Source organism: Altererythrobacter ishigakiensis, assembly GCF_001663155.1.
In the GTDB taxonomy this organism is placed as follows: domain Bacteria; phylum Pseudomonadota; class Alphaproteobacteria; order Sphingomonadales; family Sphingomonadaceae; genus Erythrobacter; species Erythrobacter ishigakiensis.
Window position 1 is genome coordinate 910,242 of sequence record NZ_CP015963.1, and the last position, 57,671, is coordinate 967,912.

Annotated in this window: 45 protein-coding genes (2 of these 45 cut by a window edge); 20 read left to right on the forward strand and 25 right to left on the reverse strand. The window is 55.3% G+C overall.

Annotation, left to right across the window (positions count from 1 at the left end; translation table 11 throughout):
* On the forward strand, positions 1-1,163 hold the 3' portion of the coding sequence (locus tag A6F69_RS04365) for a BNR-4 repeat-containing protein (RefSeq protein ID WP_083984677.1). It extends 298 nt beyond the left edge of the window; 1,163 of the gene's 1,461 nt are visible here — the last part of the coding sequence; its start codon lies off the left edge, out of view; its stop codon occupies positions 1,161-1,163.
* A 30-nt stretch (positions 1,164-1,193) separates the two neighbouring features.
* On the opposite strand, the gene A6F69_RS04370 is transcribed toward A6F69_RS04365, so the two are convergent.
* The gene (locus A6F69_RS04370) at positions 1,194-1,508 is read right to left on the reverse strand and encodes an L-rhamnose mutarotase (RefSeq protein WP_067597863.1); all 315 of its coding nucleotides are present in this window, start codon (positions 1,506-1,508) and stop codon (positions 1,194-1,196) included.
* A 102-nt stretch (positions 1,509-1,610) separates the two neighbouring features.
* On the opposite strand from A6F69_RS04370, the gene kduI reads away from it, so the two are divergent.
* The gene (gene kduI / locus A6F69_RS04375) at positions 1,611-2,447 is read left to right on the forward strand and encodes a 5-dehydro-4-deoxy-D-glucuronate isomerase (protein ID WP_245638283.1); all 837 of its coding nucleotides are present in this window, start codon (positions 1,611-1,613) and stop codon (positions 2,445-2,447) included.
* Between the two features lie 27 nt (positions 2,448-2,474).
* On the opposite strand, the gene A6F69_RS04380 is transcribed toward kduI, so the two are convergent.
* The 6 genes from A6F69_RS04380 to A6F69_RS04405 form a co-directional block, all read right to left on the reverse strand.
* Positions 2,475-3,962, reverse strand: coding sequence for a sulfatase-like hydrolase/transferase (locus A6F69_RS04380; RefSeq protein WP_083984678.1), 1,488 nt, complete (start codon positions 3,960-3,962; stop codon positions 2,475-2,477).
* Entirely contained in the window at positions 3,962-4,909 is a 948-nt protein-coding gene (locus tag A6F69_RS04385) for a DUF4861 family protein (protein WP_067597866.1), read from the reverse strand. The genes A6F69_RS04380 and A6F69_RS04385 overlap by 1 nt, the downstream gene beginning before the upstream one ends.
* A 42-nt stretch (positions 4,910-4,951) precedes the next feature.
* Positions 4,952-6,598, reverse strand: coding sequence for a purine-cytosine permease family protein (locus tag A6F69_RS04390; RefSeq protein ID WP_067597869.1), 1,647 nt, complete (start codon positions 6,596-6,598; stop codon positions 4,952-4,954).
* Between the two features lie 112 nt (positions 6,599-6,710).
* Positions 6,711-8,006: a TRAP transporter large permease gene (locus A6F69_RS04395; protein WP_067597872.1), complete on the reverse strand. Its 1,296-nt coding sequence runs from the start codon at positions 8,004-8,006 to the stop codon at positions 6,711-6,713.
* On the reverse strand, positions 8,003-8,497 hold the full coding sequence (locus A6F69_RS04400) for a TRAP transporter small permease (RefSeq protein WP_067597875.1): 495 nt from the start codon (positions 8,495-8,497) through the stop codon (positions 8,003-8,005). Before A6F69_RS04400 ends, A6F69_RS04395 begins: the two co-directional genes overlap by 4 nt.
* Positions 8,494-9,468: a TRAP transporter substrate-binding protein gene (locus tag A6F69_RS04405; protein WP_211352819.1), complete on the reverse strand. Its 975-nt coding sequence runs from the start codon at positions 9,466-9,468 to the stop codon at positions 8,494-8,496. Before A6F69_RS04405 ends, A6F69_RS04400 begins: the two co-directional genes overlap by 4 nt.
* A 204-nt stretch (positions 9,469-9,672) precedes the next feature.
* Here A6F69_RS04405 and A6F69_RS04410 point away from each other — a divergent pair, with 204 nt between their 5' ends.
* Both A6F69_RS04410 and A6F69_RS04415 read left to right on the forward strand, forming a co-directional pair.
* On the forward strand, positions 9,673-10,728 hold the full coding sequence (locus tag A6F69_RS04410; protein WP_067597880.1) for a LacI family DNA-binding transcriptional regulator: 1,056 nt from the start codon (positions 9,673-9,675) through the stop codon (positions 10,726-10,728).
* A gap of 209 nt (positions 10,729-10,937) precedes the next feature.
* The gene (locus tag A6F69_RS04415; RefSeq protein ID WP_144573727.1) at positions 10,938-11,459 is read left to right on the forward strand and encodes a DUF6250 domain-containing protein; all 522 of its coding nucleotides are present in this window, start codon (positions 10,938-10,940) and stop codon (positions 11,457-11,459) included.
* 23 nt (positions 11,460-11,482) lie between these two features.
* Here A6F69_RS04415 and A6F69_RS04420 read toward each other — a convergent pair whose 3' ends face one another.
* Positions 11,483-12,886, reverse strand: a complete 1,404-nt coding sequence (locus A6F69_RS04420) for a sulfatase (RefSeq protein ID WP_169816548.1) — start codon at positions 12,884-12,886, stop codon at positions 11,483-11,485.
* A 193-nt stretch (positions 12,887-13,079) separates the two neighbouring features.
* Here A6F69_RS04420 and A6F69_RS04425 point away from each other — a divergent pair, with 193 nt between their 5' ends.
* Genes A6F69_RS04425 through A6F69_RS04435 form a run of 3 tightly spaced genes read left to right on the forward strand, consistent with a single transcriptional unit; the run spans position 13,080 to position 16,810 of the window.
* The gene (locus A6F69_RS04425; RefSeq protein WP_067597886.1) at positions 13,080-14,315 is read left to right on the forward strand and encodes a glycoside hydrolase family 88/105 protein; all 1,236 of its coding nucleotides are present in this window, start codon (positions 13,080-13,082) and stop codon (positions 14,313-14,315) included.
* Positions 14,316-14,332: 17 nt separating this feature from the next.
* On the forward strand, positions 14,333-15,742 hold the full coding sequence (locus tag A6F69_RS04430) for a BNR-4 repeat-containing protein (RefSeq protein ID WP_083984833.1): 1,410 nt from the start codon (positions 14,333-14,335) through the stop codon (positions 15,740-15,742).
* A 45-nt stretch (positions 15,743-15,787) separates the two neighbouring features.
* Positions 15,788-16,810, forward strand: a complete 1,023-nt coding sequence (locus A6F69_RS04435; RefSeq protein ID WP_169816549.1) for a formylglycine-generating enzyme family protein — start codon at positions 15,788-15,790, stop codon at positions 16,808-16,810.
* 10 nt (positions 16,811-16,820) lie between these two features.
* Here A6F69_RS04435 and A6F69_RS04440 read toward each other — a convergent pair whose 3' ends face one another.
* Entirely contained in the window at positions 16,821-17,954 is a 1,134-nt protein-coding gene (locus A6F69_RS04440) for a DUF1501 domain-containing protein (RefSeq protein ID WP_067597891.1), read from the reverse strand.
* On the reverse strand, positions 17,951-19,306 hold the full coding sequence (locus A6F69_RS04445) for a DUF1800 domain-containing protein (protein ID WP_067597894.1): 1,356 nt from the start codon (positions 19,304-19,306) through the stop codon (positions 17,951-17,953). Before A6F69_RS04445 ends, A6F69_RS04440 begins: the two co-directional genes overlap by 4 nt.
* A gap of 268 nt (positions 19,307-19,574) precedes the next feature.
* Between A6F69_RS04445 and A6F69_RS04450 the strand changes: the two genes are divergently transcribed.
* From A6F69_RS04450 to A6F69_RS04465, 4 genes are all read left to right on the forward strand, one after another.
* Positions 19,575-20,207, forward strand: coding sequence for an RpiB/LacA/LacB family sugar-phosphate isomerase (locus A6F69_RS04450; protein ID WP_067597904.1), 633 nt, complete (start codon positions 19,575-19,577; stop codon positions 20,205-20,207).
* 96 nt (positions 20,208-20,303) lie between these two features.
* Complete coding sequence (locus A6F69_RS04455; RefSeq protein WP_067597907.1) at positions 20,304-21,191, forward strand: sugar kinase; 888 nt, start codon at positions 20,304-20,306, stop codon at positions 21,189-21,191.
* A 388-nt stretch (positions 21,192-21,579) separates the two neighbouring features.
* Positions 21,580-23,442, forward strand: a complete 1,863-nt coding sequence (locus A6F69_RS04460) for an AAA family ATPase (protein WP_067597910.1) — start codon at positions 21,580-21,582, stop codon at positions 23,440-23,442.
* A gap of 151 nt (positions 23,443-23,593) precedes the next feature.
* Positions 23,594-24,460: a class I SAM-dependent methyltransferase gene (locus A6F69_RS04465; RefSeq protein WP_067597912.1), complete on the forward strand. Its 867-nt coding sequence runs from the start codon at positions 23,594-23,596 to the stop codon at positions 24,458-24,460.
* A 206-nt stretch (positions 24,461-24,666) separates the two neighbouring features.
* Here the strand turns inward: A6F69_RS04465 and A6F69_RS04470 are convergent, their stop codons facing one another.
* Positions 24,667-26,472, reverse strand: coding sequence for a flavin-containing monooxygenase (locus A6F69_RS04470; protein ID WP_245638284.1), 1,806 nt, complete (start codon positions 26,470-26,472; stop codon positions 24,667-24,669).
* A gap of 318 nt (positions 26,473-26,790) precedes the next feature.
* Between A6F69_RS04470 and A6F69_RS04475 the strand changes: the two genes are divergently transcribed.
* Positions 26,791-27,396: a TetR/AcrR family transcriptional regulator gene (locus A6F69_RS04475; protein ID WP_169816550.1), complete on the forward strand. Its 606-nt coding sequence runs from the start codon at positions 26,791-26,793 to the stop codon at positions 27,394-27,396.
* Between the two features lie 21 nt (positions 27,397-27,417).
* Here the strand turns inward: A6F69_RS04475 and A6F69_RS04480 are convergent, their stop codons facing one another.
* A complete protein-coding gene (locus tag A6F69_RS04480) occupies positions 27,418-29,016 on the reverse strand; it encodes an AbgT family transporter (RefSeq protein ID WP_067597918.1) in 1,599 nt (532 codons plus the stop codon).
* 73 nt (positions 29,017-29,089) lie between these two features.
* On the reverse strand, positions 29,090-29,530 hold the full coding sequence (locus A6F69_RS04485; protein ID WP_067597921.1) for a hypothetical protein: 441 nt from the start codon (positions 29,528-29,530) through the stop codon (positions 29,090-29,092).
* Positions 29,531-29,658: 128 nt separating this feature from the next.
* Here A6F69_RS04485 and A6F69_RS04490 point away from each other — a divergent pair, with 128 nt between their 5' ends.
* The 3 genes from A6F69_RS04490 to A6F69_RS04500 all read left to right on the forward strand — a co-directional run bounded on the left by A6F69_RS04490 (position 29,659) and on the right by A6F69_RS04500 (position 37,413).
* Complete coding sequence (locus tag A6F69_RS04490; RefSeq protein WP_067597922.1) at positions 29,659-30,849, forward strand: PQQ-dependent sugar dehydrogenase; 1,191 nt, start codon at positions 29,659-29,661, stop codon at positions 30,847-30,849.
* 265 nt (positions 30,850-31,114) lie between these two features.
* Positions 31,115-33,220 (forward strand): autotransporter assembly complex protein TamA, encoded by a 2,106-nt coding sequence (locus A6F69_RS04495; RefSeq protein ID WP_245638285.1) that lies wholly within the window; start codon positions 31,115-31,117, stop codon positions 33,218-33,220.
* Entirely contained in the window at positions 33,220-37,413 is a 4,194-nt protein-coding gene (locus tag A6F69_RS04500) for a translocation/assembly module TamB domain-containing protein (protein WP_067597928.1), read from the forward strand. The genes A6F69_RS04495 and A6F69_RS04500 overlap by 1 nt, the downstream gene beginning before the upstream one ends.
* A 57-nt stretch (positions 37,414-37,470) precedes the next feature.
* On the opposite strand, the gene A6F69_RS04505 is transcribed toward A6F69_RS04500, so the two are convergent.
* Genes A6F69_RS04505 through A6F69_RS04520 form a run of 4 tightly spaced genes read right to left on the reverse strand, consistent with a single transcriptional unit; the run spans position 37,471 to position 41,432 of the window.
* The gene (locus tag A6F69_RS04505; protein ID WP_067597930.1) at positions 37,471-38,205 is read right to left on the reverse strand and encodes a proteasome-type protease; all 735 of its coding nucleotides are present in this window, start codon (positions 38,203-38,205) and stop codon (positions 37,471-37,473) included.
* 27 nt (positions 38,206-38,232) lie between these two features.
* The gene (locus A6F69_RS04510; protein ID WP_067597933.1) at positions 38,233-39,048 is read right to left on the reverse strand and encodes a transglutaminase family protein; all 816 of its coding nucleotides are present in this window, start codon (positions 39,046-39,048) and stop codon (positions 38,233-38,235) included.
* The gene (locus A6F69_RS04515) at positions 39,048-39,992 is read right to left on the reverse strand and encodes an alpha-E domain-containing protein (protein WP_067597936.1); all 945 of its coding nucleotides are present in this window, start codon (positions 39,990-39,992) and stop codon (positions 39,048-39,050) included. The genes A6F69_RS04510 and A6F69_RS04515 overlap by 1 nt, the downstream gene beginning before the upstream one ends.
* Positions 39,993-39,998: 6 nt before the next feature.
* Entirely contained in the window at positions 39,999-41,432 is a 1,434-nt protein-coding gene (locus A6F69_RS04520) for a circularly permuted type 2 ATP-grasp protein (RefSeq protein ID WP_067597939.1), read from the reverse strand.
* 220 nt (positions 41,433-41,652) lie between these two features.
* Between A6F69_RS04520 and A6F69_RS04525 the strand changes: the two genes are divergently transcribed.
* A complete protein-coding gene (locus A6F69_RS04525; RefSeq protein WP_067602466.1) occupies positions 41,653-42,879 on the forward strand; it encodes a saccharopine dehydrogenase family protein in 1,227 nt (408 codons plus the stop codon).
* A gap of 28 nt (positions 42,880-42,907) precedes the next feature.
* Here the strand turns inward: A6F69_RS04525 and A6F69_RS04530 are convergent, their stop codons facing one another.
* The 3 genes from A6F69_RS04530 to A6F69_RS04540 all read right to left on the reverse strand — a co-directional run bounded on the left by A6F69_RS04530 (position 42,908) and on the right by A6F69_RS04540 (position 47,041).
* On the reverse strand, positions 42,908-44,626 hold the full coding sequence (locus tag A6F69_RS04530; protein WP_067597942.1) for an N-acyl-D-amino-acid deacylase family protein: 1,719 nt from the start codon (positions 44,624-44,626) through the stop codon (positions 42,908-42,910).
* Between the two features lie 121 nt (positions 44,627-44,747).
* Positions 44,748-46,205 (reverse strand): SLC13 family permease, encoded by a 1,458-nt coding sequence (locus tag A6F69_RS04535; RefSeq protein WP_067597945.1) that lies wholly within the window; start codon positions 46,203-46,205, stop codon positions 44,748-44,750.
* Positions 46,202-47,041, reverse strand: a complete 840-nt coding sequence (locus A6F69_RS04540) for a DUF4886 domain-containing protein (RefSeq protein WP_067597948.1) — start codon at positions 47,039-47,041, stop codon at positions 46,202-46,204. Before A6F69_RS04540 ends, A6F69_RS04535 begins: the two co-directional genes overlap by 4 nt.
* 44 nt (positions 47,042-47,085) lie before the next feature.
* Here A6F69_RS04540 and A6F69_RS13055 point away from each other — a divergent pair, with 44 nt between their 5' ends.
* Positions 47,086-47,262 carry a hypothetical protein gene (locus A6F69_RS13055; RefSeq protein WP_157092820.1) on the forward strand — a complete coding sequence of 59 codons (177 nt, stop codon included), beginning with the start codon at positions 47,086-47,088 and terminating at the stop codon, positions 47,260-47,262.
* Here the strand turns inward: A6F69_RS13055 and A6F69_RS04545 are convergent, their stop codons facing one another.
* The 5 genes from A6F69_RS04545 to A6F69_RS04565 all read right to left on the reverse strand — a co-directional run bounded on the left by A6F69_RS04545 (position 47,263) and on the right by A6F69_RS04565 (position 55,015).
* The gene (locus A6F69_RS04545; RefSeq protein ID WP_067597951.1) at positions 47,263-48,849 is read right to left on the reverse strand and encodes an N-acyl-D-amino-acid deacylase family protein; all 1,587 of its coding nucleotides are present in this window, start codon (positions 48,847-48,849) and stop codon (positions 47,263-47,265) included.
* Positions 48,846-50,057: a M14 family metallopeptidase gene (locus tag A6F69_RS04550; RefSeq protein ID WP_067597955.1), complete on the reverse strand. Its 1,212-nt coding sequence runs from the start codon at positions 50,055-50,057 to the stop codon at positions 48,846-48,848. The genes A6F69_RS04545 and A6F69_RS04550 overlap by 4 nt, the downstream gene beginning before the upstream one ends.
* Positions 50,058-50,121: 64 nt before the next feature.
* Positions 50,122-53,244: a TonB-dependent receptor domain-containing protein gene (locus tag A6F69_RS04555; RefSeq protein ID WP_067597958.1), complete on the reverse strand. Its 3,123-nt coding sequence runs from the start codon at positions 53,242-53,244 to the stop codon at positions 50,122-50,124.
* A 290-nt stretch (positions 53,245-53,534) separates the two neighbouring features.
* Positions 53,535-54,239, reverse strand: coding sequence for a DUF2189 domain-containing protein (locus A6F69_RS04560; RefSeq protein ID WP_245638286.1), 705 nt, complete (start codon positions 54,237-54,239; stop codon positions 53,535-53,537).
* 104 nt (positions 54,240-54,343) lie between these two features.
* Positions 54,344-55,015: an OmpW/AlkL family protein gene (locus A6F69_RS04565; protein ID WP_067597963.1), complete on the reverse strand. Its 672-nt coding sequence runs from the start codon at positions 55,013-55,015 to the stop codon at positions 54,344-54,346.
* 132 nt (positions 55,016-55,147) lie between these two features.
* Here A6F69_RS04565 and A6F69_RS04575 point away from each other — a divergent pair, with 132 nt between their 5' ends.
* The 3 genes in view from A6F69_RS04575 to ccoO are tightly spaced (at most 28 nt apart) and all read left to right on the forward strand, a layout consistent with a single transcriptional unit that may run on beyond the window.
* Positions 55,148-55,915 carry a helix-turn-helix domain-containing protein gene (locus A6F69_RS04575; RefSeq protein WP_245638318.1) on the forward strand — a complete coding sequence of 256 codons (768 nt, stop codon included), beginning with the start codon at positions 55,148-55,150 and terminating at the stop codon, positions 55,913-55,915.
* A gap of 28 nt (positions 55,916-55,943) precedes the next feature.
* Entirely contained in the window at positions 55,944-57,599 is a 1,656-nt protein-coding gene (gene ccoN, locus A6F69_RS04580; RefSeq protein WP_067597971.1) for a cytochrome-c oxidase, cbb3-type subunit I, read from the forward strand.
* Positions 57,600-57,610: 11 nt separating this feature from the next.
* On the forward strand, positions 57,611-57,671 hold the start of the coding sequence (ccoO, locus tag A6F69_RS04585; protein WP_067597974.1) for a cytochrome-c oxidase, cbb3-type subunit II. 701 nt of this gene lie beyond the right edge of the window; the window shows 61 of its 762 coding nt (coding positions 1-61); the start codon lies at positions 57,611-57,613; its stop codon lies off the right edge, out of view.

Consider the following 57,671-nt stretch of genomic DNA (forward strand, 5'->3'; position numbering starts at 1 on the left):
TTGCGCGGCGAAAGCTGGGTGGCTTCGCATGGGAATACTCGGTACTTGAGGACTACGAAGTAACATCGGATGACGCTCATAACCGGCAGACCATCGCCATCTCTGAGGGCGATGGTCGGATCCATATCTCCTTCGATCATCACAATCGCCCGAAAATGAACTATGCTGTCACCGCCCCAGGCGTCGCGACAGACCCGGATTATGTCGTGTGGAACAACGAGGTGTTCACCTATACCGAGAATTTGGGGCGCGATCCGGACGAACGCTTGAATGTCACTTATCCGTCATTCTCGCAGTTTCCCGGCGGCAATCTTATCGTCTATTTCCGCAGCGGCGGCTCCTACGGCGGAGAGATGCGGCTGGCGCGCTATGATGCGGCGATCGGCCGATGGGGAGAGGTCCGCAATATCTCTTCTAGGCATGGCACTTTTGACGGCAAGGAGACAACCCGCGGCCCCTATCTGGGCGATGCAAAGGCGATGCAAGTTGGACCCGACGGTTCACTTCACGCATCTTGGGTGTTTCGCGAGCGACCCTGCGACTACACAACTAGTTCTCGAAGCGAAATCTTCTGCAACCATGGGCTTTTCTACGCCAAGTCCCTCGATGAAGGGCGTACATGGCTGCGCACAGATGGCTCGCAAATTGCCGACACGGAGCAGGGCGAGACGATATCGATCGACAACATTGGCGGACCAGTTATCGAAGTTCCCAAAGGCCTCGGCCCGAGCAATCCGTCGATCACATCGACTGTCGATCAGGTGACGGGCGAAATGCACACGCTGCTGCGGCACCTGGATCGGCGCGGGGGTAAAGCATTTTATTACCATTATCTTGGTCGGAGTGACGGCACTTGGAGGCAAACCAAGACTAATTTTGACGGCAATACCGCTTCACTGGCGGTTGTAGGCGAACGCCTTTACGCTTTCGTTGGACGAGACAAAGGCCAAATCTACTATGCTGAGCGCCAGGATGAATTCCGGAAATGGAATCGGCTGCCGATTGAAATCGACAAGAAGCGTAAGTTCGATCCACAGGGCGGTTTCATCACATGGGATTTGTCCGCTGTAGCGCAAGGCAAGGTATCGTTGCTTTGGCATCGCGAACCAGAATCTCGCGGCTTATCAAGCCCATTGCAGATCTTCGATATCTCACTTGAGTGACTGGTGAGAAAGATTGAACGCCTTTGGCATTCAGTCGTGCGAGAACTGCTTCGGAAGCAAATAAGGAAAGTCGGTCGCGGGATCGACATCTACCTGCATGATCGGCGCCATGTATTCTGCCCAGCGGGCGTTGACTTCATTGCCGGCAAGGAAGGCGGCGGTCGCCTCAAAATCATCGGTTTCAAAGTAGCCGAACAGCGTCAGGCCGTGTTTGAAGATATGATAGTTGCGAATGCCCGACTGGCGCAGCGCTTCCGTCATTTCGGGCCAGATTTCGTCATGCCGCTTCTTGTACTCTTCCTCATATCCCGGGCGAATTCCCAGAATCCATGCATAGGATGCCATTCTCAGTCTCCCTCTTTCAATTTAGCCGCTTAGCATGCATAAGCACTCAAGAAAATCCAATAACATTCAAAGGTGATCATCAAGTGATCAATCGGAGATATCGTGAAACTTGACCGCAAATACGCCGCAGACCAACAACGCTACCGCACGATGCAAAACCATGAGCTTCGCGACAGCTTTGTAGTTGCAAGCCTGATGGCAGAGGGTGAACTGGTTTTGACTTTGTCAGACATTGATCGCGGCATCGTGGGTAGCGCGGTCCCTCTTGCCGAACCGCTCGAATTCAGTTCGTTTGCAGAGCTAGGGGGCGGTGCCTTTACCGCCCGGCGCGAGGTTGGCGTGGTGAATATTGGTGGCGAGGGAACTGTCACGATAGGCAATGAGGCGTTTCCCATGGAGCGCTTGGACAGTCTCTACATAGGCCGCGGCGAGCACACTGTGAGGTTTGCAAGCGACGACCCGGCTAATCCTGCGCGCTATTATTTGGTAAGCTATCCCGCACATACCGCTTATCCGCACAAGTTGGTCAAGCAGGAGCAAGCAAACCGCATCGATCTGGGCGGGCAAGCCACTTCCAATGAGCGCACAATTTTTCAATCACTGCGCCCCGGTATTGTTGAAAGCTGCCAGCTTGTGATGGGCTTTACGTGTCTTGCCGAAGGCAGCGTGTGGAACACATTCCCGCCGCACACACATGACCGGCGTTCCGAATTCTACTTCTACTTCGATCTGGCTGAAGATGCCCGTGTATTCCATTTCATGGGGCGGCCAGACGAGATGAAGGCGCTACCACTGTCCAATGAAGAAGCCGCGCTATCGCCTTCGTGGTCGATGCACTGCGGTGTCGGCAGCGGGGCCTACAGCTTTATCTGGTCCATGGGCGGTGAGAACCAGGAATTCGACGACATGGACCATCTGGCTCAAGCCGAACTGGCCTGAGTGAGAATTAGTCAGTGATCAAGCGCTCTACTCGGTGTAGCGCGCTTGCTCTTCGAGCTCTTCGTCAAAGCGGTTGGCGAAGTCTGCTGCGATATCGGGATATTGCCGCGCAACATCTTTGGATTCGCCAGGATCCGTGCTGAGATCATAGAGTTCCACGGCTGCGTCTTCAGACGCGCGCAGCGCTTTCCACTTTCCAATTCTCCCAGCCTGCTGGGTCACACCGATCACGCCTGAATTGGGGTCACCCAATTGGCGAGAGAAGGCCCAATACAGCATCCTATCAGGCAGCGTGGCTTCTTCATGCATCAGCAATTGGGCCAACGATACTCCATTCGCGCCCATAGCTTCGGCTGCGCCGGGCTTACCCGCAAGCGCGCCTAGTGTGGGCATGAGATCAGCGAACATCACCGGCTGGTCTTCAACGCGACCTGCCTGAACTACCGAAGGCCAGCTCGCGATGAAAGGCATATGGATTCCGCCTTCGGTCAGATCGCGTTTACCCCCGCGAAATGGGCCTGCGGCCGCAATACCAATTGGATCTCCGCCGCCCTCTGAATGCGGCCCATTGTCAGATGTAATGATGATGAGGGTGTTTTCACGCAATCCCCGCGCTTCGAGCTTCGCCACGAGTTCTCCAACGTAGGAATCAAGTGCGGCGATCATGCCCGCTTGCACAGCGTTAGGCTCGTCGATCGCGAGCGGATAATAATCTGGAAACTGGCTGGCAGGAGTAGGTCCGGCAAGCCCGTTGTAAGGTGTTTCAGGAAACTTGCCTCGATAGGGCGCCACGAATTCCTCTGGCGCTGCCATTTCCGAATGTGGCGATGTGTAGCTTACAAAGGCGAAAAAAGGCGTGCTGCCATCCTGTGTATCCAGGAACTCCAGGGCATCATCGGTGAAAAGTCTTTGAGCATAACCTTCGCGCGCACCGGCCCGGTTCTCGGGAACAGGCACCATCTGGTTGTTCTCGAACATGAACATTGGGAATTGCCGGTGCGCCTGAATATTATGGAGCAACCCTTTCCATTGCTGGAATCCCATCGCCATCGGGTCGGTCTCACCAAATGTCGTGCCGATCCCGAACTTGCCGAATAAAGCGGTTTGATAGCCTGCATCGCTGAGCAAGTGTGCCATGGTTCTGTCACCGGCGCGCAGCGAGATGGTGTTGGCCGAACTGTGGAGGCGTGAGGTATCGCGTCCCATCATCAGCGATATTCGCGATGGTGAGCACACAGTGCTGCCTGCGTAACCGTTGGCAAAGATCATTCCTTCGCGGGCGAGCGCGTCGATGTTCGGCGTTTTGATTATCTCGTGGCCGGTGATACCGAGCTGGCCGTAACCCATATCGTCAAACAGGATCAGCAAGACATTGGGGCGTGGAGCCTCTGTATCGATCTGCGCCGTATTAGCTGCACTATCGTCGGGAGCCGAAGCGAGGCTTGTCGAAGCGATGCAGCCCTGCAAGGCGAAAAGACTTGATGCGGCACACAGGGCCAAAAACTTGCGGGTCATTATTCGGACGCTCCGTTCAGGGCTTCAAGCTCTAATGCCAGCAGAGCTTCGAAAGCCTCTTTCGAGTCTATTCCCATCGGATCACGTTCCCATGCGGCAAGAAAACCGAATTGGAACTGAGGCCCGTTAAAGGCGACATAGTGTGTGGTATTGGCTAGACCGCCGTAGTCGGCCTGATCTGCGCGATAGAATAGCGCTATGCCCAAACCGTCCTTGTTTTCGCTCTGCGTGTCGCCCCAGGTTGCCACATAGCGCCATTCGCCGGGGCCTTCGTCAGACTGCAGAACCTGAGCGCCATCGTGCATCACTATGCCGGTTGCGAGTGGAAGATCACCATCAGCATTCACACTGACCAATGTAAGCGGACTTGCCTCGCCAATCGAGTATTCTGCAACAAATCCTCCGGTTGTGCCGTCCACAGCCTCGATGTCGCCAGCGGTGATGGTGAATGTACCCGTGTCGCCGCCAGTCGTTCCGATAGTAGCGCTTAGGTTGGGCACTGATCCGAACTGGACCGGCTCGCCATCGCGCATGATACCGATGCCGCCAATTCCAAGGCTTGGCCCGACTTTGAGCACATCCATGCCCCAGGGCGCGAGCTCATGATAGCTGCCATACTCGTTGATTTGGGCCAGCACCGGTTCGCGCACCTGCTTTCCGAAGATATCGCTGACCAGACGACCATCGAGATACATGCGATAGCCGACCAGCGCGTTTTCCCACCCGATCCCCTCATAGGGCATCATGCCGTCGCCTATCTCGTGATCCTCAGGAACGGTGAACTCGCCTACAGAAACATATTCGCTCTCCGGGTTTTCGCGAACTCGCAAGTCGACAACCACCGGAGCGGCGCTCTCTGCTTCTGCATTCGGGCCATTTTCCGGTGACGAACAACTTGCCAAAAGCCCCGCCAAAATCGCCAATCCGGTTTTCTTTGCAGTGTTCAATTTTCTCTCCTCGCGTCGGGTCACAGGCTTTTCAAGCGGGGGCTATTTCTGAGAAGCGGGCTCTCGCGAAACCAGAAGAATAGCGAAGATGAAGTAGGTCAGTGTTGGCCAGACAATCAGCGACTGGAACTGCTCCAAATCGCCGGTTGTAAGAGCCATCACACCCAGAACTATTGCGACCAACAACGACAGGCTCGCGCCGGAAAGTAGGAGCCGATTGCTACCCGGTGCTGCAAGCTTTGTTTTTGCGTGCTCGGCCAGCCAGGCTTGTTCGACGGCGCGCCTCTCGCTCTCCGCTTGCTCTGACGAGGCCAGTTGCTGTGCATCGACAGCCTTTGCTCCCATCGCGGAGGAAAGTGCAGGATAAGCAACCATCGCGGTCAGCCATGCCGGCACGAAGAGAAACAGCACGTGGACGCCCAGCTGATACCCGAGCAGGGCTGCTACACCCACGCTGATAATCCAGGTCAGCAAGGCGGGAACGTTGATTGCAGCTTCAGTTGCCGAACGCCAATAGCGGGTTAAACCAAGCTTCTTAAACAGGAAGTGCTCTGCAAAAATCAGTCCACCGATAGGAGCCATCACCAGAGCCATAATGCCTAGAAAATCGAGCAGTTTCGTGAAGACGAATGGGAAGCACGCGATCATGGTCGTGATCACGCCGACGATCAGCGTCACGCGCTCGCGCGACCACGAGGGGTGGAGCGACTGGAACGCAAGACCAGAGCGATAGATGGTTGGGTTGGACGTGGTCCAGCCAGCTACAATGACTGCCAGAATGCCGATAGGTCCCAGCGCCTGAAATGCCACTTCACCCGCATCGAGCGAAGTCAATGGTTGCTGAAGGATCATTGCCGCACCCGCGCCCATGATCCCGGCTGCAAGCCAGGCGGCGAAGTGCCCGATGAACATCCCGAGCGTTGAATACCAAGCATAAGATGAATTCCGAGCAAAGCGCAGGATCGACATGTCGCCCAGACCCCCGTGGAATGCCAGGTTGGCGCCCCACGCGATAGCGACAACATGCCAGAAACCCATTTCTGTGCCTTGGTCGATCCAGATGCTGGTCTCTGCCAAACTCAGGAAATCGCCGTAACTGCCCACGCTGTTGACGGACGGTGTCCCTGCGAGAATGACAGGCAGCAATGCGGCTCCTCCCACAAAGAACATAGCGATCATCCAAGGCGCAGCTACTTCGGAAAAGCGCGCCACAAAACTGAAACCGCGCATCGCTGCGAAAGACACAACGGCTCCAACACCCAGTGCAATGAAGATGAAGGTCGCGCTTGTCGGATACCATTCGACTTGTGGTGGAATTCCGAAAAGAATGCGAACAGCACTCGCGGATACGGTAATCATCGCACCCGCAAGGATGCAAAACAGGATACCGTTGATCACACTGTAGATCTTGATGAAGCCGGGGCCTGCGATCTTCTCGAGATATGCATAGAGCGTCAGACGCGTTTCGGTAGCAATCGGAGCGCAAATGAGTACCCAGCTGAGCACAGCAAGCAGATTGCCGAGCAAAAGCCCGGAAATGACATCGCCCGCTCCCACTCCCCAGGAAACGAACATGGCGCCGATGACGAATTCCGTGCCGGCAACATGCTCGCCAGCATAGGATGCGGCGAAGTAACGCCCCGGCTTTAACGCGGATGGCGCAACTGGTTCGCGCTCGAACTCTTCCATGTACTCTCCCCTCGGATTCTTTGGGCGGGAGATTAGCTGGCTTTCAGCCCGATGCAAGAAAATGATCGAAAATGATCAAAAAAGATTGATGAATGAGACTCGCCCGCTCTGCTCACATCATGCCGAAGAACCGCGGCAACGCTTCCGACAGTGCAGGAACTGCAGTTGTGACGGCCAGAGCGGCGATCATCGCCAGGTAAAGAGGGGTCATAGGTTTGATCATTGCGGCTACCTTCGTCTCGCCCACGGCTGCACCTACGAACAGGACAGTACCAACCGGCGGTGTGCACAATCCAATCGACAGGTTGAAGATCAAGATCATGCCAAAGTGAACTGGAGAGATGCCAAGTGCAACCGCAACTGGCAGAAAAATAGGCGTGAAGATCAAGATCGCTGGCGTGATGTCAAGGAATGCCCCGACGATAAGCAATACCACATTGATCAGCAGTAACAGTAGCAGCGGGTTGTCGGAAATGGTGAGTAACGCCTCTGCTATTGCACCGGGCATGCCCGAATAGGCTAGCATCCACGCCATTCCGGTTGAAGCTGCGATCAGGAACAGCACGATACCGGTGGTCTCGGCAGATTTGATGATCACGCCTGGCAGATCCTTCCACCTCATTTCGCGGTGTAGGTATATGCCGAGCAGCAGCGAATAGACGACCGCAAAGGCGCTGGCTTCAGTGGCGGTGAAAAAGCCTGATACGATCCCGCCGACAACAATAACGAGCATGGCGATGCTGGGGATCGCGGGGACGATCGTACGCAGGGATTCGCTAAGCGATAGCCGTTCAGAGACTGGGTAGCCGGCCCTTCGTGCGACCAGCATGGCGGCGATGATCAGCGCCAGACCAGCCAAAAGCCCGGGCCCGTATCCGGCCAGGAACAACGCCCCGATAGAGACACCACCTGCCGCCACGGCATAAACGATCATGACATTAGACGGCGGGATCAGCAGCCCCAGGATCGAAGCGGAAGTAGTTACAGAGGCGGCGAAAGGTGCGTCGTAGCCTTCTTTCTTCATCGCTGGGACCATGAAAGATCCGATCGCCGAAGTCGCCGCGACAGCCGATCCCGAAACCGATCCGAACAGCATGCTGGATATGATGCTGACAACTGCGAGCCCACCCGGCAATGCACCGATCAGCCCCTTCGCCGCATCAATTAGTCTTCGCGCGACACCCCCGGCACCCATGAGATAGCCGCTCAGGATGAAGAACGGGATCGCCAGCAGGGTAAAACTGTCGAGGCCGGCGACCATGCGTTGTGCCATTGTGGTCGTGGCAGGATCGATCGGCATGATCGCAAGCAGTGCGGCCAGTGTTGAAAGGCCGATAGCAAAACCGATCGGCACATTGAGCGCGACCAGTATGAAGAAAACCAAAACGAGGATCAGGCCGGTTGTCACTGGACCTCTCCTTCCAGATTTTCTGTCTCGGTCGCTGTGCCTTCTAGCATGAAGGAAAAGGAAAAATAGGCGATCACCAGCCCGCTGACCGGCATGATGCCGTAAATCGTCCACATTGGTAGGCCGAGAGCTGCGGATGTCTGTCCTAGTGTTGCGGTCACTTTCACCAGCAGTCCGCCGCCATAGACCATCACAATCAGCGCAAAGGCCGCGCATGCGAGCCAGATTGCCCGCGCTGCTGATATTCGTCCCGATGGAGACAGCCGCGCGGAAATTAAGTCCACACCCACATGCATTCGCCTCGCAAAGGCATAGGCCATCGACACCATACCCAGCCAGATCAGCAGGAAGCGCGCGATCTCTTCTGTCGCAGAACTGGGAGCTTCAAGAACATAGCGACCGATCACCTGCCAAACGACAGTGATAACGGTCGCGCTGAACAACAGCACCAGGATCCCGGCAAGTGCTTTTTCCAACATAATCCGCATCATGCACTCTCCGACATGGCTTCGATCCGTGCAGCGAGTTCGCCGATCCTTGTTCCGTCAAACCCGGCTTTGAAACCAGCGACAGCTTCTCGGAAGGGCGCTTTGTCTGGTCGATTAACAACGACTCCACTCGCTTCAATTTCCGCCAAAGCCTCATCAGATGCCTTGCGCCACAGCTGGCGCTGGTAAGCTTCCGAAGTGGCCATCGCTTGCTTGGCCCAACCCTGCTGTTCTTCGTTCAGGCTATCCCACACACTTTGGCTCATCACTACAACATCAGGGGCGCTGACGTGTTCATCAAGTGAGTAGTATTTGCATACCTCGTGATGCCGCGCGCTGAGTACACTGGGCGGGTTGTTCTCCGCACCATCGACGACGCCCTGTTGCAAAGCGGCATAAAGTTCGCCGAAGGCAATTGGGGTCGCCGCACCACCGAATGTTTCAACTGTCTTGACCAAAGCTTCGCTCGGCAGGACGCGGACAGTCTTGCCGCGAATGTCTGCAGGCGTGTTGACTGGACCATCGGTCATATAGAAGCTTCGCGCGCCGGCGTCGTAGTGCCCCATCCCCTTGAGCAAGACCTTGCTCAGACCCTCAAGGATTTCCTGCCCGACGTCACTTTGTACAACCCGCCTTTGATGTTCGCTGTCATCAAAAAGATAAGGAAGCGAATAAACGCCCATGTCCGGTGCAAAGTTTTCGAGAGAGAGCGAAGAGACCTTGGTCATGGAGATCGCGCCAAGCTGAACCAGCTCCACCAGTTCGCGCTCTGTTCCTAGCTGAGCATTGGGAAAAATTTCGACCGCGATAGAAGCCCCGGAAAGGCGGATCAGCTCGTCGCGAAACCGCCCCATCGCTAGGTGCACGGGATGCTGCTCGTCCAAAGTATGAGCCAATGTGATCCGATTGCTCGCGCCCAGTTGCGTGCAACCAGGTAGCATGGCCGCGAGGCCTGCCGCTGACAGCAGCTGCAAATGTCGACGCCTTGAATGAACGCGCAATCTCTCTCTCCCGATCGCTTTCAATTCTACTTGTTTGAGCAAGTTTGACTATCAGTGGTAACCGGTGTCATGACAAGTGCAAGTCAGATTTATCTGTTTGCAATTACCGATTGAAGCTGACAGCGCGTGTTCCACGTAGTTGACGGTTTGTTTTAACCTTGACGAGGTTGCCTGATAATGTCCCAGCAGGGAGACTCTTCCCAACACAAGAAAGCGCCTACGATCAATGACGTGGCGGCGCTGGCGGGCGTTTCGAAGAAAACCGTCAGTCGTTTCATAAATAGATCGCCCTTGATGAGTGCGGAGACTCGCGAGAAAGTCTCGGGCGCGATCGAGCAACTTGGCTATGTTCCCAATCCTCAAGCTCGGGCATTAGCATTGAGACGGAACTTCATGATCGCGCTGCTTCATGACAATCCTAATGCCCAAACTGTTCTCAACTTTCAGAAAGGTGTGCTTTCGGCAATCAAAGACACTGAACTCGCACTGGCCGTAAGACCAGTGGATCGCACTTCACCCGGATTGCTAGAGGACGTCGAATCGTTCCTTGCAAAGCAGCGCCCGATTGGGGTCCTGATCCTTCCGCCAGTCTCCGAAAGCGACGATATTGTCGAACTGTGCCGGCGGCTCAAAGTGAACTATGTTCGAGTAGGATCGACCGCGCTTGATACAGCCGAGCATTGCGTTGCGTCGAATGATCGAGAAATTGTAACGCAATTGATTTCAGCGCTCCTCGAGAGAGGGCACAAGAAAATCGGATTTGTGCGGGGGCCGGAGGGCTTCCGCTCGCCTATCGAGCGCGAAGCTGGATTTCGTGACGCGTTTGCAGACGCAGGTGTTGAGCCGGATCCAGCATTGATAGTCCAAGGCAACTACCGATTCGAATCCGGATTAGAGGCAGGGAAACTACTGCTTGATCGCCCCGAGCGGCCAAGCGCAATCTTTGCCAGCAATGACGAAATGGCTTCGGGTGTATTACATGCCGCCTATCGCCTCGGCTTAGAGGTGCCCAGTGATGTTGAGTTGATTGGCTTTGACGATTCTCCGACTGCTTCACATGTTTGGCCGCCATTGACGACAGTTCATTGGCCAGTCGAAGAAATGGGATACCTCGCTGGAGTGAAACTCGCAGCCGATTTTCTCAGAGAAAGTCCCAATAAGGCAGACCTTCGACAGATCGTGGTTCCGTCGCATATCATCGAACGGGCGTCCGCCAAGCTGCCAAAGGTTTGATGGATGATGGCTTGATGAGCGCACCAAAATCCTGTCGAAAAATGTTCTGCGCAATTCTAACGGCAGTATCGTTTGCGGCGTGCGCCCCTGTTACTCCCGATCGGCCTTTTTCGAAATCACCCTTGTATTTTGATACGATTATCTCCGATCTCGAGATGTGGCACATCGAAGCCGAGTCCGGAGCACGAGTCTCATCACAAGACGGGAAAATGACAGTCATCGCGCCTGGCGGGGCAACGATTTGGTTCAAGCCGAGACTTCATGCCCCAGTCGAGATCACATACAAGGTTACGGCCGTGGATAAGGGAGGGCTGCATGACAGGGTAAGCGATCTCAATCAGTTCTGGATGGCGAGTGATCCTGACAATGAAGACATTTTTGGCATCGATCGGACAGGAAGGTTCGGTGAATACGATGCGCTCATGCTCTACTACGTTGGCGTAGGCGGGCATAACAACACAAGGACCCGTTTTCGGAGATATGTTGGGGAGATAGGCAACAGGCCGCTCCTACCAGAGCATGATCTGACCGATCCGCGCTTTCTGATAGAAGGCAACCGGCGGTACGAAATTCGGATCGTGTCAGAAGGATACCGTCAGCGATTTTTCCGGGATGGAGAATTGATTTTCGACATCACCGACTATGAACCATATCTATCCGGCCATTTTGCTCTGCGGACTGTTCGGAATCGACTGATCGTGGAAGATTTCGTTGTACGCGAATTGAGATAGCCTCGGTGGCATTCAAATTTGCATCAATACAATTTGCCTCCAAGTATGTCGGGTTTTGCGTCGTTTGGAATATGTTGCGCGAGCCGAATCCTAGTGGCTTCATGTTCTAGTCTTGTAGCAATATTGTGCCATTCCAGCGGATCGTTGTCGTGGTCGTAGAGTTCCTCCGAACCGTCGGCGTAACGGATGTAGCGATAACGTTGGTCAACGACGGCGTAGTTGCCCTCGCCATATACAGATACTTGCGGCTGGACCGGTAATGTGCCGTCGCCTGTAAGGTAGGGGCTCAGGTCGCGTCCGGCGTTTTCCGGATTGGCCGGGAGGTCTAGTTGGCTCGCTACTGTCGGGTATATATCGATCAGTCCGACCGGATCAGTGACGATCTGATGTTGGACTCCGGGGCCAACAAAGATCAATGGGACCCGTGTCGAACGGCCCCAAAGAGACATCTTTGCAAACCGCTGTTTCTCGCCCAAATGATATCCATTGTCGGAGACTAGGCAGACCAAACTGTTATCGGCGTATCCATGCTTGCGCAGACCCTTCATCGCGATGCCTATGCAATAATCTGCAAAGGCGATTGAGGCGAGGTAGGCCTGCATGATTGGCCGCCATTCAGCGTTCTGTTCAGCCCATTCCAAAGTTGGCATTTGCGGCACTGCAGCCAAATCTCGTCCCGCTTGCGGTACATCGTCGAGATCATTCTCGCGGACCACGGGCATTTCGATTTCGTCCAGTGGAAACTTGTCGAGCCAGCGCTGCGGAACATACCAAGGCACGTGCGGGCGAACGAAGCCGAGCGCTAACATAAACGGTTTGTCGCCGCGCTCCTGCATGTGACGCGATAGGAAATCGACACCAAACGTGGCCGTCTGAAAGTCGAACATGTCTTCATCACTATCAGGGTAGGCACCCCAATCGGTATGGGTACGTCCGTCAAACCATTTCATTCGTTCGGCTGGCCCCGGACCATACATACCGCGATTTTCACCCCTACGCCCAGCATACTCGTCGAACATACTGTCGAGGCCGCCCTGGTGAGACACTTTGCCCGATCCGGCAACGTAGTAACCTTGGCTTCGCAGATATTGTGGCAGCAGTTGCGTCGGAGACACGGCGGCAATGGCGGCTTCCAGACGATCATCAGGGATCTGCCCGTAAATGCCGGTTTGCGCGGGATACAGTCCTGAGAACAGGCTGGCGCGGGACGGGCCACAGATCGGCGCTTGTGCATGTGCATTGGCAAAGACTGTCCCAGATCTGGCCATCAAGTCGATGTTGGGTGTCTTGACCTGCGGATGGTCACCAAGCGCGGTGACCCAGTCATTAAGATCATCGACCAAAAAGAAGAGAAAATTCTTCGCTGTGCTTTCCTGCGCTGATTGACCGTTTGGAAAACAACCAGACAGCAAAGCGGTGCTCGCCAAGGCGCCAATTGAAAATCCTCTCCGCGAAACCTGAGTCACACATGCCTCCCGTTCAGCCGCGCATTGCACCATGCTTGTCTATGCGCGAAATTGATTGTAAATGAACGAGTCTGGAATGCAATGGCGCAGGGCCAAGGTCGAAAGAAAGCCAAGTCATTGAACTATCTTAATGCTGCTCGGGAGAAGAACGAACATGAAGAATTCGGTATTGTCAGGCCTCGCTGCGAGCTGTGTTTTGCTAGGTGTTGGAACTGCGACAGCCGCTGATGATCATACGGAGATTCACGGCGATCGGGCTTTACCACCGCCGGTGGGTTGCGACACAGTTGTTCCGGGTTGGCGCGCACCTGCACTCAACAACCCAGCTGAAGCCAGTGTGATCGAGATCGGCTGTGCAGTTGCCCAGTGGCAGCTTCGAGCCAATAATGATCTGCGTTATATCGAGTTTCAGTATCCTCAGACATCCTATTCTCGTGGTTGGGTGAAAGCAGCATTCTACATTGGCCTCGATCACTTCGCTGCCAAGACAAACGATCCAGCATTGCTCTCTCGACTGCGTCAGCTTTCGAATGATTTCGGGACTGAGCTGGGCGACCGACCCTGGCACGGCGATGATCAGGCAATTGCGGCCATCTATGCTGCTGTAGCATTGCGCGATGGCACTCCCGAGCTGATGAAAAAATCCGCGGAGCAGTTCGATCATATAATCGATCAGAATTACACCGTCAGCCTTGAGTTCACGCCTCCAACTCAAGAAGGAAAAGAGGGCGATTGCCAAAAACGGTGGTGCTGGGCGGATGCGATCTTCATGGCACCACCTTCCTGGGCGCTTGCCACCCGTGTAACTGGCGATCCCAAGTACGCAGACTACGCTGCGTCTGAAACCCGTGCTGTGATCGAATATCTGCAAGACCCCAAAACCGGTCTGCTGTTCCGTGACAGCCGCTACTTTGATGCGAAGACACCCAATGGCAAACCCGTCTTTTGGAGCCGCGGAAACGGTTGGGTGTTTGCAGGGCTAGCCCGGTTCATCGATGCTTTGCCTGACGACCACCCAGAATTGCCACTTATGCGAGAAACATTTCTCACGCTCGCCGATCAACTGGTCTCGATCCAGCGCGAAGACGGTTATTGGCCGACTTCGCTGATGGACCCGGAGTACCTAACTAACCCCGAAACCAGCGGTACAGCCTTTTTCGGCTTCGGGCTCGCGTGGGGCCTAAACAACGGTCTGCTGCAAGGTGAGAAATACGAAAATGCCAGGGACAAGGCATGGGACGCCATCCGAGCGGCTGTAACGGAAGACGGTAAGGTCGGCTGGGTTCAGCAAATCGGTAAAGACCCGCAGGCAACTACGCGCGAATCCAGCCAGCTTTATGCGGCTGGCGGCGCTTTGCTGTTCGCCGCTGAAATGATTGATAGCGAGTAAGCCAGGAACATATGTCGATGAAGCACTCTATACTCCAATCTGCCCTTGCTGTTTCGTTGGGCTTGGCAATCGCTGGCTGTAGTCCTGCCTATCTAGAGACGGCATCCAGCGAATCTGCTGCTGAATACACGGATCACTTTGCGGACAATGGTTTAGGGAATGCCGTTGCCGTTATCCAACACCCGGCGGGCGAGCACCTCGATGGCATCACCTATGTCAGCTATCAGGGACCTCTGGAGGACCCCTATGTTGCGACCTACAACCATGAGACCGGCGAGTGGTTCGGTCCGTTCAAGGCCGGTACGAGCGCTATGGGAAAAGACCCAAGCCGCAAAATTGATAACCATGGCAAACCCACGCTGATCATTGATGACGCTGGATACATCCATATCTTTTTCGGCGGACATGGCGGACTGCGTGAGGTGCACGGGGAAAACCCGCTAGGCAACCATCACTACGGCGAAAACAAGCACGTCGTGTCTAAGCGGCCATATGACATCACCGAGTGGGAAGAACTCGACACGATCCCGCCCTTTGGCACTTACAATCAGGTGGTCAAAATGGACAATGGCGACATCTATCTTTTCTATCGTCACGGGGCGCATCGAAGCGACTGGGTTTATCACAAGTCGACCGACAATGGTCGCACCTTCGGGGAGCCTGTGTCCTTCCTAAAGCACAAGCGCCGGGATGATTTGCCTGCAGTCGACAGTTGGTATCCCTATGTCACCAAGGGAATTGGCGACGAGATTATTGTCAATTTTGACTACCATCTTTGCTGGGACAACGACGGTGCGCCTGATGCACGGGGCCACACAGCCAATCGCCAGGACATATATTACATGGTCTTCGACACTGGCGAAAATCGGTGGCGCAACATTCAGGGTGAAGCCTTGCCAATGCCGCTGACACGTGAGGTGGCAGAAGAGAAGACCCTAGTTGCCCGGTCGGGTGCGCTCTGGTCCTTCAATGGCCCAGTTGCATTGGACAACAAGGGGTATCCGCATATTGGCATTACTATGGGCGAGGACTTGGGTGTAACCAAAACTGGTGGCCCTAAAGAAATGCGCCATTATCGCTGGACAGGTAGCGAGTGGGTTGGCGGCAACCCAGGTATTCTACCCATCTCTAACGGTGCAATTGATCCGGTAGAACCGGAACATGTTCGTTTCGTTCTCGCATCTCAAAACCAAACTGGTGAAGGCAATGTCAGTTGGTGGGAAAGCAAAGACGGTGGCGAGAGCTTCGTGAAGACACGCGAATTGCTGCGCAGGCCCAACGCGAACTTTGCGATCAGTAGCTTCATCCGTAATGCCCATCCTGACGCCAAACTTATCGTGGCAGAGCGGCTGCGTGGTACTGACAGGCGCAATATGTATCTGCTCGGTGAGAACGGCCCGGTGGTAAGGGCCGCGAGCTCCCGTTAGAAGGTGCCGAATGGTTCAACTTCGGCTTCAATTGGTATGGTGCTAATGCACAAGTTAGTGGCCGTTGCAGCGATTTGTGGGCTCGCCGCGTGCAACGCGCCACCAAGCAAAGATGCGAGTGCGCCAACGCCGACCAAGGCGAGCGATTTTGCGGCAGTTGTAACCTGCAATCAGCCCTCCCGTACACCGGTGCGGATTGATGGCGGTACATTCGTGATGGGCAGTAATGCCCTATACGCGGAGGAAGGCCCGGAACGGCAGACAATCGTGAGTGGATTCTGGATCGATCCGCACGAAGTTACCAATCACCAATTCGCCGAATTCGTTGATGCAACGGCCTATGTGACTGTCGCGGAAAAACCGGTCGATCCTGCGCAGTTTGGCGTTCCGGTGGAGCAGATCCCAGCCTTCATGCTGGAGCCTGGCTCTGCCGTTTTTACTCCACCTGAACGACCATCAAGCCGCTACAGCGACTGGTGGGAGTATCTGCCAGGGGCAAACTGGCGAAGACCCTATGGGCCAGACGGACCCGAAGCACAGCCTGACCAGCCTGTGGTGCACCTCGCTTGGGACGATATGCTTGCCTATGCGGCTTGGAAAGGCGGCCGGATTCCAACTGAGGCTGAGTGGGAATTTGCCGCTAGTGCAGGCGCGGAGAAATACACCGAGCAACCCGATCCCCGCTTCGCGAACAGTTGGCAAGGCGTATTTCCGGTAGTCAATGAAGGTAGCGACGGTTTCAAAGGCATCGCACCGGTCGGGTGCTTCGAACCAAACGCCTATGGGCTTTACGACATGGTCGGCAACGTCTGGGAAGTCACTGCAGACTATTTTCGCCCCGGCCACGATCCAGCAGAGCAGGACAATCCGCGCGGCCCCAGCGAAAATGCGGCCTATGACCCGCTCAATCCCGGCTTGGCCAGCCGCGTGATGAAAGGCGGCAGTTATCTTTGCGCGCCTAACTATTGCCAGCGTTACCGCCCAGAAAGCCGGCAAGGTCGCGATCCAGGACTGGGCGCATCAAATGTCGGTTTCAGACTGGCTTACGATCAGCCTCCTGAAGTCTGACACTTAGAATTCATCTGAGCTGCAAGTCAGGGTAGAGGGTCCGCTTGGTCAATTCAGGATCGAGATTGAAATGGGTCGCGCATGAGGTGGCAATCACTGTCTCAAGAGCACTGGTCGGCTTCAAATCTCGTCCTTGATAAAGGTCATTTTGCCTAAGACCTGGCCAATCACCGAGCACAGTTCCACCATTCAGCGTTCCACCATAAAGCAAAGTGGTGGAAGCTGTGCCGTGATCGGTGCCGTTGGTTCCGTTCACGGCTGCAGTGCGGCCGAATTCTGTCGCGACAACAACGAGTGTATCGTTCCAAACAGTGCCCAGGCCTCGCCTCAACGAACTGATAAGCGTATCGAGATTTCCCAGCTCGCGTCCTAAACGCTGACGTTGGCCATTGTGCGTGTCCCAGCCAGTGGTCTCGATCATCGCAACTTGAGCACCATCCTTGGCCGTCAGGAGACGGGCAGCCAATGCGCCTACCTCCGCTGATTGACGCATATTGCCGGCACCGCCCATGCTTTCAGCCACGGTCCGGGTCGCGACGCTCTCTTCCCAAAGCATGTGAAGCCGTTCGTCGCCCATGTAGAGATGGCCAATCCGCCGCATATAATCATCTGCAGCATCGGGCAGGCGCGATGGAGCGTAGGAGCCGGATTTGTTCTGGCCTTGCAAAGCCAGCGGAATGTTCTGGGAAATGGCAAGTCCGGAATTCTCGCCTTCGGGCAGCAATCCGAGCAACCGGTTCAGCCAACCATCCTTGCGCTCATATGGCCTCAATCCGCCACTCTCTATGATATTCTGTCCGTCAAAATGTGATCGATCACGGTAGCCCGATGCGACCGCGTGAACTGCCATCATCTCTCCGTCGGCATACATTTTCGCAGAATTGATGAGTGCAGGATGGAGGGCAAACAGACCACCTATCTGAGGCGCTTCCGCATAATCTTCAGCCAACATTCCTCGCAATGTGGAATAAGAAGGATCGCCCACGGGTGCGAGAATGCCCAATCCGTCCGCAGCCCCGCGTTGAAGGATAAATACGAGCCGTTTCGCAGTGCCGCTCTGCGCAGCAAACGAAATTCTGGGAAGCCCTGCGACGGCGAGTGCAGCAGCGCTGCCGCCTAGAAGTTTTCGCCTGTTAATGATCATCGCCACATCGCCTCCGGGCTCGCCAGCAGCAGCGCCATTGCCTGTGCTGGACTTTCTGCTCGCGCGACCGCAAGCGCGCTATGGTCACTCCATACGCCGGGGTAGAGCAACGGTCCTATTGCTCGTGCATCCTTGCCAGACCCTCGCCTGCCGAATGCCTGAGCGGCTTCGACACGCCGGTGCAACGCTTCGGGGGCGGCCCATCGAGTTACTGTGTCGTCAAAGCCGGCCGGCGACCCTGGCTTCCAAAGATCCTGACCAAGATTGACCATGATTCTGCGGACCGCCATTGGGTCAAACTCCGCTGGCTCAACCGCGCGCAGCGAAGCGATACTCCAATCCCAAGGACTGAGAAATTTTCGCCGCTCGGGACCCCACACTTCTGGAGAGTCGAGCAATGCCAACGTAACTGCCTTCAGATCTCCATCCGTTGCCATGAATCGTGCCTTCAACCGATCGATGAGCGAGCTTGGAGGATCGTCAGACGTGAAATGCCGAGCCAGTTTTGTGGCGACATGCTTGGCTGTCGCAGGGTGTGCTGCCAGATCATCAAGAATTTGCACTACTTCGCGTGCGCCATTTTCCCGATAAATTTTGCCGAGGACGGTCTTGGGTCCAGGTTCGTGCAAATTCTGTACGAAAGTATATGGCTCGTTCGTGCCCCGTCCACGACGACGTACGGCGGGAATGGTGTGCCCAGTCAATGCCTTTGCAAAACTTGTAACATCTGCCTGCGAGTAACCTGATCGGACTCCCAGAGTGTGGAGTTCGAGAATTTCACGGGCAAGATTCTCGTTGAGGCCGGCTCTCCGTCTGCCGGATTGCGCCGCTCTTCGAGCACGTTGACTGTTGGGACCAATCGATTGGGCTTGATCCAGATACAGCAACATGGCTGGATGGAGTTCGGCGGACTTAAGCATGTCCGAGAAGCGCCCGAAAACGTGGGGCCGAATAGCTTCAGCCTCGAAACTACCTGCCAGCGGACCAGTCCCCGGCTTCTCCGTTGAGACGGCAAAGTGATTGGCCCAGAATTGGACCATCCGTTCTGCGAAGGGCGCAAGGGTTCGGGCGGAGAGTTCAATGCGTGCTGAAATCGCCTCACGCAGGTGTCCCCGCAAAGCGCGTCTGGCAGTACGCTTGGCTTCCTCATCGGCATTGCGAAGACGGCGAAAGGCGCCGAACTCGCGAACCAATGGAGTGGAAGAAGGAAGACTATCTAGTTCTCGAGGATAGGGGTCATATTGCTCCACTTGTGACTTGAGCCAAGCCTTTGGGCTCCCATCCAGGGCAGCTGATGGGAAACGGCCATACCCGAACCGGGTAAGAGCTACACTCCACATGTGATCTGACATTCTGTCTCTCCTGCACGACGAGAGAAGAACACGGGTGAGTTAAAAGAACAAGTATCGAATTGTATCAAGACGCACAGTTATAAATTATTCTTGAAATCAATAATTTAATCGACCTTTGAGTGAAGCGGCTGGCGGAGATCTTGCAAGCCAAATCGGAGCTTGCATCAAAAGATGACACCGGTTACCTAGTTTTGAGATTTCGAGTTACCGTTTAAGCTTGAACGCGAGCTTTTCCGCCAGATGAGAGCCAGATGAGAGAACGCAGAATATGAAGATTGCATTGATCGTTGAGAACAGCCAGGCCGCGAAGAGCGAATTGATCCATGATGCTCTGACTTCAGTTGTTGAACCAATGGGCCATCAGGTTTTTCACTACGGAATGTATACGCCTGAAGATAGGGCCCATCTGACCTATCCCATGAACGGGCTTTTATCAGGAGCTTTGCTTAACTCCGGAGCTGCGGATTTTGTCGTCACAGGCTGCGGTACGGGAATGGGCTCTATGCTTGCGCTCAATGCGATGCCAGGGGTTTTCTGCGGGCTTGTCATCGATCCGACCGACGCATTCTTGTTCAGCCAGATCAATGCAGGCAATGCGATTGCCATGCCCTATGCGAAAGGATTCGGCTGGGCGGCCGAACTCAATTTGCAAGACTGTTATCGCAAGCTTTTCGAGAACGAACCTGGCTTGGGATACCCAAAAGAGCGCGCCGAGGTCATGGCGAAGAATCGTGGCATCCTTGCTGACCTCAAAAAAGTCTCCTGCCATGACATGCTTACGATCCTCAAGAACGCCGATCAGGAGTTGTTGAAGACAGCGATTTCCGGAGAGCGGTTTGAAGAGTACTTCTACCCCAACTCGCAGGATCAAGAGATTAGCGCCTATTTGCGAGGTCTCTGACGCTGGCTATTCTGTGACAGGTGGCGAGGCTAAAGCACTCAGGAAGACGCAAATTCCAAGTTCAAGCGATGGCGAAGAGTTTTATCGAGTGGAACAATGACGACGTTTATCTTTGGCGAGGCGATGCTGGAGTATCACAGCCATGGCGGCGAGGGCCTCCGTTACGGCGGGGATACGCTCAACACGGCCATCCATCTTGCGAGAGCCGGCCACGAAGTTGCGTTTGTAACAGCGCTTGGAACTGATCCTATCAGCGATGCGATGATTGCCGCTTGGTCAGCGGAAGGAATTGATACCCGATACGTTCTTCGACATCCGACCCGTAATCCCGGGATTTACGCGATCCACCTAGATCAACATGGTGAGCGGAGCTTTCTTTACTGGCGAGATCGCAGCGCAGCTCGCGAAATGTTCGACTTGCCGGGCATTCTTGAAGCGCTCGAAGAAGCTGCCGAGGCGAGGCTAGTCTATTTCAGCCTCATCTCTCTAGCGATTGCAGAAGGCGAAGGCCGCGAGAAATTGCTGAAGCTCGCCTCTTCAAGGAAGAGCCGCGAAGCCGCTGTCGCATATGACAGCAATTTCCGGCCTGCCCTTTGGCCAAGTTTGACCATTGCGGAAGCAACATCACAAAAAGCGATGGGCGTTTGCACAATCGGTTTGCCGACAAACACTGACGAGCAAGATCTATGGAGCTCCAAGGCTGAGGAGCATGAGATCGCCCGTCGTTGGCTTGCTGCAGGATGCAATACCGTCGCGGTCAAGGCGGCAGAGAAAGGCTGCGTTGTCGCGACAAGTAAGAGCCCAGAGCCAAGGTTGCTTCCAGCAGAACCAACCCAAGTGGTAGATTCTAGCGGGGCTGGAGACGCGTTTAACGGTGGTTTCCTAGATGCCTGGCTGAACGAGCAATCTATCGATGATTGTGTTGAAGCAGGGCAAGCTCTGGCGCGAAAAACGTTGGGTCACCAAGGAGCCATCGCATTTTAGGGGGCATAAGGAGATGAGTTCGCGCCTGACTGCTTCCACCGCCACTTAGTCTTGGCCATTCCTGACATGTGAGAAGTTGCTACGCAAAACCCCGCAGTTCTGCGGGGTTTGGGCCGTGACCCGGTACCGCGGAGAACGGAATTTAGAGAGCATCCTGCCCTCACAGGCCGGCTTTCTCCGCAGGGCTGTTTGGTGGTACCAAATTGCGTACTCGGAGCGAAAAGCGCCTGACTGCTTCCACCGCCATCTATTGCCCGCCATCCCTTATGGTGTGAGAAATGGTACCTGATCATAGTATATTGGGGGCTGAAGATTGACTGGAGTCAACGACATGTCATCCTTTTGCTGCTCGACTGAGTAGTCTTCATTGTACCGCAGGGGGAGAGAGATGGATGAGTTGACCGGACCGCATCGCCCAACGAATGTCTTGGGGCTGCAGCTTGACAAGGAAAGCAGTAGCGCCGCTCCGGTCTGGTTCGACGAATTCAGTTCCGGACTGGACCGGCGAACGCATTTCGCGGTTACGGGCAATCTCAGAGACTTGTTCCCTTTTGCTGCTCAAGACCGGATGGACTTTGTTCGCTTCGATGATGTGCTCTGGCGCATTTCCCAAGAGAAGGGCTTCGACGGGCTAATCCAGTATGACTCTGATGCAGGGCTGAGTTTGCATCCGCAATGCGACGAAAATCTGGCGAATGCGATTGCCGAAGCAGGCATTCCGCTGGGGAGTAGGATCGACACTCCCGAAGAGTTCGTGCGGATACACAAGGTGGTCACAACTATCCCCACGATGAGGCTGCTATTCCTCGTCGACTACGCCTCGCATCTCTACGAGGCACGCCCCTTCGGGCTTTCTGAAGTTCTCATCGAAGCGCATCATTCGGCACAGCAAGCCTTGGATCGTACAGACACGAATGTCGGCCCGACCGTCTGGCTGATCGACAGGCCTGGCGATTTACCTGCTTGGTTCACCAGCGGCAATGACACGCTGCGCGAAGTCTTCGTCGAACTTCCGAACCTGGAGGACAGGCACGTCTTTGCCAAAACACTCTTGCCGCTGTTTTGCGACCATGGCGATTTGGATGATGACGGAATTTCATCCTTCCTGGAGCAATTTGCGCTCCAAGCCGACAGCATGACTCTCGTGGGTATGCGCAAGGTCGCCGAATTGGCTGAGGCCGAGAGTATACCAACAAATGACATTGCTGATGCGATCCGCATGGATCGGCTCGGAACGCGTCGGAACCCGTGGAAATCGGAGATTATGCGTGCCCGTGTGACAAGAGCAGAGGAGATCCTGTCGAAGCGTGTGAAGGGACAGAAACGTGCGATAGAGAAGTCGCTGGATATCCTCGTTCGCTCGATCGTCGGCTTGTCGGGCTCACAAACCAGTTCTCGCCATAGTCGCCCGCGTGGTGTCTTGTTTCTCGCTGGACCAACCGGGGTAGGCAAGACCGAGCTTGCAAAGGCAATTACCGAGCTACTTTTCGGTGAAGATACGGCTTGCCATCGCTTCGATATGTCGGAGTTTATGGAAGAGAATTCGATTAACCGGATGATCGGCGCACCGCCAGGATATCCCGGGCATGAACACGGCGGCCAGCTGGTCAATGCGATGCACAAGAAGCCTTTCAGCGTCGTGCTCTTCGATGAAGTAGAAAAGGCGCACCCGCGTATTCTAGACATGTTCCTTCAGATACTTGACGAAGGCCGCCTCACGGATTCGCGCGGATCGACCGCTTACTTCTCCGAAGCGCTGATCATCTTCACCTCGAACATTGGTATGATTAGCAAAGACCACACCCAGAACTTGGGCATGAACATTCTTCCTGGTGACACTTATGCCGAGCTTGAGGGAAAGCTGATTGAGGCGGTCCGCAACCATTTCCGGCTCGAACTGCACCGGCCGGAACTTTATAATCGCCTTGGACAAAATATCGTTGCCTTCGAGTTCATTAGCGGATCGGTCGCCTATGAAATCTTCCTTGCCATAATTGAGCGTGTGAAAGATGCGGTTCGGGCAGAGCATGCGGTCGAGGTAATAATCGAGGAAGGGGCGCTGGGTGAGATACGCGATCTTTGCCTAACCGACTGGTTCGAAGGCGGGCGAGGCATTGCCAATCGCATCGAGACCCATTTCATTAACCCACTTTCGCGCGAGATCTTCCGTCTTCAGCCCAAGCGCGAGCTCACAGTACTTTCGGCACAGGAAACCAATGGCCGTACGGTACTTAACTGTCGGGAAAGATGAACGATGCCGTGGCACCGAGGACCAAAATAGTACGAGATGGCCGCGTTCCTCTAATTGTACCAAAGTGCACCGGAGCAGTGAGAGCATGGATGCTGCTCCTCAACATGTTCAACTAAGGCAACAGGAAACTGGAACTGATGGGGGTTAAACCATGACTGAAGCAGGAGCCAAGCCGTCAGAGGCGTTGAAAGGTGAAGATTGGGCCGGTGAGATGGGTGAGCGATGGCTTGCCAATCTTGATCGGCTGGAAGCTATGATCCATCCGATTGGCTCGGCCGCTATCGACCGCGCTGGCTTTCAGGAGGGCGAGCGAGTTCTGGATATCGGTTGTGGGGGCGGTGCGACAACATTCGCAATCGCAGACTTCGTTGGCGCCAGTGGTGAAGTCGTTGGAGTCGATGTCGCGCCTATGCTTGTCGACGTGGCCAGAAGGCGGGCCTCTGAGCAAAATGCATCAAACGTCCGCTTCATTTGCGCTGATGCCGGATCAGTGACGCTGGAAGAGGCGCCCTTTGACAGGCTGTTTTCGCGCTTTGGATCGATGTTTTTCGAGGAGCCGATACCGGCTTTCGCCAATCTTCACAGCTTGCTTAGGCCGGGGGCTCGGATTGATCTCTGCGTATGGGGACCTCCGCGCGATAATCTTTGGATGATGGAGATGATGGGGGTGGTGCGAAAGCATGTCGACATCCCGCCTGCTGAACCTCGTGCTCCTGGTCCGTTCGCTTTCGAGGATGTGGGCTACCTGCGCGAGGTTCTCGCCGGTGGTGGGTTCAGCGAGATCGAAATTGAAGCTTATGAGGCTGGCCAACCTATTGGTGGGCCGGGAACACAACCCGAAGAGGCTGTACGTTTTGTCTTGTCCTCGCTAGGCGTTGGACGTGTCCTTGCCGAGCAAGAGGCGCACATTCAGGAAAGGGCGAGCGCCGATCTGAAAGCTCTGTTCGAGAGGCATTATGTTGAAGACAAAGGGATCATAATGGCCTGCAAAGCCTGGTTAGTGTCAGCAATCGCCTAGCCATATTCGGTGCAAATGAACTCGGAGACTCAGCCAGAAATCGAGCCTTGCCTTCAATAGGGACTTTCCGCGTTCAACCTCCTATGATTTTGGTTCGATCAATGCGAGATCACTCCCCCGCTTTGGTCAGTTTTCGCTGTCGCCCATCTGCCTAGTACCGGCCTGGCACTTGAGTTTTTCTTTTGGGCGCCTCCGATCAAGCTACGCTATTTGAAGGCAAGTCCTTCAAAGCTTCCGCTATTCCGCCAAGCTTCAATGTGATTGAAAAAACCTTGGGCGCCTGCGGGGTGCCCGAGCGCAAAGCGTTCCTGTTCGCCAAAGCCTTGCCCTTCATTGTTGTAATAACCCGGCGTGCACTCGATGTTGCCAATCCTTGCACCGGGGCCGGTCAATAGGAAAGCAACCCATTTCTCCTGAGCCTCTTCGGTTGGTTCGACTTCCTGATAGCTGTTCTTCTGTGCATGCTTGACCACGGTCGCGACCGTCTCTGCGTGGTCGACCAGATTGTGAGGGTAGTTTGCTATGAAAGCGGCCGCCTGGTTCTGCTGAACAAAGAACAGGTTCGGAAAGCCATGGACGTGCAACCCGTGGAACGAGCGCATGCCGTCCTGCCAATATTCGGAGAGCTTGATCCCGCCGCGGCCGGTAACGTCGTAGCCTGACCGGGAAACGAAATCAGTGCTCACCTCAAAACCCGAGGCATAGATTATGCAGTCGACTTTGTATTCGACGCCATTCGCGACCACACCCTTTTCCGTGATCCGTTCCACGCCTTTGCCGTCGGTATCAATCAAATGCGTCGAGGGGCGATTAAAGGCCTGGAGATATTCGTCATGGAAACATGGTCGTTTGCACAATTGGCGGTACCAGGCTTTGAGGTTCTCGCTTGTTTGCGGATCATTGACGACTGTCGCGGCTCGCTGCCGGATTTCCTCCATCTTGCCGTGATCAGCATCTTCCCACGCCGCCATAATGTTCGCGGGTGTGCGTTGCTCTGGCGCCAATCCAATGACTTGGGAGCGAATCCTCTTGCCGAGATCAGTCCAACCATCATCTACGAGATCCTCGGTAGGGAACCCCATTCCAAGATTGGCGACAAAGTTGTCTTGCCATTTCTTCTGCCAGCCGGGCTCATTCACGCCGCCGAACCAAGTTGGATCGATTGCAGCATTGTTCCGTTCATCGACCGATGACGGCGTGCGTTGGAATACAAATAGCTCTTTCGCGTCACGAGCCAGATGGGGCACACATTGAACCGCGGTCGCGCCAGTACCGATGATCGCCACTCGCTTGTCTGAAAGCTTGGACATCGGCTCGCCTTCAGGTGTGCCCCCTGTGTAAGCATAGTCCCAGCGGCTGGTATGGAAGCTCTTGCCTGCGAAATTCTCGATGCCGGGCAGGCCGGGCAGCTTTGCAACATGAAGTGGCCCAGTTCCCATGCCGATATATTTGGCTGTGAATTTATCACCACGGTCTGTTTGTATCTGCCAAACCTTTTGCGTCTCGTCCCAGGCAAGGTCAGTCACACGGGTATGAAACATCGCATTTTCGTAAAGACCATAATGCTCGCCAATGCGCGAACAATGGTCGCGGATCTCTGGGGCATGGGCGTATTTCTCGCTCGGCATATGACCGGTCTCTTCGAGCAGCGGCATGTAAATCATCGACGCCGTATCGCATTGCGCGCCGGGGTAGCGGTTCCAGTACCAAGTCCCGCCGAAATCACCGCCCTTGTCGATGATGCGATAGTCGTCGATACCGGCTTCTTTCAGACGCGCGCCAACGACAAGACCTGCAAATCCGCCGCCAATAAACGCAAATGTCACGTGGTCGTTTACTGCTTCGCGCGCGACCACTGGGTTGTAGGGATCAGCGGCTAGGTCCGAAAACTCGCTTTCTAACCGCTTATATTGAGCTCCACCGTCAGCTCTTAGGCGCTTGTCGCGCTCAATAGCGTATTTGCGCCTTATTGCTTCTCGATCAATTGGCGTCATCGCTTCGGTGCTTTCCAAATACTCTCTCCCAAAGGAATGCAAGCAAGGAGAGTGCTGCAACTTGACGACACTGGCAAGCCTTGATCTTTTTGTTCTGAGCCGCTTTGCCAAGTCGAGATTGGTAGTTTCCGACTGACAGCACCGTCACTTTGTCCTGACTACTGCTGACAGATGAGACTCTGGTCCGCAGCAATGCGCAGGTCGACGGGTTCTTGGGCTGTAAACCCGAATCATAGAGAGCACATTGGAAAGAAAAGTTCGCAGCCATGTAAAACTCTGGCATTAAATTTCATCCGGATGGATTACGGGGCGTTTCAAGTCAGAAGGAGCGGTTTCATGGCTAAGACTACGACAAATGAGGCCCCGCCATCCGATCGACGCGAGCAGATCCTTCGTGAGACGTTGAAGGCGCTAGGAGAGCACAGCTACGATCGCTTTTCGCTGCGGGAAATCGCCAAGCGGCTCTCGATTAGCCTTGGCAATTTGCAGTATTACTTTCCGACCAAGGACGATCTGTTTCTGGCAATATGCGAACGCGCCCAAGCCGACTACGACCGGAGCGCGTTCATTTTCGAGAAATCACAAGCAAGCGGGATTGAAGGTATCCTGCAGGCCTTTGATTGGCATGTCGCGGAGTTAAATCGACCGCACGCGGTCGTCTGGCTAATTCTTGGTCATGTTGCGATCTATAATCTTCGCTTCAAGGAATTCAGCGATCAAAGCTATCGCGTAAGCCAGACCACTTGGGAAACGATTATTGAGCGATCTGCTCTCAAAATCGAAGAGAATGAGGCCCGTTCGCTCGCTGCGACAATCCTTGCAATGGTCGACGGTTTCTTTCTTAGGAACTTCCCTGCTGACCTGCGCGATCCGCAAGTCATGTCACTGCTGAACTCCTTGAAGTCTGAAGTGGTTGCCTTGGTTGAGAAGCGCATCCGCTAAATGGAGACGAGTTCTTGGTAATCAGGGCGTGTAAAAAGTTGGCGAACCTGGTCCAACTGGCAACCCAAGAACGAAGGTCCAAAGGTAGAAGAAAACTGACCAGAAAGCGATAAAGAACATCGAATAGGGCAGCATCATCGCTATTAGTGTACCCACGCCAAGATTCTTGTCATATCGCGTTGCCCAGGCAAGAATTAGTCCGAAATAGCTCATCATCGGCGTTACGATATTGGTCGTGCTATCGCCTATCCGGTAGGCTGCTTGGATTGCCTCCGGCGCATAGCCGATAAGCATCAGCATAGGCACAAAGATTGGGGCAGTGACTGCCCACTGTGCACTCGCAGAGCCAAGCGAGAGGTTGATGATTGCGCAGATAAGGATGAAAGCGAAGAATATCGCAGGCCCTGTCATTCCGGTCTCGACCAGAAAGTTTGCACCGGTAACTGCAGTGATCGCACCCAAATTGGTCCAGCCGAAGAAAGCAACGAACTGTGCGGCGAAAAACACCAGCACGATGTAAAGCCCGAGTGAAGAGAGCGCCGCTGCCATCGCGTCGATAACGTCGCGGTCAGTCTTCATCGTTCCCACCGCGCGGCCATAGGCGTAGCCGAGCATGACAAAGAAAATCAGGATCCACACAACAAATCCATCGAAGAATGGGCTGTCGATCCGGTCGCCGGTTTCCGGATTGCGGAACACGCCCCATTCGGGAACTAGCGTTAACGCCATCAGCACCAATACACCCAGCAGAGCATAGCCTGCCCAGCGTAGCCCTTTACGCTCGTCCGAGGAAACTGGCTCCATCATCCGATCATCAAGGATCGTCGGGTCAGCGCCGGAGGGATCGTATTCTCCGAGTTTGGGTTCGACAATGTAGATCGAAACCAGCGATCCGATGATAGTTATCAGGAAGGTCGAGGCGACCATGAAATACCAGTTCGCGGTTGCCACTACCGTGTATTCCGGCGCGATCAGCCTCGCGGCCTCCTGCGTGATACCGGCTAGCAGAGGGTCAATTGTGCCGATCAGTAAGTTCGCGCTATATCCGCCTGAAACCCCTGCAAAAGCCGCTGCCATGCCAGCTAGAGGGTGCCGCCCGAGTGCGTAGAATATCGCACCTGCGAGAGGAATCAGAACGACATATCCGACTTCCGAGGCGGTGTTTGACACGATCCCCGCAAACACGATCGCGACTGTCACAAGCTTGGGTGGCGCGGAGAGCACCATGCTGCGCACGGCGGCGGAGAGCAATCCAGACTTCTCCGCCACGCCCACGCCGAGCATCGCGACAAGGACGACGCCAAGTGGCGCAAAGCCAGTGAAATTGTCGACGAGATTGGTGAAGATACGGCGAATGCCGTCACCGTCCATCAAGCTGACCGCGCGGATCATGCCATCTTCAGCCACGCCCGGCGCACCGGCTGGCCTTGGATCGACCACCGCGACGCCCATCCAGCCCAAAAGGCCGGACAGCAGCACTATACCGAACGCAAGGATCGCAAACAGCGTGACTGGATGCGGCAGCAAATTGCCGAGCCACTCAATTCCATCGAGGAAGCGCGTGAACGCGTTGCGTTTGCCTTGCTTGTATTCTCCCGTGGTAGCAGGAAACTCGGTCATCAATTTCTCCGGTAAAATTAGTCGCTCTGAAAGCGCGAACGCTCTGCCAGCTAACAAGTCTATAATGATTCAATCAATTGGTCGTTGCAGCGTTCTGCTTCCTCGCGATCCTAGAGAATACCCAGCCGCCAAATCCGCCGGCCAAGACTTGTGAGGTAAATCCCAGACCCGAACGTGCACCGCTAATTGGGACGGTCTGGAATTGAAGATACATAAGCCCAAGAGTTGCACCGATCGCGGCTGCTCCCGCTATGGGAAAGGCAAATCGGGAAAGTCCGGGCAACAGCCGTTTTACGGCCATTGCGATCAAAAAACCCAACAACAATGCGACCAGGATGACAACGAAATACAGCCACATGTTCGATACATCAAAGGCAGTCATATTTACGCGCTCGGTAAGGCTGATCGGCACGCCATGCGCGTTCATCACGAATTGAGAGTTGGCGATGACGCCAATCACATAGGTGCTAAAAGCCGCAACCAGCAATGCACCAATCCAGCGGACAAATTTCATACAACTGCGCTCCTGTTACGCCGCAAGACTAGAAGCATCGTTCAATGGATCAACCCCGCAGGGTGCGGTGGACAAACCAATCTCGACGTTCAATAGGTATAGTAGGCTCCATGATACAGAGATTTGCGATGCGAACTTCTTCATTCACGCTTTCGATTTTAGCTGCTGGTTTGCTGCTGACGGGTTGTACCAATCAAGGTGCATCAGACGCGGGTGAAAAGACCAGCCAGCTTGCAGGGCGCGTTGAACCGGGGCCTGTGAATTATCAGATCGCCACCATTGCCGAAGGCCTCGACCACCCATGGTCGCTTGCGTTTCTTCCTGATGGCAAAATGCTGGTGACTGAGCGGACAGGAAGGCTGCTTCTGATCGGGACAGATGGCGCGAAGCGTACCTTGCGCGATTTCAACGATAACGGTGAGTTTCCCGGCGTACACTTTGGTGACGGCATCCAGGCAGGACTGTTTGATGTGGTCCTGCACCCTGGTTTCGAGGAGAACGGCCAGATTTATGTCTCTTACACCGGCAAACTGGAGAATGGTGAGAACACGCTTCTGCTGATGCGTTTCACCTATGCTGATGGCGAAATTTCAGGCGGCGAGCAGATTTTCGCTGCATCTCCAAGCCGTATTCAAGGCAACCATTATGGCGCGCGCTTTGTCTTCTTGCCTGACAACACTTTGTTGATGCCGGTTGGGGACGCATTCCATTTTCGCGAAGAAGCACAGTCGCTGGACAATCATTTCGGCAAGATTGTTCGACTGAATGATGATGGCTCGGTTCCTGCCGACAATCCGTTTTTGCAGCAGGAAGGCGCGTTGCCTGAAATCTGGTCCTACGGGCATCGTAATCCGCAGGGCATCATCCTGACCGCTGATGGACGCGTGCTGGAAAATGAGCACGGTCCGGCAGGCGGAGACGAGATCAACGAGATCAAGCGCGGCGCCAATTATGGTTGGCCCACGGTGACCTACGCGCTCGATTATTCAGGTGGACGCGTGTCTCCGTTTGAAGCGCTAGATGGCACTGAGCAATCGCTGGTCCATTTCACACCGTCCATCGCGCCGTCCGGCTTTGCGCAGTATTCAGGGGAGGCGTTTCCCGACTGGGAAGGAGATCTGTTTTTGTCCGCTTTGGCGCTTAAGCACGTCAGGCACATAGATATGAAAGCCGACGGATCGCTGGGGGAACAACAAGAGTTGTTTGGCGAGCTTGACCTGCGTTTCAGAGATGTCCGGACGGGCCCAGATGGTTTCCTCTATTTGCTCACCGAAGAGCCTGGACAGACGAGCCGGATTTTAAAGGTGATGCCCGAATAGAGATGGGCCGACTAGCGGCGAACAATTCATGCCCAATTCGATTTCCATGCACGCTGCTTTATCGGCGGCAGATAATTGTCGAAATGTCCGCTAGAGCTTCGCGACACTGTGCGGTTGGGAGAATCCTTGGGAAGCCAAATGATGCGCCTTCAAGAGGGCAATTTCGCCCGGCAACTGATCGGCTTGACGATGGTTGATTGCTTAGATGGAGACTCGACAGTAATCTGAGCAAACAACTCGCATGTATCTAAGATCATCCTTTGTTTTGGCCGCGATTCTTTTGCTGGCGGTTTCGCGCCCTGTCTTCGGACAAAGCGAGGATGCTGCGCGGGAATTAGACGATCTGATACCTGATGATGCGGTGTCGATGCCGGAAAGCTGGGCAGTGAATGGCGATCCGGGTGTTCAAGGCGAAGGGCCTGAAGTCGCCGTCGATCCACCATTTGGCGAAGACTCACTTAATCCTCCCGATCTGGATATCGACTCTTCGCAGCCAGATTCGAGCCAGATATCCGAAGACGATCCGTTCGCGTCAATTGACGATCTACCGCTACCCCCAACACCTGAGCTAGGGTCGGTCCGAATCGACAGCCGGTTGGAATTGGCATTTCCTGTCGAATTGATGAGCCTGCGGGACGGGACAAACTTTATTGGCCGATTCAGAGCGCTACGAGATGCTCGTGACATCAATCCGGGGCTGGATAACGTCGCGTTGAGAGCTGCTCACATACGCGCTGACCGCGAACTGCTCCAAGATCTGCTGCGAGCCGATGGGTACTACGATGCACGGGTTTGGCGGCAGTTTGGGGAAGAATTGAATGAGGATACCGAGGCCTCTGACGCACAGGTGGTTCGTTTTGGCATCTTGCCCGGAGAACCCTATCGCTTTGGCTCTATTGATCTCGGCCGACTTCAAGCCGCACCTGACTATCGCGGGCTAAGAGAGACTTTCGGTATTGTTTCCGGCGATCCTCTTCGCTCTGATCGGATTGTAGAACAACGCGAGGCATTGGCCACGGAACTGCTGGAAACGGGTTATCCGTTTTCCGTGATCGAAGACCCCGAGCTGCTGATCGATCATGATCGGGGCGAGGGCGATCTGACGATGCCTGTCGAACCGGGTGGTAAATACAGCTTTGGCCAAGTCACCAGCAACATGCCGGATTTTCTGTCAGCCAAACACATTTCAGGAATCGCGAGGTTCGAGCCCGGCGACATCTATCAACGCAGTCTCGAAACAGATTTGCGACGCGCACTGTTGGCCACAGGGATTGTGTCGTCGGTTACCATAACGCCGCGCCCCGTCAGCGAGCCTGCTGACGGAAAGCCGGGCGAGCTCGAGATGGATGTCGAGATTGAGAAGGGGCGGTTGCGAACGATTGCCGGCGCGGTTGGCTATGGAACCGAAGATGGTCTGAAGCTGCAGGCCAGCTGGGAACATCGTAACCTTTTTCCGTCTGAAGGTGCTTTGCGGCTACGTGGTGTCGTTGGTACAAGGGAACTATCTGCGGCCATAGGTTTCCAGAAAAACAACTTTCGCGGACGTGATCACTTATTGGAGCTTGATGTCTACGCAAGCGATACAAAGTCAGAAGCAGTCGAGGCGCGGACAGTCGGCATTCGCGCGTCATTCGGACGGATCTCGAATATTCTTTTTCAGAAGGAGTTCAGCTGGCAACTGGGCGCAGGGGCGCTGTTCACAGATGAGCGTAACCGGGTGATCGGCGGCATTCCGCGGCTAAGGCAGGAATACCTGATCGGCGCGCTGTTCGGGCGCGTCGCCTATGACGGAAGTGACTCCTTTCTTGATCCGACACGCGGCTTCCGTGCGAGCCTGGCTGTAACTCCGGAAGTCTCGCGCGACTTCGGCGAGTTTGGCAGGGATGAGCTCTATACTCGTATCGAGGCTGACGGCAGCGCATATTTGCCTGCTGCCACCGGTGTCACTCTGGCCGCACGAGGGAAATTCGCAACAATCGTTGGCGCGAAACCTTTCCGAATTGCACCCTCGCGGCGAATTTACGCTGGCGGTGGGTCATCTGTGCGCGGTTACGGCTATCAGGCGGTTGGACCGCGCAATGATTTTGGCGAGCCGACTGGTGGGGCATCCTTGGTCGAACTAAGCGCGGAAGCCCGCATTGACACCGGTTTCCTCGATGGTGCTTTGCAGGTCGTGCCCTTTTTCGACCTGGGCACTGTATCAAGACAAAGCACTCCGGATTTTCGTTTTGTGCAATACGGCGCTGGAGTTGGCATTCGCTACAAGACTGGGTTTGGCCCGATCAGGGTCGACGTTGGCGTTCCGCTCAATCGGAATCCCTTGTTCGATAGCCCGGTCGCTGTCTACGTCTCGTTGGGACAGGCGTTCTAATGGCAGGGAACTCCGAGACAGAACTGCTCAAAGAAACTGAGCAGACGACAGAAATTCGTAGGCGCCGCTGGGTGAAGCGTCTCGGATGGTTCCTAGCTTCGATAATTGCTGCGGCATTTCTCGCTTTCGCTGCGCTCAACTCGCCGATTGGAAAGCGCTTCATTGCTGATCAGATTGCCTCCTATGCGCCCGCTTCCGGCCTGAAGATCGAGATAGGCCGGATAGAGGGCGATGTTTATCGCGATGCGATTTTGCGAGACGTGCGTTTGTCCGATACCAAAGGAGTGTTTCTCACGATCTCTGAAGTCGAACTGGATTGGCGGCCGCTTGCATGGATCAGCCGCGGGCTAGACGTGAGGAAGCTGGTAGCCAAACGCGGCGAACTGATGCGCACTCCCGAACTGTTACCCGGAGACCCCGATGCGCCGCTTCTGCCGGATTTTGATATTCGAGTGGACAGGTGGGAAATTGTCGATCTGACCATCTTGGCAGGCGTGGCCACCGAACGGGACGAAGTCCTCAATCTGCTAGCTTCAGTAGATATTCGCGACAGCTTCGTGAAGCTGGACGTTAAAGGCAGCATAGGAGCTGAAGACCGGATCAATCTGGCGCTACTAGCCGAGCCGGACGTAGGCCGTTTCGACCTCGACCTTGATTATCGTGCACCTGCCGGCGGAGCGGTCGCTGGCCTGTTGGGCAGCGAACAGGGCTATACTGCGCGTATCATCGGTGACGGAACATGGTCGTCATGGCTGGGAAATGCTTTGGTCAAGCGCGACGGAGATCGGTTTGCCGCCTTTCAATTAACCAACGAATCCGGGCAGTACGGATTGCTGGGTGAGGTCTACCTGGATGAGAGGCAGGAGAGCTTGATGGGTCGGGCTCTTGGTTTGCGTACCGGGATCAGCCTGGCAGGGACATTCTTGGAGAGCCGCTTTGACGGATCCTTCAGTGTCCTTGGCAGTGGACTAAGGCTGCAAGGTGACGGCGGCATCGATTTGGCCAATAATCTATTCGATGAATTCGCGTTTTCCGCCAATCTGAAGGATCCGGACATATTCGGCGGCGGCATTGAATTACGAGACGCAAGTTTGGTGGCTACAATTGATGGCGCGTTTCGTGACCTGGAACTGCAGCATCAACTGACCGCGTCAGAGCTTGTAATTGGCGAAATCCTGACAGCCAATCTGCGGCAAGAAGGTACCGGATCATATAATGGCGATGCGTTGTCTATCCCGCTGAACCTTACGGTTTCCAAGATTGACACCGGTGTCGAACCGATCAGCCGCGAACTGCAGCGCGGCACCTTGTCTGGCGAACTGGTTTATGCTGACGGCCTGATCCAGGCGCAGTCTCTCAAGGTGAATTTCCGCAGGATTGGCGCGCGCTTGGCGTTGCGGTTCGATCCGGCGCAAAGCGCTTTCGAAGTTAGCGGTCCGGTCAACTTGCAGGCGTTGCCCATCGAAGGGGTCGGAGCCCTGGAAGCGACTGGAGATGTCGAATTCTCTATCAGGGGATCAGACCCTTGGACATTCAAATCCCGGACAAAAGGTCGTGTAACTGATCTGACGAGCAGTAGCGTGCAAACCATCGTGGGAAAGGCCGTTTCCTTCCGTGGAGAATTATCCGCAAATGCGGACGCTCCTTTGCTATTCGAAGGTTTCGTTCTCGAATCCCCAACCATCAACGCCACGGGTCAAGCCCGATTGAGCGAAGATGGCTTCGAGGTTGAGGCGGCGGGTGACCACACCCGCTATGGTGATTTTGCCGTCGATTTGCAAAGCGTTGAAGACGGATTGGCGGTGAATATCGGTTTGGATGAGCCGTTCCCTGCAGCTGGCATACGTGACGTGCGTATCCATGTTTCGCCCTCTGATAAGGGCTACGGGATCGAGAGCGATGGTCAGTCCACGTTCGGGCAGTTTGCGGGTGAATTTGATCTGATGCTGGCTGACAGCGCGCCCGCGAGGCTCGAGATTGATCGTTTGCGTGTTTGGGAAACCTCAATCCAGGGTGGAGTCACGATTGAGTCTGATGGCTTAGAAGGCGCGCTTTCCCTGAGCGGCGGAGGGCTTGATGGTTCAGTAATGTTTACACCATCTCAAGCAGGCCAGCGCCTTTCAGTAGATGTTTCTGCCAAGAACGCAGTATTCGGTGGGGCCAGCCCTATCTCCGTCGGAGACGCTGACATGAAATTCAGCGGAGCGTTCGGTGAAGGTGTCAATCGCTTCGACGCCGAGATGAGCGGAAGGGCAATCCGATATGGCAGACTTTTTCTGGGGCGGATGGCCGCGCGGGCAGATTACGACAATGGCACAGGAAACGTCGCCGCTTCTGTGGTCGGCAGGCAAGGCGGACGTTTCAATCTTCAACTCGACAGCAATTTCACTCAAAACCGCGTCGGCGCAATCGCGCGCGGAAACTATTCAGGCACGCTCATCTCGATGGAGCGTCGTGCTGTCTTGAACCTGACCGAAGATGGTCAGTGGCAGCTTTCGCCAATCAGGATCACGCTGGGTAACGGCAAAGTTGTGCTGTCTGGCGATTTCGGCAACTCAGGATATGCCCTCGATGTAAAAATGGTAGAGGCTCCACTGGTACTAGCCGATCTGGCTCAGGGTGAACTTGGCCTTGGTGGCACAGTATCAGGTACGGCAAATTACTCTTCGCGAGTTGGGCGACTTCCCATTGGCGAAGCTCGGTTGCGGTTCTCCAGCTTGGTCCGTTCAGGGCTGATTGTGTCGTCCAAACCGATGGATATGGATGTCGTCTCCAGCCTGGGAGCAGACCAGCTACAGATGCAAGCTGTTCTGCGGCAGGATAAAAGCCGGGTTGGTTGGCTTGATGCAACGGTAAAGGATTTGCCGGCCTCTGGTACGCCCTACGAAAGGTTCACATCCGGATCACTGGATGCGTCGCTTCGCTATGAGGGCGCTTCCGAAGCGCTCTGGCGATTGGCTGCGCTTGATGTCTTTGATTTGTCTGGGCCTGTGCGCATAACCGCCACGGCCGGGGGCACATTGGCTGAACCAATAGTCCGCGGCGATCTGGCCAGCTCCGATCTTAGAGTGCGAAGTGGCCTCTCAGGAACCGATATCGACGGCATCGATGTTAGAGGGGATTTTCAGGGGTCCAAGCTTAATTTGCGGCGGTTTTCCGGCAAGGCGGCTGGCGGCGGCTCAGTAACCGGAAGCGGGGTCGTGGACCTCGCTAATATTGAACGGGGCCGGGGGCCGCAGCTGGATATTCGTGCTGCGGCTAGCAAGGCTCGGCTCGTCGATGCGCGCGGATTGAGCGCGACTGTGACTGGCCCGTTACGGATCGTTTCGAGTGGAGTGGGTGGCACAATTGCCGGGCGTCTGGAGGTCGATAATGCCAGTTGGCAGCTTGGAACAGCGGACGAAGAGATCGCTTTGCCCGATATCACGACACGTGAGATCAACCTACCGTCAGAGCTGGAGCGCTCTACGACAAGAACATCGCCATGGCGCTATCTGATCGACGCGCGGGCACGCAACAGGATCGATGTCGATGGACTTGGCCTGGATAGCGAATGGCGAGGCAATCTCGTTATCAGAGGCACTACGGCTGACCCGAGGATTGGCGGCGAGGTCAACGTGATACGCGGCAGTTACAGCTTTGCCGGCACGCGATTTGATATGACAAGAGGGCGCATCACATTCGACGAGGCCGTTCCGATCGATCCACGGCTGGATATTCTGGCTGAAACGCGGCGGAACGGGATCAACGTCAACGTGGCTGTTCGCGGAAATGCCCTTTCGCCGGAGATTGTATTCACCTCGGATCCGGCCCTGCCGGAGGAAGAGATCCTTGCCCGCTTGCTTTTCGGAGGGGCCATAACCGAACTGTCGGCTACGGATGCACTCCAGTTAAGCGCGGCAGTAGCCAGCTTGCGCGGAGGTGGGGGCCTCGATCCGATCAACCAGCTTCGCAGCCAGATCGGCCTTGATCGGTTGCGTATCGTCGGGGCGGATCCGGCCTTAGGCAGAGGAACCGGCGTCGCATTGGGAGAGAACCTTGGTCGGCGCTTTTATGTCGAGTTCATCACGGATGGCAGGGAATACAGCGCAACCGAGCTGGAGTTCCGCATAACATCCTGGCTTTCACTTCTTACCTCGGTGTCGACGGTGGGCCGTGACAGCGTCTTGGTCGAAGCGCGTCGCGATTACTGATTTTGGCATTGTCGCAGGGTGTGAGAGGGCGCTGATCACAACAAATGAGATGAACGCTTACATCTCATAGCTGGGCAGGCTTTCAAATGCCTGCCTTAGGGCCTCGCTCCAGCCAGACGAAATCGAACGGAAGTACTCGTCATCTTCTGCGATGCGGCGCTCATGCAGAGGTTCGACCTTATCCTTTTCAAGCACCAGCAGATCAAGCGGCATCCCCACGGAAAGATTGGCCTTTATCGTCGAGTCGAAGCTTACCATCAGCAACTTGATCGCGTCTTCAAAGCTCATCGCCGGGTCATAGGCACGCACCAAAATAGGGCGTCCGTATTTGTTTTCACCGATCTGGAAGAAAGGCGTATCGCTTGATGCCTCGATGAAATTGCCTTCGGGATAAATCAGGAAAAGCCGCGGCTCCATACCGGCGATTTGTCCGGCCAGAATGAAAGATGCCGTGAAAGTGTCCGCCGCTTCGGGCGCATCAGAGGGCGTACTTTCCCGGATGGTCTCGCGCAGGATTTCGCCAACCATAGTAGCCACCTGAAACATGGTTGGGGCATCCATCAGCGAGTTATGCCTGTCATCGGGTGCCTTGCTGCGCTCTTCAAGCTTGCTAACTACCGCTTGGGTTGTCGCCAGGTTGCCTGAGGACAGTAGCGCAATCGTACGATTGCCCGGCACAGTCCAATGATGCAGCTTTCGGAATGACGAAATGTAATCGACACCTGAATTCGTCCGGGTGTCGCTCATCAAGACGATTCCGCGATCAATCTGCAATCCCACGCAATATGTCACACTAAAGGCTCCTTCGAGCGAATGTCGCTACTGCGCGGCAGAGTGCTGTTCAACAGTAAGACGAACATTCAGCGCGCTATCCCCAGCTCCGTTGGCAATACCGATGATTGGAGCCGCATCGCGATAGTCGCAACCGGTCGCGACACGCACATATCGCTCATCCGGGCTGATCCCGTTCGATATATCGAAGCCGACCCAACCAATATGCGGTATATGCGCCTCTGCCCAGGCATGGCTGGCTTCCTGATCGACCCGGTCATTCATCATCAGGTAACCGCTGACATAGCGTGCCGGGATGCCCAGATGGCGGGCGGCCGAAATGAAGACGTGCGCGTGGTCCTGGCATACGCCTCTGCCTGCCGCGACAGCGTCGGCGGCGGTTGTGGCTGCGTCAGTTTGACCGACCTCATAGGTCACCGCATCAAGGATCGCCGCGGAAAGCTCGTGCAGGGTGTCGAGATAGTTTGCCGGATCGGAACTGAGCGAAGCCGCCAGTTGGCCAATTTGAGCGCTTGGCCGGGTCAGATCGGTTTGCTTCTCAAAGGCCCAAATCGGCATATGACCTGCGTGTAGTCCTACTACGCCGGCTTTGTCCGATGTATCGACAGTTCCGCGGCATGTGATCGCAACGTGTTGCACACCGGGTTCGACCGAGGCGAAGACAACCGCGTTGCTGTGCTGATCTTCATATTCGGTTTCCACCTTGGCGCCCGTCAACTCCATCGACCAGCGCTGGATTTCTTGTCCATGCGTGGGTTTTGGCTTCAGGCGGATACGCAGCAAACCATAGGCAACCGGGTGAGTGTATTGATACTCAGAAGAATGCGTAATCGAAAGCTGCATCAGGCTATGAACCTGTAATCTTCCGCGATTGCGTCGGATATCTTTGCGGCGCGTGATTTCGCGACAGAGATAAACTGGTGAAGGCCTGCTTCGATAATCTCGTCAACATCGGTTTCGCGCAGTTCGTTGGCGGCTTCGCGCACGAGCTCATGTGATCGCCCTTCTTCGCCATACTCTTCCGCCAAGAAGCGCAGATTGCTATCCAGCTTGTCGACACAAAAGCGCAGACTGCGCGGAAAACGCCGGTCGAGCAGCAGGAAATCCGTGATTCCGCGCGCGTCCATTCGGCCGGCATTGAGCCAGCGATAGGCTCGGATGCCTGACAGTGAGCGCAGCACAGCTTCCCATTGCTTGTTATCCAGATCAGAGCCGACCATGCTGATATTCGGCAGCAGGACGTAGTATTTGACGTCGAGCGTTCGGGCGATGTTGTCAGCACGCTCAAGGAAGGTTCCTAAACGCGCAAAATTATATATTTCGTTGCGCAGCATGGTGCCTTCCATGGAGCCGCGAACAAGCGCAGCTTGTCTGCGCGTGAGCGGCAGAATATCTCCGAGATTACGCTCGGTGATCGGGTTGGCGAGCATCGCCTTTAGCGAAAGCCAAGTCTCATTATTGGTTTCCCAAACCTCGCGGGTCAGCGATGTGCGCACCTCGCGTGCATTTGTCCGCGCGTTCTCGATCATGTTGAGAATGCTGCCTGGATTATCCTTCCCGCGCAGCATGAAGTCCGGCACCTGCATGCCCGAATAGCTGTCATGGCGTTGCCGGAAGAGTTCGTCTTGCCCGGTTGTGACAAGGACAGAACGCCATTCGTCGTCCGCTGCTTCCACTCCGCTGGTAAGCGCGATCTGAAGCCCTGCATCAAGCAAGCGCGCGGTGTTCTCTGCCCGCTCCAGATAGCGGAACATCCAGAAGATCCCGTTTGCGTGGCGGCCTAGCATCGCGCGTCAGTCCTCCAGCACCCAAGTGTCTTTAGTCCCGCCACCCTGAGACGAGTTAACGACAAGCGAACCCTTGCGCATGGCAACGCGCGTCAACCCGCCCGGAGTAATCGAAATCTCTTTTGGCGATACGAGCGCAAATGGGCGCAAATCCACATGGCGCGGCGCGAGGCCGGACTTAGTAAAAATCGGAACCGTTGAGAGCGAAAGCGTAGGCTGTGCAATGTAATTATCGGGCTTTGCCTTAAGCTTTCCTGCGAAGGCCTTGATCTCTGCCTTGGTCGCAGTGGGGCCAATCAGCATGCCATAACCGCCCGAGCCGTGAACTTCCTTCACAACCAGGTCCGCAAGATTGTCGAGCACATATGCGAGAGCGTCCGGCTCGCTACACCGCCAGGTTTCGACATTGTCCAGAATAGGTTTCTCGCCAGTGTAAAACCGCACGATATCTGGCATATAGCTGTATATCGCCTTGTCGTCCGAAATGCCTGTGCCGGGTGCATTGGCAATTGTGACACCGCCAGAGCGATAGACATCCATGATACCGGGCACGCCCAGCATGCTCTCCGGATTGAACGTCAGTGGATCAAGGAAGTCATCGTCCACCCGGCGATAAATCACATCGATAGCTTTGTATCCGCGGGTGGTTCGCATCGCTACGCGTCCATCGATCACCCGCAAATCGCTCGCTTGGACCAGCTCCGCGCCCATCTGGTCAGCTAGAAACGAGTGCTCGTAATAAGCCGAGTTGTAGATCCCAGGGGTTAGCACAGCGATGACAGGCTCGTTCCCTGAAGATGCGAGGGGCGCACAGTTCGCAAGGCTTGTTGCCAGTCTTTGTGGGTAATCCTGAACCGGCCTGATCGGGATCTTCGTGAACAGATCAGGGAACATCGCCATCATCGTTTCGCGGTTCTCAAGCATGTAAGAGACACCCGATGGCGTACGCGCATTGTCTTCTAGTACGTAGAATTCGTCTGGCCCTGTTCGCACTAGGTCAACGCCGACAATGTGTGTGTAGACGCCGCCTGGAGGATTAAAGCCCACCATTTGCTGAAGGAAAGCCTCGTTCTGCGCCAGCATTTTTAGCGGCAGACGACCGGCACGGACGATCTCTTGCTTGTGATAGATGTCGTGCAGAAAAGCGTTGAGTGCTTTCACCCGCTGTTCGATCCCGCGCGATATACGTCGCCATTCCGATCCCGAAATGATCCTTGGGACCATATCGAACGGGATCAGGCGTTCTTCTCCGTCCGCTTCGCCATAGACGTTGAATGTAATGCCGGTTCGACGGAAGAAAGTTTCTGCTCGACCGTTTTGCGCGCGCAGCCATCGTTGGTCCTGATTGTCATACCAATCACGATAGCCGTCGTAGGCGGTCCGAACATTGCCATGTTGGTCCGCCATTTCGTTGAAATGTGCGTCAGTCGATGCTGTCATGCTTGGGCAACAGAATGCACCACTCCCGCGCTCTTGCCAAGTGCAAATGCTGCAAGTGCGAACAGGCGAACGCGGCAAAGCGCATGAAAGCAAAAACAAGAGAACATTAACGGCTTCCATTGCTTTGCTGACATCGCTTGTCTTTCCCAAGGGTGGTCTTGTCGGTAAGACGGCTGCTCACAATCCGATACCAGCAATCACATTCGTTTCAGGAAAGTGCATGACCGACAAAACCCAGTTTGATCTAGTCGTCTATGGCGCAACCAGTTTTGTGGGGGCGATCACAGCGGAATACCTCCTATCCAGGTACGGTGTCGCCGGCGAGTTGCGCTGGGCCATTGCAGCCCGTTCGAAAACAAAGCTCGCTGACCTCAAAGATCAATTGGGTGAGGGAGCAGCAGGCCTGCCGACGATCATCGCCAATTCGGATGATGAAGCTTCTCTCACGGCAATGTGCGCGCAAACGCGTCTCGTCATCTCGACCGTCGGCCCGTACGCGCTTTATGGCGAGAAGCTGGTCAAGGTGTGCGCCACCAGCGGCACGCATTATTGCGACCTGACAGGCGAGGTTCAGTGGATCGCTGCCATGCTGGAGAAGTATGGTGAGGCTGCGCGCGAAAGCGGGGCGTTGATCGTCAATTGCTGCGGCTTTGACTCGATACCAAGCGATCTGGGCACGCACTTTCTGCAGAACTTCGCAGAGAAGACCACCGGCGGCACCTGCGAAACAGTCGAATTCGGTGTTGAGGCGGCCAAGGGTGAGTTCAGCGGTGGCACTGTCGCTAGCCTGCTCAATGTCTTGAAGGAAGCGGGCGCTGATCCGTCCTTGCGCAAGAAGCTTGCTGATCCGTACTTGCTGTGCCCCGATGATTATAACAACAGTGCTAGGCAACGCACCGAAGCACGCTACTACAGCGACGCACTAAAGTCGTGGTGCGCTCCATTTGTCATGGCGGGGATCAACACCAGGATTGTTCAGCGTACCAACGCGCTGCAAGGCAATCGTTATGGAGAGAATTTCCGCTATTCCGAATACACCATGACCGGCGACGGCCTTAGAGGCCGGCTAGGATCGATTGCTATGACGCTGGGCATGGGTGGTTTCATGGGCGTGCTGGCCTTGCCGCCCACGCGCTGGCTGGCCGAAAAGTTTCTGCCAAAACCGGGCGAGGGACCTTCGAAGGAGGTTCAGAAAGCCGGCTTTTTCAAGATCAGGCTCGCTGGCACTACCTCAAGCGGTGAAGTCGTGAGCGTGCGGGTTACCGGCGACCGAGATCCGGGATACGGCTCCACCGCCAAGATGCTTGCCGAAGCGGGGCTGTGTATTCTCGAGGCAGCTGAAACCGGCAAGAACGCGGGCGGTTTCTGGACCCCAGCTTCGTTGATGGGCGATACCTTGATTGAGCGCCTGGAAGCGAATGCGGGGCTGACCTTCGAAGCGATTTAGATGGCGGATTTGACTGTGTGAAGGTTGCTTATTGGTGCTGAGCGCCGCGCACCAACTTTCCTGGTAAGGCCCCGGTCGAAACATCAAATCTGCGGATTACCTGACCTGAGACAATCGTAGCGTCATATCCTGTCGCACGTTGAGTCAAGCGCCGTCCGCCCGCTGGCAGGTCGCGCACCACCTCTGGCAAATGAAGCCGCAGACGCTCCATATCAATCACGTTGATATCAGCCTTCGCACCAACAGCCAGTATCCCGCGATCATTGAGACCCACTGCCCGGGCTGCCTTTGCTGATAGCATATGAACAGCTGCGGGCAGATCGAAGCTCAACCCTTCACGGTTTTTACCGCTTACAAATTCGGACAGCAGATAGGTTGAGTAGCTGGCATCACAGATCGCGCCGTAGTGCGCTCCACCATCGCCCAGAGCAGGAATACAGTGCTCATGGCTGAGCATGGTGTACGCGCTTTCAAGGCTGGCGTTTTCGTAATTGCCGAGTGCGGCAAGGAAGAAGCCTTTGCCGTCCGTCTCAAGCAAGCGATCGTATGCGATTTCCTGAGGCGTACAGCCTTTGGCTCGAGCCTGATCAGCCATGCTGAGCGACTTGGGCGGGGCATAGTCAGGCGGATCGTCCAGCGGGAAAAGCCATTCCCAGTTGCGCGCCAGCTCATTGAAGGGATGACCTTCACCAAATTCTTCGGACAGAAGCGCTGTGCGCAGGTCCGGATCGCGCATCGCTACGATCTGTTCTTCAATCGAAAGGTCAGCGATCTTTGACCAGCTTGGGCATAGCACAAAGGGATGAACAGTCAGTTCCAAGCCCGCAATCAATCCGATCGGGCGCGGCATGACCTGTGCCGTTACATGACCGCCCGTGAGGTTGGTTTGCTCCATCATCTCCAGAACCTTGCGCCAGCGGGGAGGCGCATCGTTGCCGGATGCTAGCGTAAAGGTCGCGGGCCTTCCGCTGGCCGCAACGACTGCTTCGATGACGGGATACTCCTTATCCCATCCCTGAAATGCATCGAGCACAATTTGGAAGGTACCGCTTCCTGCATCGGCAAGGCCATTACAAATCTCTGACAGTTCTTTGACGTCGGTTTCGAAGCTCGGGATGCTCCCGCCGTCAGCAGTCTTGTGGATCGATAGTCGGGAGGTCGCAAAGCCCAATGCGCCAGCTTTGACCGCTTCGGTTGCAAGGGCGCGCATCTTGGCAAGATCTTCGTCAGTTGCAGCTTCACGGTTCGCGCCTCTTTCGCCCATTGCGTAAACGCGGAGGGGGCTGTGCGGAAGATAGGCGGCCACGTCGATGTCGCGCTGACCAGTATCAAGCCTGTCTAGATATTCCGGGAAGGTTTCCCAATCCCACGGCAGTCCCTCTGCCATTACGACGCCGGGAATGTCCTCTACGCCCTCCATCACATTGATCAGCAGATCGTGATCTTCCTTTCGGCAGGGAGCAAAGCCGACACCGCAATTTCCCATGACGACCGTTGTCACACCGTGCGACGAGGAAGGACTCAACTCCTGCCCCCAAATTGATTGTCCATCATAGTGCGTATGCACATCGACAAAGCCGGGCGTGACTATTCGGCCCGTTCCGTTGATTTCCTCAGCGCCTTCGTCTTCGATTTTGCCCATGGCAACAATCTTGCCGCTTTTGATCGCAAGATCGCCCTGGAATGGTCTTGAGCCGCTTCCGTCAACGATTTCTCCGCCACGAATTACAAGATCATAATGTGCCACGTCAGACCTGCACTCCCTCAAAGTTGGCGTTGTCTACGTTGCTCGCTTTCGCCGGTCACCTCACACTAATGACCTGAAGCATTGTCCCTCCAAAGGATCGTTTAATCACCAAAAGCAGCTACTAAAGCACTGCTGGCACAAACCAGAGCGCCACCGCAGATACCAGCGCGATTGAGACAATATTGAGCCAAAGTCCGGCTCGCATCATTTCGCGGATCTGAATCTCACCACTGCTGAAGACGATTGCATTAGGAGGCGTCGCGACGGGTAGCATAAAGGCGCAGCTGGCTGCTATCGTTACTGGGACAACCAACATCAACGGATCAACGCCAAGTTCGATGGCGAGCGCAGCTACGACAGGCAGAAGCGTGGCCGTTGTTGCGACATTACTGGTCAGTTCAGTCAGGAAGATGACTAAACTGGTTAGTGCCACAACCAATAGCATCGGATTGATCACACCCAGCGGTGCCATTTGCTGCCCCAGCCACAATGTCAGGCCAGTAGATGACAGCGCGCCTGCTAGTGATAGTCCACCACCAAAAAGGATTAGCACACCCCAAGGCAAGCGCTTGGTGTCCTCCCAAGTGACCAAAGCATGACGGTCGGTTCCACTTGGGATCAGAAATGCGAGCAAAGCGGCAGTCATCGCGACGCCGGCATCGCTTAAGCCCTCGAGACCCAGCGAACTGCTGATCGGCTTGCGCAGAACCCAGCCAGCTATCAGCAATAAGAAGAGAATAGCCGTCCGCTTCTCGGCGGTCGACATGGTTCCAAGCTCCGCGTGACGCCTATCCAGCTCTGCGCGAGTCTCTTGCGAAGAAGCAAAGCTAATCGGAAACAGGAATTGCGTAAGCATAAGCCAGCCGAGTGGCAGCAGTATTAGTGAAATAGGGATTCCGATTATCATCCATCGGGCAAAGGGGATTTCAAGGTTGTACTCGCTCTGGAGGAAGCCAACCATGAATGCATTGGTGGGCGTACCTACTAGTGTTGCAACGCCACCAATTGATGCGCCGTAAGCAAGCCCGAGAAGCAGCGCAATTTGAAAATCGTGCTTGGCCTTTTGGGTCAGCCCAGGCGATGTCTCGCCGACAACCAAAGCCAGCGAGACAGCGATGGGAAACAGCATCAGCGTTGTCGAAGTGTTTGAGATCCACATACTTAGCAATGCCGCGGCCAACATGAACCCAGCCACGAGACCTTTGCCGCTACTGCCAACAAGACGAAAGATTGCTAAGGCAATGCGGCGATGCAACTGACTCCTTTCAACTGCCAGAGCAACTAGAAAGCCACCTAGAAACAGAAATATGATCGGATTTGCATAGGGCGCTGTAGCTTCAGCAATACTCATCACCCCCGCTAGCGGAAAAGCAATGATCGGAAGCAATGCCGTTGCTGGCAGAGGAATCGCCTCTGTTGCCCACCAGATGGCCATCATTGCGCCAACTGCGGCAACGATTTGTGCCGGCCGTTCCAAATCGGCAGGGCTGAACAGAAGATAGAACAGTGCGAACACAATGATCCCGGCGACTAGACCGACTAAGTTGATACCGCGGCTCTCCGGTAGGCTAGTGTTCATCGTTGGCTGTCCCTACCATAGAACGCTGTAACAGTGTCATGAGCGACATCCTGCAGGAATCGCGCGTCCTCTGTGCCGACGACGCCGAAATAGTCATAGGAGTTTCCTACAGGAGATACGCTGTAAACGCTCGCAAATGTGGTCGCTGCGGCCAGATAGGTCCCGAGCATGCTGGGATGTGAACCATCAAAGCTCTTGTGCAATTCGATATCGGGTCTGCGGCGATATGCTTCGGCGAAGGCAAGTCCTACCGGAATTACCAAAGCGTCTACAGCATTGCCTGTCTCAACATAGAGCGAAGCGATATCGTTGATCATGTCTGGTCGATAGCGTTGATGGGGCGGAACGTAAGCTGGCGTCATGTAGAGCATGGGTTGTACGCCGCTCGCACGCGCTTTTGCTGCATAGGCGGCAGCGGTTGCCGTGAAGCGGGCTCTGCCAGTTGTACTTAGCGGCTCTGCACTGCCACCCTGCATGATCACAATCTGGAACGGTGCGTCGACACGCAGATTTTGTGCGTCCAGTAAGTGATCGATTGCATGATCACGCAAGGCCGCGCCGCCGATTGTCGCTGATTTGAAGATCAGGTCGTCATTCTCCGCGATTCCGGCTGCAATTGTCATACGACGAACGTGATTATGGAGGCTGTCGTTGTAGTAGAAGTAGCTGTTGCCGACGAAGAGAATGCGCGTGGGGGTGGAGCTCTCAAGATGCGAGATTGCCGGCTGCTTCGGCTCTGGAGGCGCCGTAGATGCGCCTTCATTCGTTGGCTTTGCTTGGGCTGTTGTGCAAGCAACCAACAGTGTCGAAACAAGGGCCAATAGCAAAGATCTCATTTCCGCTCCTTTCGTCTCGCATAGTTCATGGTGCGGACCGAAATATGTGGGGTGAACCAACCTTGGACAGCTATAATATTTGCCGCAACATAGCTGCCATGTATCGACGTTTTAGCCAGAATAGCCAGATCGTTTCGATTGAAATCTGGATGTTGCCCAGTTCGGTGATCGCTATGCAAGCAGTGGAAAGTGTCGAAGTATCGGTCACTTGGGTACGGTGATCAGCAGCTAGCTTCTTTGAGCAGCGGTAAGCCTGGCAAGGCCCCGGTATATTCGCCATCGCTGACGACCAACTCTCCATTTATCAAAAGATGACGCACGCCCACCGACAATTCGCGCGGTGATTGATAAGTGGCGCGCGGTGCGAACTCATCCGGATCAAAGACGACAACGTCAGCAGCCAAGCCTGCCGCTATGCGTCCGCGGTCCGTCAGACCGATAATGTCGGCCGTCTGCGCGCTGCTGCGCTGCACGAAACGTGCCATGCTCATCCTCACATCGCCATTTACAAGATCCTGATAAGCCTTGGGAAAGCTGCCGTATTTTCGGGGGTGTCCAGTTGACCCGTCGGAACCAGTGACGACCCAGTCCTGCGCAGCAAATTTTGCGATGTCTGCCGCACTCATGTTGAAAGAGGCGACGCGTGCGTCACCTTCCATCAGTATCGAAATCGCTGCGTCCACCGGGTCGATTGCTTGCTTTTTGGCAATTTCGGCTAGCGTGCCTCCCACAGACACTTCGGCACCGTGCAGCGGGCCAGTAATCAGTAGGCAGCCAGCACCTCCACGTCGTTCGTAGGCTTTGGCAATTCCTTCGCGGATGCGCGCCGCCTGTCCAGGATCGCGCAACCGCTCGCGCAAAGCATCCAACCCGCCTTCAAGCGCCCAACGGGGAACCAGAGCGTTGCTAACCCGAGTTCCGGAGGCTTCCCAAGGATATTGATCGGCGGTGACACGTTGCCCCGCAGCCCGAGCCGCTTCGATCATTGCTATCATCTGGGCTGAATGGCCCCAAACTGCGGGACCAAGCGCTTTGATATGTGCGATATGAACCGGGATTTGCGCGCCACGCCCAATCTGCAATGTTTCGGCCAATGCGCCCTCGACGGTGATGTTGTACGTGCTCTCATCGCGCATATGCGTGTCATAATAACCGCCCAGTGCGCTCACTTCCTTGGCCAATTCAGTAACTTCATCGGTGGCGGCATAGTTTTGCGGCACGTAGTAGAGGCCGGTAGATAGCCCCCACGCGCCCTCGCACATCGCCTGTCTGGTTACCGTACGCATCTCGTCGATTTCAGCATCCGTGGGCGCGCGATTTGCATCGCCAATCACGGTCTCTCGGATGGGCCCGAAGCCAGCCAGATAGGCTACGTTCGTGCCGATACCATTTTCCCTTGCTGCAATGGCCTGTGCCGCAATATCGGGCGCACCAAACCCGTCATTGCCCACGACGACGGTTGTCACGCCTTGGAAGGCAAAAGCCAAATTCGCACGGCGCTTTGCGTCGTCCGACGCGAGATCGCTGCCCGCGTGCGTATGCGGATCGATGAAGCCGGGAGCGATCACAAAGCCGCGCGCGTCGATGACTTTTCTGGCAAACGGCAGGGGTTCGTTCACCGAGACAATGCGGACAATTTTCCCATCGTCGACAAGCACCGAGGCACTCCGTCCATCGGCGCCGCTGCCGTCATGCAGGGTTCCCCCCATTATCAGCAGATCAGCAAAATCGGCCACCGGGGGTGTCGTCTGGCAGCTCGCCAGTGCCACCGCCGTGCTAAGCGCGAATATTCCACGCGCGCTGGTCATTCGGGCGGTGTTTCAAGTAAGGTTGCCATCATGGCTCGTGCGGCCTCGGCGCTGACCCGTTTGATCAACGCCCGGTCAGTTTCATCGCCCAACTCAAATGTTGCGGTAGGAACGCCGTATTGATCATAGACCCAGTTCTTCGATACGCCCCGACCGGCGCTGTAGCCGGGTTCTTCCACCACTTCATAATCAGGAACGCGGGAACGGTATTCGGCCAGCCATACATCGGTGAACCCGGCTGGATTGGTCTCTAAGTCCTTGGAAAGAGTGTAGACCACGTCTCTTTGTGTAGAGTGAAAATCCAGGAAAAGTCGCAACTGCTGCTCAGGATCAGTATCTATCCTGGCCAGGAGGTCGCCCATCAGGCGCGTCTCTGGCTGTGTGAACTTGCCCCAATCACGGTTGAGGTCGACTCCTCCTGTATTGTGCCGCCAGTGGCCACGCACAACCCCATCGGGATTGAGCAGCGGGACAGCCGTGACCTGGAACCGCTCGCGGAACCTCCGGGCAAGCTTGCTGTCATCGAGTAGTGCTTCGATAAATGGCACCATCGCCAGCGCACCGGTGACTTCTGGCGGATGCTGACGTCCGACCAGAATAACGTGCTCGCGCGCAGACGAATTGCCTAGGCGGATCATTTCAATGTCGCGGCCTTCTGCAGATTTTCCCAGCAGGCTACGTGTCAGGGCAGGGTGGTTCTCGATCCCGTCGAGCCATGCGTCATATGTCTTTGGAGCGAAGATCTCTTGCGCAGAGATAAACAGCGGACTGCCATTTGTTGCGAATTTTATCTGCGCCTGATCGCGGCCAGAATACTTCCCCAATTCGACCGCATCTTTGGGTAGATATTTCCACTCTTGCCCGTCCGAACTCGATTTGGGCCAGTAACGATGCCCGCATGCAGTGTAAGTAAGCTTTACCGTCACATCGCGTGGCATCGCGGTGTGCACGCGAAAAGAATACCATGGGCTACAATTGATCGGCGGCTCGTCTTCCGGCGCAAATCTGATCGTGACCAACCCAGCAGCGTCGATTGTACAGCTTTCCAACGCGCCTGCTGGAAAGTCTGTGTCGATGGCAATACCTTTACCTGTGCAGCGCGCATTGTCAGGTGCGGCGAATGGTGCCGGTACGGTTTCGACCTGTGCGGATGGTGCACATGCGCTAAGCGCGAGAGCCGCAAGCCCCGCCGGAATAGCCCATCTCATAGGATGCCTCCGGGCATGGCCGGCAGATGAAAGCACGGTCCGCACTTTCACCCGCTCCAGCTGATTAAAATTCTTTTCGAATATCGAACGAGAACTGGCGACCACGGGCACTGTGGATGCTTCCATAATAGCCAAAGCTTTCATCGGCGATCGGCGGATCTTCGTTGAAGATATTGTTGATGCCGAAACGGAAGCGCGTTCCGTCAAGCGGTGTATCGTTCTCTATCGAATAGCTAATCGACATGTTCATCGTAAACCAGTCATCAACTGGGAAGAGCTCAGCTGTATCGTTCTGTTGGGCACTATCGTCGAAGAAGCTGTCGATGTAGCGGCCAAATACGTTAAAGCGCACTGGGCCTTTTTCCCATGTCAATGAGCCTGTTACGCGCCATTTGGGCCGTCCGTCGATCTCCAGCAATTCGCCAAATCCAGTCGGCTGAAGAGCCGCCACGTCACCAACCGACAATTCCGGGATCGATTCAAGGAACGGTGTCAGCTCAGTAAACAGCGGCAATGCATCCGGACCCGCTTGCTGTTCAAATCCAAGCAGCCGCGCAGCGTTTAGTTGGATGTCGAAGTCACCGAATCCAGTCCCGAATTCATAGAAAAGACCAAAGTCCAGGCCCTCGGAGGTGCGCTGGTCAAGGTTGCGATAGGGGTTCAGGATTTGCACCACATCGCCTGCAGCAAGAATGCCAGTGCCAGCATAGAGATCAATCTGATCTTGATCCGGATCATCGCGCACTACCGCCGGGTTGAAGGTACCTTGCGAACGAAGCACAAGATCGAGCAGCAAGGCATTGCCATTACCGAATATGCCGATGATACCATCCTGTTTGACGCGCCAGTAGTCGGCCGTCAGGGTCAGGCCCGGGATGAAGCTAGGCGTGAGCACCGCGCCCAGATTGATGCTTTCGGTTTCTTCCGGCTCAAGATTGCGAGCCCCCGAGCGGAAATCGATCGTACCGACAGTGCCGCAATCAGGCACATCGTCTTCGATGCCCGCAATGATCTCGGCAACACATTCGACTGCGCGTAGGACCGAGTTAGAGCGGGTCGTCCCTTCATCGTTGATCTGGATGAGGTTCGGGGCGCGGAAGCCCTCGGACCATGCACCACGGAGCAACAGATCATTGAACGGGCGCCAGGCAACTGCTGCACGCGGCACGAACGCGCTGGTCGAGTCCGAAAAATCCTCAAACCGGGCGGCCAATTGGACTTCGAGTGAGTTGATCAGGGGAATGCCCATTTCATCAGAGACAAGCGGGACAAGCGCTTCAGCGAAAGCTGAATAGACTTCGCGATTTCCGCTGGTGTCCGGTGATGGACTGGACCCGGCGACGTCAGAACCAAAGAAGTCACCATTGACTGCATTGGTAAACGTAATTGTGCCATCTAAGCGTGGATCGCGATCATCCTCAAATGTTTCGCGTCGAAACTCAACGCCGGCTGCGATGCCAACACCACCAGCTGGCAATTCAAGGACGTTAGAATTCGATACTTTGAAGTCCCAAAGTGCGAGCGTAGTTTCGCCCTTGCGGAAAACGTCGATCCTTGCAGTGTCGAGCACAGATTCAGGGTTCGGCGTACAATCATTGTTGTTTGCACCCGTGCCCGGCTCATCCGGAAAACACCCCCCATTGAACGGGTTGTAGGCCGTTGCATCGGTCCGGTTGATCGCGTCTTGTAGCAAGGTTGATGAAACGCGGTTTTTGGTGAGGTCTGTTGTATTTGCTTGCGAATAAAGGAAACCGGTATCGTAATCCCACGCCCCGAAATTGCCGCGCAGGCCAAGTACGCCGCGCCAGACATCCTTGTCGACAAAACCTTGACGCGGGCCGAAATCCACAAAACGGTAATCTTCCATCAGCAGGGCACGGCCTTCCGGGCCAACACCTGAGCCCAGGCCATTGTCCGCGCGATTAGGGTTTGGCGAGCCGTCAGCTAAAGTTGTTGGCCCAAGCGGGTTCCAATAAGCGCTTGCTTCGATGCCGATCGGGACTGCGCTCAACATCGTATTCTGTTCGCGCTGCCGATAAAACTCCGAACGATAGAATGACCCCTCGAAATACAACTCTGCGGCGTCGCTCAACTCATAGCTAAGCAATGCCTGAACGTTGTAACGATCCTTTTCTGAATACAGCTGACGATCGCCCTGAAGATCGTAGCGGAGATCGCGGTCTATGGTGCCACCATTGTCCGCACAGATGCCATTGCCCAGGTCGATAAATCGTCCATCGCTTGGTTGACCGGACGCTCCGAACAATGAGCATGGCTGCAAGTGAAAGTCATCGTCGCGCAAGACAGTGGTGCTTGATGAGCTCGCGCGAGAGCCTTGGATGTCGAAGGCGCCCCAAGGTGAATTGATCGAGCGGTTGTCGAACTGTGTGTCGCCTTCGAAATCCGTTCCTTCCAGGAACGGTCGCAAATCGCTGCTGCGCGAATAGTCACGTGCGCTCGCCGACAGGCCGTTTTCATGGAAGTAATGCGCGTTAATTGTGAGATTGCCGCGGCCATCGGCGAAGTCGAAGCCGTAACCGCCTGTCGCGGCGAAACTGTAAAGACCTGTGCCATCAGACGCGCGATAATTGGCCTGAAGGAAACCGCCTGTCCGGCCGCCACGCAGGATCGTGTTAACCACGCCTGCCACAGCGTCAGCACCATATACCGCTGACGCGCCATCGCGGAGCACTTCTACTCGACGGATTGAACCAGGCACGATTGTATTGGTGTCTGGAGATACCACCGGCACGAATAGCTCGGTCTGAAAACCCGGGTTAAGGACCATGCGCCGGCCATTGATCAGCATTAGCGTGTTGCCAGTGCCAAGCCCGCGGAGATTGATCGAAGCAATATCGCCGCGCGCACCGTTCACCCCGCCTGCGGTGCTTTGTTCGTTGAAGTTTACGGAGCCCGCCTGAGGAATCGCGCGAAAGAGTTCGTCACCTGAAGCTGGATCGACCGCATCAATCAATTCTTCGCCGACAACGGTAACGGGCAAAACGTCGTCAACCTTTGCGCCCTGAATGCGAGAACCTGTGACGACAATTGTTGGTTGCTCAGTCTGCTGAGGTGAGGAGATGTCAACATTGTCCTGCGCGGTCTGCGCTAAGGCTGGTTGAGCAGCGATTGCAGAAAATGCGGTACCGCCAAGAAGGGCGGCAAGTGTGCGCGACGAAGCTTTCATATTTTCCTCCAAACAGTTGCACGGCCTAAGTCCCCATGCCGCACAATATTACCAATTAGATTACTGCCCCGTTTTTTCCGTGCTGGCAAACCTTACGAGCTATTAAAATTGTGCGCAGGGGTAGGGTTCGAAGAGCGCGCGCCGAATATCAGTGAAGGATTGACTGCACAGCAACCCGTTACCGGAATAGACCTTTGGGGCTTGGTCCTATCAGCTCTGCTGAGCTTGCCGCTCGTTCGAGCAACCCTGATACATGAGTCACTAGAAGCGCCTTTAGGGCGGCGATCTTTCTAAATCACCGCACGGCGATAAAGGTGCCAAGTTGTATGGCCGAGAACTGGAAGAACAAGAAAGAGACCAAGAAATATCGGAACCATTGCGGCAAAGAGTGCAAATGCAATGAACACAGCCCATGCCAAGAGTAGAAGCTTGTTGGCTCGAAACGCCTTCAGGCTCGTGATAATTGCCGCAACGAAGCTCACCTTGCGATCAACCAGCATTGGTAGGCTGATGACGGTCGCAATATAGAAAATGAACGCAATGGCGGCCCCGATCAAACTGCCGACTGCAAGCATGACGATGCCTGTTTGCGTTAGCAGAAAGGCAAGCGATTCTGATCCAGCGCCTGCTTCTACGACGAATATCGAAAAGACGACGTGCGCGATTATGATCCAGAATCCAAACGCTACAAATAAGATGAGGCCCATACTCATGATCTGCTCGTCCCCTCTACCTCTGAGCGCGCCCAGAACGCCGCCCCAATTCAAAGGTAAACCGCCCTCGCGCCGCCGGCTTACTTCATAAAGTCCGACTGCGGCGAAAGGTGCGAGCAATGGAAATCCGGCTGCTGCAGGGATGAGCCAGAACACTTCTCCTCGCTCAACGAGCGCGTAAGTTAGCCCGAGACCGGACAGGACAAAAATCGAAGCGAAGAAAATGCCGAATGCCGGATAGGCACGGAAATCGGCCCATCCGGCACTGAGTGCGTGCTGCAAGTCCCTAACCGACAAGTCGGTTGCGACTGGAGCAAGCCCGGCAAATGATGCATCTTCGCTAGTCGAGACGAGTCTCCTGTTCGCTCGAATGTTTCAATTCTCAGTCAGAACCGATAGCTGACACCGGCACTGACGACCCAAGGGTCAAGCTTGTGGTCGGTTTCGATGGCGAGAGTGTCACCAGCATACCAGCGCGCGGTTGTGTCAATGAAATACCGCTTGGCATCTACAGTAAGCCCAAAACCCTCATCATTGATCGGCACGTCGAAACCGACTTGCAAAGCAAATCCAAACTCATCCGATAGGTCAGTATCGGTCACGCCTAGCGGAAGTGTCGCCGCCCCCGGTTTGTCACTGATCCACAGGAAGTACGCAGGGCCCGCGCCGACGTATGGCTTCACGCCGTTTAGATCGAAGTGATACTTTGCGGTCAACGTCGCCGGTATAAGCTTGGCATTCGAGACAAGCTCCGCTCCGGGAAGTCCGCTCACTGCATCCACGTCGTGCTGTGTCATGCAGCAGATCGTTTCGATCGAGAAGTTGTCGTTGAAGAAATACTCGATCGCGATTGTCGGGACGTAATTGTCGTTTGCCTTTGTTTGCGTGTCAGCAGGCAGTCCTACGATATCCGTGTTGACCGACGTAATCTTGCCGTCCGGCAAAACACCCGTGCCAAGAACTTTGATCTGTATTTTTCCTTCATTGTCTTGAGCGACAGCCGGTGACGTCGCCAATGCAGCCAAAGCTGCCATGCTTACTGCAAAAAGCGCTTTCATCATTCAAATCCCATGTGCCACAGTGACCGCCCAACGCAGTCCAGGATTGTTGCGACAACGGCTGAAACTTGCCGTGTGAAATCGGCATCTTCATTGACATGGATCAAAGCCGAGCATTCAAAATTGATCCAGATGGCGCCCATGACCAACCGTGCGTCCTTTGACTCATTTGCCCGCTCGACCTTTGGCATCGAGCCCGGCTCACCCATAGGTGCGCGATTGGAAAGCCTCGCCACCCGGATGGAATTGCCCAAGGGCGACTCCGCCGATCTTGAAAAAGACGCCGATCAAATTGTTTTTATTGGCCGCGGCGCAACCAAGCTGGTGCTGCACGCTTCAAATGATCGTGAGCAAATTGTCGCTTTTCACTTTGTTGGAGACATTGTTTCGGTTCCCGCTGAGCGACACTTCGCGAGCTCGCTCACGTCTATCTCGGATTCGGAGTTGCTCGTATTCCCCGCGCGCGAGTTTTTTGACCATGCCGTAGGGGATGCGCGGGTTTCTCGCTCCCTTCTTGACCGGCTACCGGCTGCGCTTCACCGCTGCCGCGACCGTGCTGTCGCCTTGGGCAAAGGCACCGCGCTAGAGAGGTTGTCCGGTTTTTTTCTCGCGATGGCGGAGCGGATCGGCAGGACCGAAGGCAACCGTAGCGAACTCGATTTGCCGATGTCTCGGCGAGAGATCGGGGAGTCGCTTGGTTTGACGATCGAAACAGTTAGCCGACAATTCGGAGTCCTTCGCGAACTCGGCCTGATTGAAACAAGCGGTCGGTCCAAGGTCACGCTTTTGAAGTTGGACTCGTTGTCTGAGTATGCGGGTTATTTCCAGCAAAAAACAAACTTTTCGGTCAGTCCGCAAAATTTGATCTCGATCAATGTCGGCGTCGAGCAGCTCGCCTAGCTGACGACTAGACAGGAGGAATTCAAACATGGAATCGGTTCTTGGTAGGGTTGGGCTTTGGCTCTTAGTGCTGTTGGCAGCGCTAGGGGCTTTTCTTGGAGCAAAGGATCCCGGTTTTGCTGTGCATGCAGCACTAGTCGGGATCATCGCATTTGGCTTGGTCTGCGTCACGGTCGCCCGGTACGACCCGCTGGCTAAAGCACAGAGCATCTTCAAGATGCCGCCGGGGCCGTCACGCTATGACGATGACCCGGTTCGCTGGGGTGTGATCGCAACGATCTTCTGGGGCATGGCGGGCTTTTTGGTCGGCGTGATCATCGCAACGCAGATGGTCTTTCCTCAGCTGAACTTTGAGCCCTACCTCAATTTCGGCCGACTACGCCCGTTGCACACCTCCGCAGTGATTTTTGCCTTTGGCGGCAATGCCTTGCTCGCGACAAGTTTTTACGTGGTCCAGCGCACCTGCCGCACGACGCTTGCTTTCCCCTCGATGGCGCGTTTCGTGTTCTGGGGGTACCAGCTGTTCATCGTGCTGGCGGCAACTGGCTATCTGCTGGGGGTCACGCAGTCGAAAGAATATGCCGAGCCGGAATGGTACGTCGATCTGTGGCTGACCATTGTCTGGGTCTGTTACTTCCTCGTCTTCGTTGGAACGATCGTGAAGCGGAAAGAACCGCATATCTATGTGGCGAACTGGTTCTTCCTCGCCTTCATCATCACAGTTGCGATGCTGCACATCGTCAACAATCTGTCGATGCCGGTCAGCCTGCTGGGATCACGCAGCTATAGCCTGTTCGGCGGGGTGCAGGATGCACTGACGCAGTGGTGGTACGGCCACAACGCGGTGGGCTTCTTTCTCACCGCAGGTTTTCTGGCGATGATGTATTACTTCGTGCCGAAGCAGGCAGAGCGGCCGGTCTATTCCTATCGCCTGTCGATCATCCACTTCTGGTCGCTGATCTTCCTCTATATTTGGGCAGGTCCGCACCACTTGCATTATACGGCGCTGCCTGACTGGGCGCAGACACTGGGCATGGTGTTCTCGATCATGCTGTGGATGCCCAGCTGGGGCGGCATGATCAACGGTCTGATGACGTTGAACGGCGCATGGGACAAGATCCGGACTGATCCGATCATCCGCATGTTCGTGCTGAGCCTTGCTTTCTACGGCATGAGCACATTCGAAGGCCCGATGATGAGTATCAAGGCGGTCAACAGCCTGTCGCACTATACCGACTGGACGATTGGCCACGTGCATTCCGGCGCTTTGGGCTGGAACGGCATGATCACCTTCGCCTGCATCTACTTCCTGGTCCCACGCCTGTGGAGCCGTGAGCGGATGTATTCAATGCGGATGATCAACTGGCACTTCTGGCTCGCGACGCTGGGCATCGTTTTCTACACCGCCAGCATGTGGGTGGCCGGGATCACCCAGGGCCTGATGTGGCGCGAATATGGCGCAGACGGTTATCTGGTGAACAGCTTTGCCGACACCGTTGCCGCGCTGAAGCCGATGTACTCGCTGCGTGTCCTCGGTGGGCTCTTCTACCTCAGCGGCGCAGTGGTGCTGGTCTACAACGTCTGGATGACCATCGCCGGCAAGCTTCGCAGCGAAGCCCCGATGAGCGACGCCAATTACGATCCGCAAGCTGATCGTCCCATCACTGCAGTTCCAGCCGAATAGGAGCGTATCCGATGACTGATAAAACGAACGACGCGCCTAAAGGCCATGCCCGGCTAGAGCGCAATGTCACAC

Bases quoted from the DNA above. Each gene is read 5' to 3' on its own strand.
- A6F69_RS04415 (WP_144573727.1), top strand. From the start codon at position 10,938: ATGACAGTCATCGCGCCTGGCGGGGCAACGATTTGGTTCAAGCCGAGA.
- A6F69_RS04520 (WP_067597939.1), bottom strand. From the start codon at position 41,432: ATGACAGCATCGACTGACGCACATTTCAACGAAATGGCGGACCAACAT.
- A6F69_RS04390 (WP_067597869.1), bottom strand. From the start codon at position 6,598: ATGGAAGAGTTCGAGCGCGAACCAGTTGCGCCATCCGCGTTAAAGCCG.
- A6F69_RS04515 (WP_067597936.1), bottom strand. From the start codon at position 39,992: ATGCTAGGCCGCCACGCAAACGGGATCTTCTGGATGTTCCGCTATCTG.
- A6F69_RS04550 (WP_067597955.1), bottom strand. From the start codon at position 50,057: ATGAGATGGGCTATTCCGGCGGGGCTTGCGGCTCTCGCGCTTAGCGCA.
- A6F69_RS04545 (WP_067597951.1), bottom strand. From the start codon at position 48,849: ATGACCAGCGCGCGTGGAATATTCGCGCTTAGCACGGCGGTGGCACTG.
- A6F69_RS04410 (WP_067597880.1), top strand. From the start codon at position 9,673: ATGTCCCAGCAGGGAGACTCTTCCCAACACAAGAAAGCGCCTACGATC.
- A6F69_RS04440 (WP_067597891.1), bottom strand. From the start codon at position 17,954: ATGATCATTAACAGGCGAAAACTTCTAGGCGGCAGCGCTGCTGCACTC.
- A6F69_RS04445 (WP_067597894.1), bottom strand. From the start codon at position 19,306: ATGTCAGATCACATGTGGAGTGTAGCTCTTACCCGGTTCGGGTATGGC.
- A6F69_RS04555 (WP_067597958.1), bottom strand. From the start codon at position 53,244: ATGAAAGCTTCGTCGCGCACACTTGCCGCCCTTCTTGGCGGTACCGCA.
- A6F69_RS04485 (WP_067597921.1), bottom strand. From the start codon at position 29,530: ATGAAATTTGTCCGCTGGATTGGTGCATTGCTGGTTGCGGCTTTTAGC.
- A6F69_RS04430 (WP_083984833.1), top strand. From the start codon at position 14,333: ATGAAGCACTCTATACTCCAATCTGCCCTTGCTGTTTCGTTGGGCTTG.
- ccoN (WP_067597971.1), top strand. From the start codon at position 55,944: ATGGAATCGGTTCTTGGTAGGGTTGGGCTTTGGCTCTTAGTGCTGTTG.
- A6F69_RS04400 (WP_067597875.1), bottom strand. From the start codon at position 8,497: ATGATGCGGATTATGTTGGAAAAAGCACTTGCCGGGATCCTGGTGCTG.
- A6F69_RS04465 (WP_067597912.1), top strand. From the start codon at position 23,594: ATGACTGAAGCAGGAGCCAAGCCGTCAGAGGCGTTGAAAGGTGAAGAT.
- A6F69_RS04450 (WP_067597904.1), top strand. From the start codon at position 19,575: ATGAAGATTGCATTGATCGTTGAGAACAGCCAGGCCGCGAAGAGCGAA.
- A6F69_RS04460 (WP_067597910.1), top strand. From the start codon at position 21,580: ATGGATGAGTTGACCGGACCGCATCGCCCAACGAATGTCTTGGGGCTG.
- A6F69_RS04525 (WP_067602466.1), top strand. From the start codon at position 41,653: ATGACCGACAAAACCCAGTTTGATCTAGTCGTCTATGGCGCAACCAGT.
- A6F69_RS04380 (WP_083984678.1), bottom strand. From the start codon at position 3,962: ATGACCCGCAAGTTTTTGGCCCTGTGTGCCGCATCAAGTCTTTTCGCC.
- A6F69_RS04510 (WP_067597933.1), bottom strand. From the start codon at position 39,048: ATGCAGCTTTCGATTACGCATTCTTCTGAGTATCAATACACTCACCCG.
- A6F69_RS04490 (WP_067597922.1), top strand. From the start codon at position 29,659: ATGCGAACTTCTTCATTCACGCTTTCGATTTTAGCTGCTGGTTTGCTG.
- A6F69_RS04540 (WP_067597948.1), bottom strand. From the start codon at position 47,041: ATGAGATCTTTGCTATTGGCCCTTGTTTCGACACTGTTGGTTGCTTGC.
- A6F69_RS04455 (WP_067597907.1), top strand. From the start codon at position 20,304: ATGACGACGTTTATCTTTGGCGAGGCGATGCTGGAGTATCACAGCCAT.
- A6F69_RS04475 (WP_169816550.1), top strand. From the start codon at position 26,791: ATGGCTAAGACTACGACAAATGAGGCCCCGCCATCCGATCGACGCGAG.
- A6F69_RS04575 (WP_245638318.1), top strand. From the start codon at position 55,148: ATGGCGCCCATGACCAACCGTGCGTCCTTTGACTCATTTGCCCGCTCG.
- A6F69_RS04480 (WP_067597918.1), bottom strand. From the start codon at position 29,016: ATGACCGAGTTTCCTGCTACCACGGGAGAATACAAGCAAGGCAAACGC.
- A6F69_RS04370 (WP_067597863.1), bottom strand. From the start codon at position 1,508: ATGGCATCCTATGCATGGATTCTGGGAATTCGCCCGGGATATGAGGAA.
- A6F69_RS04500 (WP_067597928.1), top strand. From the start codon at position 33,220: ATGGCAGGGAACTCCGAGACAGAACTGCTCAAAGAAACTGAGCAGACG.
- A6F69_RS04425 (WP_067597886.1), top strand. From the start codon at position 13,080: ATGAAGAATTCGGTATTGTCAGGCCTCGCTGCGAGCTGTGTTTTGCTA.
- A6F69_RS13055 (WP_157092820.1), top strand. From the start codon at position 47,086: ATGTGGGGTGAACCAACCTTGGACAGCTATAATATTTGCCGCAACATA.
- A6F69_RS04435 (WP_169816549.1), top strand. From the start codon at position 15,788: ATGCACAAGTTAGTGGCCGTTGCAGCGATTTGTGGGCTCGCCGCGTGC.
- A6F69_RS04535 (WP_067597945.1), bottom strand. From the start codon at position 46,205: ATGAACACTAGCCTACCGGAGAGCCGCGGTATCAACTTAGTCGGTCTA.
- A6F69_RS04565 (WP_067597963.1), bottom strand. From the start codon at position 55,015: ATGAAAGCGCTTTTTGCAGTAAGCATGGCAGCTTTGGCTGCATTGGCG.